The organism is Mesorhizobium sp. CA5, assembly GCF_020165105.1.
Lineage (GTDB): Bacteria > Pseudomonadota > Alphaproteobacteria > Rhizobiales > Rhizobiaceae > Mesorhizobium.
In genome coordinates, this window is sequence record NZ_JAIUHJ010000003.1 from 1 (window position 1) to 56,677 (window position 56,677).

Here is a 56,677-nt window from a genome sequence, read left to right on the forward strand (position 1 = left end):
TCGGCCTCAGGCTGATAGCGGCGGCCGTAGTCGCTCAGCATCCTAGCATCGAGAGGATCGGTCTTGGCGCGCCGTCGGGTCGACTTGGCATAGTGGTGGGTGTGCGCCGGGTTGTGCCGCGAGAACGGCACGCCGGCCTTGGCCAGCGCATGGCGCAACAGCCGGTCATGGACCCCTGTCGCCTCCATGACAACGAAGTCGCGGCTGGGATCAAGGCCCGCCACATAGGCCGCGATCGTGTCGGCCTGGTTGTCGATGCGCCGAAGACGGCCGCTTGTCTCATCGAAAAAGTCGAGCCACTGTTTTGAGATGTCGCAGCCGACATAGTTCTGCATTATCATGTCCACGCCTCTTCCTGTGGTGCGGGGTCTGCTTGGAACAGCCCCGTGCAACTGTTCAGGTTGATGGTTCACCGGTGGGAAGGGACCGAGCCATGCCACGGCCTGTCCGAAAGGACGACCAGGATTCATTCGGTCTCCTTCCCACTTCAACCATACACCAGAACCAACACACAGGATTCTAGGGTCTGCGCGCGTCGCTTCGCTCCTTGCTCCGCCCTAGAATGACGAACTGACTGACGCTTCGGCCAATCTCGAAACTGGGCGACTTTGCAAAACGCAAGCGTTTTGCTCTATGTTCAACCTCCTCCCCGCGCTGTCCGCGCAAACCTCCCGCCGGAGAATCCCATGCATAAGCGCCGCCTCGGTCGGACCGATCTCCTTGTTTCGCAAATCTGCCTCGGCTCGATGACCTGGGGTCAGCAGAACAGCGAGGCCGAGGGCCACGCGCAGATGGATCTGGCGTTTTCGCGCGGGGTGAATTTCATCGACACGGCCGAGCTTTACCCGATCCCGCCCAAGGCAGAGACGCAAGGGCGAACCGAGAGGATCATCGGCAGCTGGATGAAGGCCAATCGCAACCGCGACAAGGTCATCCTTGCCTCGAAGGTGGTCGGCCGCACGGCCAACGCATGGTTCCGCGGCGATCGTCCGTCGAAGCTGGTGCGCGCCGACATTTTCGACGCGGTCGAGAAATCGCTGGCCAAGCTCGGCACCGACTATATCGACCTCTACCAGATCCACTGGCCGGACCGGGACATTCCGTGGGGTTCGAACCCGACGCGGATCGGAGCGGTGGCGCGCCGGGCCGATGCCGCAGCCGCGCCCGCAGACGAAACACCGATTGCCGAGACGCTCGCCGTCTTCCAGGACCTGGTGAAAGCCGGCAAGATCCGCCATCTCGGCCTATCGAACGAAAGCTCCTGGGGTGTCATGCGCTTCGTCTTCGAAGCCGAGAAGGGCTCCGGGCCGCGCGTCGCCTCGCTGCAGAACGCCTACAACCTCGTCAACCGCACCTTCGAGGTGAACCTTGCGGAGGTCTGCGAGCGCGAGGAGATCGCGTTTCTTCCCTATTCGCCGTTGGCGCAGGGTTATCTCACCGGAAAATACGATCATGGCGCGCGACCGCGGGGCTCGCGCTCGCAGCTCTTCAACCGCGGTCAGCGCTACGAGACGCCGAACGCGGCGGAGGTGCTGCTTCAGTACAATGAGCTGGCGCGTTCCTTCGGCATGGAGCCGGCGCTTTTCGCCAACGCCTATGTGGCGAGCCGGCCCTTCGTGACCGCGAACATCGTCGGCGCGACCACGATCGCGCAGCTCGGGACGGCGCTGTCCTCGGTCGATGTCGCTTGGACGGATGAGATGCAGAAAGCGGTCGACGCCATCCACCAGCGCGTCGGCAATCCGTGCCCTTGAGCGGGAATCGGTGAAAAACAAAAAGGGGTGGAGATGATGGCAGATTTTCCGATCGAGGCCGTGCGCGGCAGGTTTCCGGCGCTTTCGCTGACCGATGACGGACGCCGGCGCATCTATCTCGACAATCCGGCCGGCACGCAGGTGCCGCTGACGGTGGCGGACGCGGTGTCGCGCTGCCTGCTCTCGACCAACGCCAATCTGGGCGGGTTCTTCGAGACCACGGTCGCGGCCCAAAAAGTGGTCGACGACGCCCATGCGGCAATGGCCGATTTTCTGAACGCATCGAGCATCGAGGAAATCGTCATCGGCGCCAACATGACGACGCTGACCTATCACATGTCGCGCACGCTCGGCCGCATGATGAAACCTGGCGACGAGATCATCGTCACGCGCATGGACCATGAGGGCAATGTCTCGCCCTGGCTGCAGCTTGCCGAGGATCTCGGCCTTGTCGTGCGCTTCCTGCCGTTCGACGAGCGGAGCTGGCAGGTGGAGGAGACGGCGCTCAAGGCGCTGCTTTCGGACAAGACGCGCCTCGTCGCGCTGAACTATGCCTCCAACCTCACCGGCTCGATCAACCGGGTGAAGGCGCTGACGGCGATCGCCAGGCAGGCCGGCGCGCTGGTCTATGTCGATGCCGTGCAGTTCGCGCCGCACGGGCTGGTCGACGTGCAGGAGCTCGGCTGCGATTTCCTGATCTGCTCGGCTTACAAATTCTTCGGCCCGCATATGGGCATATTGTGGGGCCGCCGCGACGTGATCGACGCGCTCAAGCCCTACAAATGCCGCTGCTCTTCGAACGTCCTGCCCGAACGGTTCGAACTCGGCACGCCGCAGATCGAGCTGATGGCGGGGCTTACGGCGGCAATCGACTATTTCGCCGATCTCGGCGCTTCGGCCGGCGAGGGCGGCTCGCGGCGGCAGCGGATCGCCAGGGCGTTCGAGATGTCGATCGCCTATGAGAACGCGCTGGCACGGCAAATGATCGACGGCTTGTCCGACATCGAGGGCCTTGTCATTCACGGCATTACCGATTCGAAGCGCCTCGCCGAGCGCGTGCCGACCATTTCCTTCACCGTGGAAGGCATCGCACCGGAAACGATCGTGCGGCAGATGAACGCCGAGAACATCTTCGTCTGGTCAGGCCACAATTATGCGTGGGAGGTCGTCCACCAGCTCGGCCTACCGGCCGAGCAAGGGGTCGTGCGCATCGGCATTGCGCATTACAACACGGCGAAAGAGATCAAGGAAACGCTGGAAAGCGCGCATCGCGTGATCGCGATGCTGCGGCAGCAGCGCTCCTAGTTTTTTAGCTTTACGCAATTCCGGACGGAAAACCGCTACACACTTTTCCTGGAATTGCTTCTAGCCCTGCTTGCCGCCGAAGCCGGTGAGGAATGCGGTGAGGTTGTCGCCGAGCGCATCGCAGAGATAGCCGCCTTCCTGGACAATGACCGTCGGCAGGCCGAGTCCGGCGATCGCTTCGCCGATGCGCGAGAAGCCTTGCGTCGTCACCGACAGGCCGCCGAACGGGTCGCCCTCGAAAGCGTCGAGGCCGAGCGCCACGACCAGCGCTTCCGGCGCGAAGGCGCGGATGCGCTGGAAGGCCGCCGCCAGCGCTTCGAGGAAGGCCTCGTCGCCGGATTTGCGTGGCAGCGGCAGGTTGAGATTGTAGCCGAGGCCGGGGCCTTCGCCGCGCTCGCCGGCATGCCCCCAGAAGAACGGGTAGAAGCGCACCGGGTCGGCGTGCAGCGAGACGGTGAGCACGTCGGGACGGGCATAGAAGATACCTTGCGTACCGTTGCCGTGGTGCAGGTCGACATCGAGGATGGCGACGCGGGCGGAATTCTTGCGCAGAACCTGCGCCGCGACCGCCGAATTGTTGATGAAGCAGAAGCCGCCGGCGACATCGGCGAAGGCGTGATGGCCCGGCGGGCGGCAGAGCGCATAGGCCGACGCCGCGCCGGCCATCACCGCTTCAGCGGCTTCCACCGCGCTCCAGGCGCTCCACAGCGCGCTGTTCCAGGTCTCGGCCGAGATCGGGCAGGCGGTGTCGGCCATGTGGTAGCCGGCCTGGCCGACAGCCGAGGCCGGGTAGGAGCCGGCGCGGGCGATCGGATGGATGTTTGGGATGACTTCCGCCGAGGCGCCTTCGATGCGCTGCCAGCGCGCAAAAATGTGCTCGAGAAAATCGAGATATTCAGGCGTATGCACCGCGGCGATCGGGCCAAGTCCATGATTGCCTGGACGTTCGACCGTCAAGCCGGCCAATCTTGCGCCGGCTAACAATCGTTCAATCCGCTCCGGCTTTTCCGGGTTGGGCTGCTGCGCGCCGCTGGAGAGGAAAGCTTTCGGGTCATGGCGCTTCTGCTCCTCGGCATAGAAGGCTTTCATCGTCATTCCTCCGGTGTATCGGCAAACGCGAAAAAGGCATCGCCGACGATTTTCTGCACCTGCTCGTAGCTCGACCGGCCGATGCCCAGTCTTTCGTAGAAGGCCTTGGCCGTCTCATTGTCGGTATCGACGGACAGCCTCAGATAGCCACCGCCCGCCGCGCGGCACTCCTTCGCCACGCGCCGCAGCAACCTTTCGCCGACCCGGCGGCCGCGAAAACGATCCTCGACGTAAAGGTCCTGCACATAGACGCCGGGACGGCCCATCCAGGTCGAGAAAATCGGGAAATGCAGGCAAAGCCCGGCGAACTCGCCGTCGATCTCAGCGATCAGGGTCGAGAAGGCGGGTTTGGCGCCGAAGCCGTAGCGGCGCAGATCCTCGGGCGTCGAAGTGATTTCCTGATGCGCGCCGATATCGGTACCGAGGCGCAGCAGGGCGGCGTGGATGGTTTCGACATCATCGATGGTGCCGGGGCGGAGGGTGATTGGTGCCGGCATCAAAACACCTTTCTCATCCCTCCACCGGCAGATCGAGTTCCTCCGCCAGCGCCTCCAGCGAATCTCCGATGATGGAAATCATCTCGCCGATCTGGTCTCTGGTGATGATCATCGGCGGCGCCACCATGAAATTGTCGCCGTCGATGCCGCCCTTGACCTTGCGGCCATAGATGATCAGGCCGCGCGCATAGGCGTGGTCCAGCAGGCGCTGCGTCGCCTTGCTGGCCGGATCAATGGGCTTCAGTGTCTCCGGATCGGCGACCATTTCGGCGCCGGTGAGCAGGCCCTTGCCGCGCACGTCGGCGATGAAGGGGAAGCGCTTTTGCAAGCCCTTCAACTCTGCCATCAGAACCTCGCCCATCGCGGCGGCGTTGACGATGAGATCGAGCCGGTCCATCTCGCCGAGCACGGCGAGGCCGGCGGCGCAGGCAAGCGGATTGCCGGCATAGGTGTGGCCGTGCTGGAAACCGCCGGAGGCCAGCAGCGGCTCGACCAGGCGCATCGGCGCGGCGAGGGCGCCGAGTGGCGCGTAACCCGAGCCCAGCCCCTTCGAGAGGGCGACGATGTCGGGCCTGCAGTTCCAGTGGTCGCCGCCGAGGAACTTGCCTGTCCTGCCGGCGCCGCTCATCACCTCGTCATGAATCAGAAGAATGCCGTAGCGGTCGCAGATTTCGCGGATGCGCGGATAGTAGCTGTCGGGCGCGACAAGGGCTGCGGTCGCGGCACCGCCGACCGGCTCCATGATGAAGGCCAAAACGCTTTCCGGCCCTTCGGCGAGAATCTTCTCCTCCAGCATGTCGGCATAGCGAAGGCCGCGCTGCTCCATCGAGAGATTGTCGCGGTCGCGCCAGGCCGTGGGCGCAGGCACTGTCGGCATCACCTTCATCATCGGCGTGAAGGTTTCGGCGAGCGCATCGTCGCCGGTGATGGAAAGCGAGCCCAGCGTGCCGCCATGATAGGAGGGGAAGCGGGTGATCACCTTCCAGCGCTTGGGCTGGCCGGTGGCGACCGCCCATTGGCGGGCGAGCTTGATGCAGGATTCGGTCGCTTCCGAGCCGCCCGAAACGAAGAAGATGCGGTCCATGCCTTCGGGCAGCTTGCCAGCAAGCGCGCGCGCCAGCTCTTCGGCGGGCTCGTTCTCAAAATGCAACCGGTAGGCAAAGGTGGTCTTGTCCATCTGCCGCTTCATGGCGTCGAGCACGTTGCGGTTGGAGTGGCCGATATTGGCGACCATCGGCCCGCTCGAGCCATCGATGAAGCGGCGACCGTCCTTCGTCCAGAAATAGATGCCCTCGGCCCGGTCGACGAGCGGCCGGCGCAGGCTGGACAAATAGAACAGGTGCGACGGCGGCCGCGCTTCGGCCTCTACTACGGGCTGGACTTCCAGTTTCGACATGTCAGGACTTTCCGAGATAGCGGTCGAGAACATTTTTGGTCACGCGTTCGACCATCGCGTCCTGCCTTAGCAGGCCGGCGACCCATTCGCAGCTTCCGGCGTGGAAGACCTCGCCTTTGCCGCGTGGGAAATTGACGATCATGCCGTTGCCGCGCTTGACCTTGTCGAGATTGGCGTCGCTCGCCTCGCCGAACAACGTCTCGGCGGTGAAGCGGCCATCCTCGTCGGTGAGGAACTGGTCCTCGACCGGGATGTCGGCGCTTTCCTCGACCTGGCTCGCCATGCCGACCGCCAGCACCTGCAAGCCGTCCGGCGCGCCGCTGGTCGCGGTCGGGTAGGGCAGGCCGCCACGGATCTCGAAATCGAGGCCGTCGACTTCATAGCCGTAGACATGGCTGTCGGCGCCGAGCAGGTCGCCGTAATAGATGCCGGTGCCGGCAAAGGCCCAGTGCTCGGGCCGGTAGACCGGGAAGCCACGCACGCCCCGCGGCGCGCAGCCGCCCCAGCCGGCATAGACGCCTCGGGTCGCATTGAGGCCGAAGGTGGCGCTGCCTGGACGGCCGATCTCAGGCGCTTCCCAGGAATTGGTTGCGCGGGTGACGTCGCCGCCGCGATAGGCGGGGTCTTCCGCGCGAGCCTTATATTTGTAGCAGACCTGGCGGCGACCTTGGTCCTCCAGCCTCGTCTGCCACATGAAATTGCCGGCGAAGCGCGCCGCATGCCCGCCGCGCTCGATATAATTGTCGACGGCGTCGCGCATCTCCCAGGTCCAGTATTCGTCGTGGCCGACGAAGACGACACAGTCATAGCCGTCGAGGATTTCGGGCGAGAAATGGAGGTCGTGCTGGCTCGCGAGATCGACCTGATAGCCGGCGAGCTCGGCGAAGCGGAAGAAATGGCTGTCATAGCTCGCCCAGCCCGAAGAGGCATATTTCTTCGAATGTCCAGTGGCGAAGGCCCACTCCATGTGCGGATAGCGTGGCACGGTCCTCACCGGCACCGCGACTTCCAGCGGCACGCGCGGCGCATCCTTGGGCAGCACCACGAAGCCGCGACACCAAGGGCGCTCAATCGACACTGTCGTGGCGTATTGATCGCGGTTCGGACCGGTGATGCCCTGATAGTGGTTCGAGCCGCCCCAGGTATTGTAAGCGAGCCAGGTGCCGGTAGCGGCGACCTGCAGCAGGCGGCCGGGCTTGCGGCCGGGCAGGGGTGTGACAATGAAGAGATGATGGCTGTGGATCGGCGTGCCGTTTCGGCCTTCGGCCGACAGCGTCACGCGATAGGCGCCGGATGGCCAATCGTCGCCGACGCGGAATTCGAACAAAGCCTCCCACCCGCAGCCTTCGACCGAGCATTGGTCGGGCGTATCCTGCCAGCGCGCCGACAGCCCCGCTCCCTCGAAGACTATTGTTTCGTTGTCGCCGTCGCGAATGATGGCGAGGCTGAATTGCGGCGCCGACGCGCTGACGAAAAGCGTTACCGTCTCGCCGGGGCGATAGGAAAACCGGTCGCTGTAGCACCAGATCTCGCCGCTCGGGCCATCCATTCCCGGCCATTCGTAATAGTGGCCGCGCACCGCCTCGCGGCGCTGCTCGGGCGTCAGCCCGAAATCGGGGAATTCACTGGGCAGTTGCGTCAAGGAACACCTGAGATCACGAGGCCGTCATTGAGACCATCGGCTGGCCAAGCGTCAAATGGAAAGCATCGGGCCAGCGCGCTCGCGCTTGGCCGCCGCCGGCAAACCAACTATTCATGCTGAGGCGACATTCTCGCCGAGGAGCCGACATGCTGCGTGTACAAAAGGTCAAGGTCGACGACATCTACGTGCCGACGGCGCGGCGCAAGACGCTGCATCCCGAGACGGTGCGCCATCTCGCCGAGGATATTCTCGAAAACGGCATGAAGACCCCGATACAGGTGCGGCACGACGGCAAGCGCCACATTCTGGTCGAGGGGCTGCATAGGCTCGAAGCCGCGAAGTGGCTCGGCGAGACCATGATCGACGCTTATCTCGTGCAGGCCAAGCGCCACTGATCCTTCTTCTTTGGAGTCGCCTGCCGAGGCGCTTCCACTCTCCCTCGAATTATTTAGCGGGCCATGTCGGCTTGGGTTCTCCCACCGCGTCCTTGAGGCAACGCAAGCGGAGAGGAGACTGAAATGCCCAAGACCCTGTTTTTCGCCATCCTTGCTTCGGCAATGACCCTCATAGCCTCGCCGAGCGCACAATCCGAGGAGACCAAGCCTGTCATGACCAGTGAAACCAAAGCTCTCTTGAAGCCGGAAAAATCCGGCCTGCTGCCGATCGACGGCGTGAACTACTACTACGCCGTCTACGGCAAGGGCGAGCCGCTGCTACTTTTGCATGGCGGCCTGGGTTCGAGCGACATGTTCGCGCCGATCCTGCCGAAATTTGCCGAACATCGCACGGTGATCGCCGTCGACCTGCAGGGACATGGCCGCACCGCGCTCGGCGAACGGCCTTTCGGCCTTGAGGCGATGGGCGACGATATGGCGGCCATCGTCAAGGCGCTCGGCTACGACAAGGTCGACGTCATGGGCTATTCGCTTGGCGGCGGCGTCGCCTTCCGCATGGCCGTCCAGCATCCCGAAGCGGTGCGTCGGCTGGTCATGGTGTCGACCGGCTACGCCGCCAACGGCTTCTATGACGAGATGCGTCCGCAGCAGGCGCAGGTGAGCGCGGCGGCCGCCGAGTTCATGAAGGACACGCCGATGTACAAATCCTATGTCGCCGTGGCGCCGAAGCCCGAGGATTTCCCAAAACTGCTCGATGCGCTCGGCGCCTTCATGCGCAAGGAGTATGATTTCTCGGCCGACGTGCCGAAGCTGAAGATGCCCGTCATGCTCGTCTACGGCGACAGCGACATGTACAAGCCCGAGCACGAGATCAAGTTCTTCCAGATGCTCGGCGGCGGATTGAGGGACGCCGGCTGGATGCGCGAGCACCTGTCGCAGAACCGGCTGGCGATCATCCCCAACCGCACGCATTACGACGTGTTCTTCGCGCCGGAACTGGTCGCCAGCACGCTGCCGTTCCTCGACGGTGTCACCAAGGTGAAGACCTGGGACGAGATCGTCAGCGAATGAATCCTGGCCGCTGGCCGCCTGAGGCAGCCGGCCAGCGGCATCAGCTCAAGCGATCGTATCCCATCAATGTTTTTTGATTGACCCTGCCATGCCGGCCACTACGGTGCCCGGCATTTCCTCGAGGCAGGTGTCTGGTGATGACCAAGTATGAGGGCGGATGCCTTTGCGGCGCGGTGCGCTACAGGGCCGAGGTCGAGCCGATCAACGAACGCATCTGCCATTGCCGCATCTGCCAGAGAGCGATCGGCGCCGCCTTCAATGCGCGGCTTCTGTTTCGCATCGACGATGTGACCATCGAAGGACCGGTGGCGACGATCAATTCCACGCCTGACCTCAAGCGCGGCTTCTGTCCGGTTTGCGGCACGACTTTGTTTTCACGCCGCGATTCCAGGGGCATTCTCGGCATCACCTCCGGCTCGCTCGACGACCCGTCGCTGTTCAAGCCCGACATGCATTTCTGGACCGCGTCGAAGCAGCCCTGGGTGATGCTCGACGATGGCCTGCCGCAATATGAAGGCGCGCCGCCAGCGTAGCTTCTTCCTTCTCCCCTTGTGTGAGAAAGTGGCCGAGCGAAGCTCGGTCGGATGAGGGGTGTTCCAGAGAATACCAGCGTCTCACTCCGCTGGAACACCCCTCATCCGTCTCGGCGCTTGCGCGCCGATCCACCTTCTCCCACAAACAAAGGGAGAAGGAAGAAGGCCTGCACAAAAATTTCATCTTCGATTCACGACATAGCCGGCAAAGCGTCATTGGCGGGCCATCTTTGGCTGCCTATCTACGCGCCATGCGGGAAGGCATCGAGGAGGCGACGGATGAGCGAGAGCATCAACACCCTGGACGAGCTTTTGAACGACCCGATGGTCCAACTCGTGATGGCGCGCGACCGCGTGCGCCCGGCCGAGCTTCGCCTGCTTCTGGAAAAGGCTCGCGACAGGGCAAGCGATGATTCCCGCATCGATCAGGCTTCGGTGCCGCCGGCGCATGTGGTGGCAAGAAGCTGCCTGAAGCAGTGGTTGTACCGCTGAGGCAACTCCAGGGAAATTGGTCAGCTCGAATTCGCGGGCAAGTAGCTGTAATGGCTACGCAAATAGGCGAGCTTGAAGCCGAGCCGGTCGTAGTTGCGATAGGCCGGCCCGTCGCGGTCGGGGCGCGGCGCCTCGATATCGGCGACAAACAATTTCGCACCGGCGGCTATGCCGTCGCGGACCAGCCTTTCGCCAAGCATGGCGTCAAGATCGAAACTTGGCGCCATGATGCCCGGTACCGGCGCGTCGATGCCGCTCCAGGCGGCCCCGTCTGAGATGAAGAGCGAGCGCACGGCGGCGACCGCGCCCCTGCGTTTCAGCATGTAATGATGCCAGCCCTTGCGATCGACAAGCGCCATCAGCCAGGGCGAGGTGGGGAGCCTGTATTTGGCATCGATGAAAGATGCCCATTCCGAAGCTGTCCTGGGCGTGACCTCCTCGATCACCAGATCGTCAACCGGGATCAGCGGGTCGCCCGGGAAAAGCGGTTCGTCCGCCAGCGGCGTCGCGTCGCGATAGATGCGCTCCCAGCCGCCTTGCTGCTGCATCCCGCGCGCTTCCAGCCAGCATCTCAGCCGCGATGGCTCGGTATGCGGGTTGGTATAGAACCAAGGCCGCATGACGCCGGCGGCGCGGTAGTGCGCGAGCAGCGCGTCGACCTGTTCTTCCGTCGCCGGCCCATCGACGCCGATATTCTTCACGCAGTTGAAATGAATGAACGGGATCGTCGTGCAGGTGGTCCACACAAGGTCGCCGTCGCTTGCGATCGAAAGCCCGTGCCGCGCAGCGAAATCCGCAGGCGCCGCTTCGTAGAGATCGAGCCAGGCAGCGACGTCGGCGCGCTCGATGGCGCGGCTGGTATCACGCGACACCTCCTCGATCGTGATTTCTGCAGCATGCGTTTCCGGCGGCGTGACCGGCTCCAATTCCGAGAGGGCGGCGGTCGACATCGTGATGCTCCTCCGATTTGCCTTACAGTGTAAGATTAGCGGAGAATAATATGGCGGCGCCAGTTGTCAAGCAGGATTAGCGGCACCTTACAAATCCGTGAGTTGGAATCACGCTATCGTGAGGCTAAGCCTGTCCTCCAGGCTTTTCGAATGACGATTCACTTTTTGCCCCCAAGAACGATTGGGCACGGGGAAAGGACCGGGATGACCGACGTCTGCACTCAAGGACTGGACACCGGCTTTGTCGGCCTGGGTTATGCCAAGGTGGCATTTCTCGGCATCGTGCAAGGCATCACCGAATTGCTGCCGATCTCGTCCACGGCGCATATGCGCATCGTGCCGGCCGTTCTCGGCTGGCAGGACCCCGGCTCGGCCTTCTCCGCCGCCATGCAACTGGCGGCGCTGGCGGCTGTGGTCAGCTATTTCTGGAGCGATGTCAGGGACGTCCTGTTCGGTTCGGTTGCGGCGATCTCGCGCCGCGATTTCGGCGACCGCTATTTCCGCCTGGCGATCAGCATCGTGCTTGCCACCGTCCCGATCGTCATTGTGGGCCTCGCACTTTCCGGCGTGCTCAACGCCTGCAACTCGCCGCTGCGGGGGCTCGCCGTCATCGGCTGGGCCTGTATCGCCATGGCGATCCTTTTGGCGCTCGCCGAGATATTTGCCAGCCACAAGCTCGTGCTGCGCCAGGCCTCGATCCTCGACGCGCTGCTGGTGGGCGTCGCCCAGGTCGGCGCGCTTATTCCCGGAGTCTCCCGCTCGGGTTCGACCCTGACGGCGGCGATGGGGCTGGGCTTCGCCCGGCCGGAGGCGGCGCGCCTGTCCTTCCTGCTCGGCCTGCCGGCCATCGCGCTGGCCGGCCTCAAGGAGCTCTATGAACTGCACAAGGTGCATCTCGATGCGCATGGCTGGTCGATCCTGGCCGTCGGCCTTGTCGTTGCCTCGATCTCAGCTTTCTTCGCGATCTGGGGGCTGATGCGCGTGCTCGAGCGCTTCTCCGCCTGGCCGTTCGTCGTCTATCGCGGCCTGCTCGGCGTGGTGCTGCTGATCGGCGTCGCGACCGGCTGGCTTGTCTAGAGGTCTCGGCCACTCCGCTATATCGACGCCGACGCCCGGGTGCGCTGATGGATCTTGGGACTCTGCTGCAATCCGTGCCTTTGCTTGCGACGCTGGTGAAATCGGCGGCGCCGGCGGCAATTGGCGCGGGCATGGGCCTCGGCCAATGGCTGGCGGCGCTGCCGCCCTGCCGCAACCAGGTTTTTGAGAACGCGACCTATCTGGTTTGCGAGGCCGATCCGAAGCATTTTTCCATCGAGCTGTTCTGGAAGAACAAGGACGGCGATCTATACCGATCGCTGCACAATCTGCGAAGCGCGCAGCAGGCGGCGGGGCGCACCATGCTCTTCGGCATCAATGCCGGCATGTATCATCCGAACCTCGCGCCGGTCGGGCTCTATGTGGAGCGCGGCGAGCAGGTCACGCCGGCGAAGACGGGATCGGGCACCGGCAATTTCTCCATGCAGCCCAACGGCATCTTCTATGTCAGCGCCGGCAAGGCCGGGGTTCGCGCGACCAAGGATTATCTGAAGCGCCCGCCGCGCGTCGACTATGCCACGCAATCCGGGCCGATGCTGGTCATCGACGGCAAGCTGCATCCGAAATTCCGTTACGACGGCACCTCGCGCAAGATCCGCGATGGCGTCGGCGTGCGCGCCGACGGGGTCGCGGTCTTCGCGATCTCGAATGATGTCGTGACCTTCCATGAATTCGCGCGGCTGTTCCGCGACCGGCTCGGCTGCCCGAACGCGCTCTTCCTCGATGGCTCGATCTCGAGCCTCTATGCGCCCGGGATCGGCCGCAACGACGATTTCTGGAATCTGGGGCCGATGATCGGCGTGTTCCGGCGCTAGCCGAGAACCGCTTCGGCGCCATCCCGAATCATCCGCTCGCGCCAAAGGTAAATTTTGATTCAAACTTTGTTGGTAATTTCTCATTAGGAATGGCGTTTCCGGCGGCGCTGTTCCTGCCTTCGGTCTGTGTTGTTTTGCGTACAGGTCAAGATGCGGATTTTTAGCGTCGTCAGTTTCGTGCTCGCATCGCTTTGCCTCGCCGGCTGCTCGTCCACGTCCGGCGTCGATGCCTTGCAGATGCCGTCCAATGAGACGACGAGCTCGGTCGTGCGGCCGAGCGCGCCGGTGTCGAAGGGCGTGAGGACCGCAGTCGCCGAACGAACCGTCGAGACCGCGTCGATGTCGGGTGCCGCGCGCATCAAGCCGCCGGCGCCGCTGCTCGACGAAAACAATGTGATCCCCGACGACGAGAACGCTCGCCCCGGCGACGAGAACTCGCGCCCATTCGGCCTTGCCGAGGAGGAGACGGTGAACTTCCCGGCGGCCGATCTGCCGGAGAGTGTCGAGCCGCCGGTGCAGGAGGCAGCACTCGTCTCGCTGCCGAAGCGGCTGTCGCGCGCCGCCCCCGCGATGCTCGCCGGTCCGGTCACCCGCTATGCGTTCCGCGACGCCAAGCCGATCAATTTCGGCCGTTCCTCGCCGCGCCACCTTGCCGTTCACGGCGTCGACGTCTCGCGCTGGCAGGGCAACATCAATTGGGGAAAGCTGCGCGCCCAGGGCGCCAACTTCGCCTATATCAAGGCGACCGATGGCGGCGACCATCTCGACCCGATGTTCATGAAGAACTGGCGCAACGCCGATGCCGCCGGGCTGAAGCGGGGCGCCTATCACTTCTTCTACTGGTGCCGCACCGCCGGCGAGCAGGCCGACTGGTTCATCCGCAACGTGCCGAAGGTCGACGGCGCGCTGCCGCCGGTCATCGACGTCGAGTGGAACGGCGAGTCTTCCTGCAAGCGGCGGCCTTCGCGTGAAAAGGTGCTGGAGAAAATGCAGGTGTTCATGGACAGGCTGGAGCGCCACTACGGCCAGCGGCCCATCATCTACACCAGCCCCGATTTCTATCGCGACAACCTGCGCGGCGCCTTCCAAGACTACCCATTCTGGCTGCGCGCCGTGGCCGCGCATCCGTCAAAGGTTTATCCGGGCCGCAAGTGGCTGTTCTGGCAGTATTCCGGCTCCGGCCTGTCGCATGGCGTCAGCGGCCGCATCGACCTCAACGTCTTCCATGGCGACGAGCGCCAATGGCGCGCGTGGCTGGGCGGCGGGCAGATGATAGCCGACGCGGATTAAGGCGGAGTTTTCAGTTCTCCCCTTGCGGGAGAAGGTGGCCGCGAAGCGGCCGGATGAGGGGTGCTCCAGCTTGATGCAGACCTTCGCAAACGACTGATGATCGCCAGCATCTCACTCCGCTGGAACCCTCATCCGTCTCGGCGCTGCGCGCCGACCCGCATTCTCCCATAAGGGGAGGAGGGGAAGCACCGGCGCCTCACGCGCGGGCGTCGCCGGTGAGGTCGATGGCAATTTCGGCATTTCGCTAACCATGCGCTCACCCTGTCTCTTAGAGGTGCGGCAACGGGCTTCCGGTAACGTGTCCGTGATCGCATTTCGGAGAGGTTTCGATGCGCAAACTGATTGTTACTGCCGCTTTGGTAGCCGCCGTCGGCTACGGATTTTTCAATTCGCACATGCGGGGCAGCGAGCCCAAGGACAATGTGGTCGCCTACTCCACCACCGACGCGGCGATGCAGGGCGCCAAGGCCAAGGGCCATTCGACGCTGCCGCGCTTCCATGAACTGATAGCCGCACGCACGCCTGGCACCTACACCGTCAAATTTCCGCTGACCCAGAACGGCGCCACCGAGCATATCTGGATGCAGCTTGTGGCTTTCAGCGACGGCCGCTTCGTCGGCCTGCTGGCCGACAAGCCGGTCAACGGCAACCAGTACAAGATGGGCGACCGCATGACGGTGGCCGAGGCCGACGTCGAGGACTGGATGATCCGCAACGGCGGCGACGTCTATGGCGGCTACACGGTGCGCCAGGCGCTGGCGGATATGCCGAAGGAACAGGCGGCGAAATACGGAATCGCGTTCAAGGATTGAGCGCTCTTCTCCTTCTCCCCCTGCGGGAGAAGGTGGCCGCGAAGCGGCCGGATGAGGGGTGTTCCAGCTTGATGGAAGCCTTGCCGGTTGGGGGCGCCGCAGCAAGATCGCCAGCCTCTCACTTCGCTGGAACACCCCTCATCCGTCTCGGCGCTGCGCGCCGATCCACCTTCTCCCACAAGGGGAGAAGGAGAGGGCGCTCATGCCTCGGCCCCGCGCGGTCGTCATCCTCGGGCTTGACCCGAGGATCCATTCCGTGACCACGGTGAAGCGTGCAAACGGAGCAGAATTCTGGACCGTTGCAACGCGTCGATGTAACGGAATGGATTCCAAGGTCTGCGCGCGTCGCTTCGCTCCTTGCTCCGCCCTGGAATGACGAAGCAGAAGGGGGCATCGCCACCTACCCCCCGTTGATCATCGCCTCGATGTTGTAGCCGTCGGGATCAAGCACGAAGCAGGCGTAGTAATGTTCCGCATAGTCCGGACGCGGCCCGGGCGCGCCATTGTCGGCTGCGCCGGCATCGAGCGCCGCGCGATAGAATGCATCGACCTCCGCCTTGCTCTTCACCCGGAACGCAACATGCAGATGGGTGAGCGGCGAAGGTTTCTCACCCGTGCTCTGAATCTCGAACAGGCAGCCGTTGCCGACATCGAAGGCCCAGAACACGCCGTCCTTGCCGAAGGCGAGACGATACCCCAAGGGCGCGAAAGCCTTTTCGTAGAAGAGCTTGCTCTTGTCGAGGTCGCTCACTTCGATGGTGATGTGGTCGATCATGGTAGGGCGGAACACTCGGCGGTCATGGTGGCGGTCGGCCTGCGCCGCGGTTCGTCAGGGACGGTGCAGTCTCATCAATCTGCCTTGTAGCTCCATTGTGCGCGTCTCAAAGGCCTCAGGTTTTTCATAAAAAAAAAGTCGAATAATTCCTCGATCATTCTAGACACCAATGAGCGTCTTCATATTCGACTTCGAAGGACCGAAGTCCGTTGCTCGTCATGAAAGGGTGTGCTGCAAGATTGCCAATGCACCTGATCATATCGGCATAGGCTGTATAAGTTCCCGCCATTCCCCCTGGGCGATCGGTTTTGGTAGCTGACCTAATCTGTTTGGCTAGACTTCTTTGGGTGTGACCAAGCGACAGCAATAGGTCTTCAAGGCAGCGTCTTGAAATGACAGCCGAGCCAGCTGGGCTGACAGGAAGAATCTTGCATGCGTCCTCATATGTGCGCCAAACGTCATGGGGGACATAGAGAAAATCTCTTGGGGTATATGAGTAATCCAAACTAAGATTGACCTTAAGGGTAAGCGAGCAAGGCCCCGATTTCCGAAAAGCTAATCTTGCCTGGCCTGTGGCATGTTATGCCTCTACCCTAATGCCGTGGCGCCAGACGCTACGCCTCTACATACTCCGCCAGGCTGACGCCTTTCGGCACATCCAGCCCGTCAGCACGCAAACCTTCGATGTGGAAGCGGATCGCATCACGGATTTCGGTTTCCACCTCAGCTACCGTCGCTCCGGTAGCGATGCAGCCTGGCAGGTCGGGCACATATGCAGAAAAGTTATTTCCGGCTTTTTCGATCACCACGGCGTAGCGCATAGCATCACTCCTTCAGGCCGGACTGCTTGAGGATGCTGTTCAACGTTCCTGGTGCAACCTCTTCAGACGGCTTGCCGGCCACGGTGACGCGGCCGGCTTTGGTCTTATGCTTATATTGGCGATGGCTGCCTTTGGTTGCAACCAAATACCAGCCGTCGGCCTCCAGCATGCGAATAACTTCGCGGACTGTAAGCCGAGGCGGCATCTAAGCTCTCAGCTGCACCCACTTGTACTTCCACACGTATCGCACTTCTCGCAGGTGCCGTTCCGCACCATGGTGAAGTTGTGGCACTCGGAGCATTCATTGCCGGTGTAGCCCTGGAGCAGCGACTGCTGGCGCCTGGTCGCGGCGAGCTTTTTCGCTTCGGCCGCCTCGTTGGCGGCGGCGTCGGTGAATAACGCCTCGGCGCCGCCGGCGGCTTCGGTTTCCTCTTCCACCATATCCTCGGCCAGCTCCCTGGCGCGCTCCTCATAGTCGCGCTTGTAGGCGATGGCCTCGTCGCTTGCCGGCTTCAGCGCCAGCACGTTGGAGCCTGAGAAGGCGGTGGGCGCCGCGCGGGCAGGGGCGGTCGACGGCCCCGAGCCGCCGAAACCCTTCGGGTCTGAACCCGCAGCTGACACCAGCTTCACCGGCGAGGCGCCGCGATAGAGGCCCTTGGAGAAAGGCGTCGCCTTGCCTTCGGTGATGCCGCGGCCGAGCGCGGTCTTGTCGAAGTCCGACTGGTCGACATGGGCGAGATCGTGGCGGCCGAGATAAGAGACCGCGAGCTCACGGAACACGTAGTCGAGGATCGACGTCGCGTTCTTGATGGCGTCATTGCCCTGCACCATGCCGGCCGGCTCGAACTTGGTGAAGGTGAAGGCCTCGACATATTCGTCGAGCGGTACGCCATATTGCAGGCCGAGCGAGATGGCGATGGCGAAGTTGTTCATCATCGCGCGGAAGGCGGCGCCCTCCTTGTGCATGTCGATGAAGATCTCGCCCAGGCGGCCGTCGTCGAACTCGCCGGTGCGGAGATACACCTTGTGGCCGCCCACGACGGCCTTCTGGGTGTAGCCCTTGCGGCGGTTCGGCAGTTTCTCGCGGTCGCGGTAAAGCCGCTCGATGACGCGCTCGACGATCTTTTCCGTCACCTGCACGGCGCGCTGCGCGGCGGGCGCCGCGATCAGCTGCTCGACCGCCTCGTCCTCGTCCTCGTCGTCATCGACGAGCAGCGAGGCATTGAGCGGCTGCGACAGTTTCGAGCCGTCGCGATAAAGCGCGTTGGCCTTCAGCGCCAGCTTCCACGACAGCATGTAGGCGTTCTTGGCGTCCTCGACCGTCGCCTCGTTCGGCATGTTGATGGTCTTGGAGATGGCGCCCGAGATGAAGGGCTGCGCTGCCGCCATCATCAGGATGTGGCTGTTGATCGAGAGCGAGCGCTTGCCGATCTTGCCGCAGGGGCTGGCGCAGTCGAATACCGGCAGATGCTCGGCCTTGAGGAAGGGCGCGCCTTCCAAGGTCATCGCACCGCAGACATGGATGTTGGCGGCGTCGATGTCCTTTTTCGAGAAGCCGAGAGCCGGCAGCATCTCGAAGGAGATGTCGCCGAGCTGCTCGTCGGTGAAGCCGAGCGTCTCCTTCACCCAGTCGGCGCCGAGCGTCCACTGGTTGAACACGAACTTGATGTCGAAGGCCGATTTCAGCGCTGCATTCAGCGCCGCGATCTTCTCGTCGCTAAAACCCTTGGCCTTCAGCGAGCCGGGGTTGATGCCGGGCGCCTGGTTGAGGTTGCCGTGGCCGACCGCATAGGCCTCGATCTCGGCGATCTGGCTCTCGGAATAGCCCAGCGTGCGCAGCGCTTCCGGCACGGCGCGGTTGATGATCTTGAAATAGCCGCCGCCGGCGAGCTTCTTGAACTTCACCAGGGCGAAGTCGGGCTCGATGCCGGTTGTGTCGCAATCCATGACGAGGCCGATCGTGCCGGTCGGCGCGATGACGGTTGCCTGCGCATTGCGGTAGCCATGCTCCTCGCCGAGCTCAATGGCGCGGTCCCATGCGGCGCGGGCATGCTCGGCCAACGCCTGCTGCTTCAGGTCGGAGGCGACCAGCGGCACCGGGTTGACGGCGAGCTTCTCGTAGCCGTCCTTGTCGCCGTAAGCGGCGCGGCGATGATTGCGCATGACGCGCAGCATGTTCTGGGCGTTGCGGTCATAGTCCGGGAAGGCGCCGAGCTCGGCGGCCATTTCGGCCGAGGTCGAGTAGGCGACGCCGGTCATGATGGCAGTGAGCGCGGCGCAGATGGCGCGGCCCTCGTCGGAATCGTAGGGGATGCCTGAGGTCATCAGCAGGCCGCCGATATTGGCGTAGCCGAGGCCGAGCGTGCGGTATTCGTAAGAGAGCTTGGCGATCTCTTTGGACGGGAACTGCGCCATCATCACCGAGATTTCGAGCACGATGGTCCACAGCCGAACGGTGTGCTCGTAAGCGGCGATGTCGATCGTGCCGTCTTCGCGGCGGTAGGGCAAAAGGTTGATCGAGGCGAGGTTGCAGGCCGTATCGTCGAGGAACATGTATTCCGAGCACGGGTTGGAGGCCCGGATCGCACCGGCGGAGGCGCAGGTGTGCCAGTCGTTCATCGTCGTGTTGAAGTGCAGGCCCGGATCGGCGGAAGCCCAGGCGGCGTAGCCGATCTTTTCCCACAGGTCGCGCGCCTTCAGCGTCTTCAGCACTTTGCCGTCCTTGCGGGCGGTGAGCTGCCAGTCGCCATCGGCCTCGACGGCGCGCAGGAAATTGTCCTTCAGCGACACCGAGTTGTTGGAGTTCTGGCCGGAGACGGTGAGATAGGCGTCCGAATCCCAGTCGGTGTCGTAGGTCTTGAACGACATCGAGGTGTAGCCCTGGCGGGCGAACTGGATGACGCGGTAGATATAGTTCTCCGGCACGGCGTCCTTCTTGGCCGCCTTGATCTCGCGCTTCAGCGCGGTATTCAGCGCCGGGTCGAAGCAGTCGTCGCCCTGGCCTTCGCAATTGACGCAGGCCTTCATGATGGCTTCGAGATGCTTCTTGACGATCTTGGAGCCGGTTACCAGCGAGGCGACCTTCTGCTCCTCATTGACCTTCCAGTCGATGAAGTCCTCGATATCCGGGTGGTCAGCGTCGACGATGACCATTTTCGCCGCGCGGCGCGTCGTGCCGCCCGACTTGATGGCGCCCGCCGCGCGGTCGCCGATCTTGAGGAAGCTCATCAGGCCGGACGAGCGGCCGCCGCCGGAAAGTTTTTCGCCTTCACCGCGCAGCATCGAGAAGTTCGAGCCGGTGCCGGAGCCGTATTTGAACAGGCGCGCCTCGCGCACCCACAGGTCCATAATGCCGCCCTCGTTGACGAGGTCGTCCTGCACGCCCTGGATGAAGCAGGCATGCGGCTGCGGGTGCTCGTAGGAGGACTTCGACTTGGTCAGCTTGCCGGTGAAGGGGTCGACATAGAAGTGGCCCTGGCTCGGGCCGTCAATGCCATAGGCCCAGTGCAGGCCGGTGTTGAACCATTGCGGCGAGTTCGGCGCGACGCGCTGGGTGGCGAGCATATAGGCGAGCTCGTCGCGGAAGGCGCGCGCGTCATCCTCGGATTTGAAGTAGCCGCCCTTGTATCCCCAGTAGGTCCATGTGCCGGCGAGGCGATCGAAAACCTGGCGCGCGTCGGTTTCCGAACCATAGCGCTCGGCCTCGGGCAGCTTGGCGAGCTCGGCCTCGTCGGCAACCGAACGCCACAGAAAGGAGGGAACGTCGTTCTCCTCAACCTTCTTCAGGCGCGCCGGCACGCCGGCCTTGCGGAAATACTTTTGGGCCAGGATGTCGGCTGCGACCTGGCTGAACTGCGCCGGCACATCGATATTGTCCAGGCGGAACACCACCGAGCCGTCGGGATTCTTGATCTCCGACAAAGCCTTGCGAAATTCGATCTCCGCATAGGCGGACTGATCTGGCTTGGTGAAGCGACGCTCGATGCGCATTGGTCCCGTTCCTTTGTGTCTATATATAGCGCCTTTCCCAAGGGATTGCTGCCCCACATGGCGAAAAGCGCAGTCCGCCGTTTGCCGGCATCGCGGGCGACGCCGACACTCTCCTCGTCGCGGGCACTGCCATGCAGACAAGCAAACGCCTTTCCATGCGCTTACCCAGGTTGCCGGCCGACCCGCGGGTCCCTCGAACTGAAACTTTTGTCGATTCCCTCCGCAGAGGGAGGTTCACACTATCTAGCGTCGAGCCTGCCTGCAAACACTAAATATAGTGTTAACAGATCATTTTTTCCAGGCCGACAATTCTCCCTTTCGCCCACCCAAGCCCTAACGATCCCAACGCTTCCGCCGGCCTCGTGAACAGGCGGAAATTCGGGACAAAACGCACAAAATCCGGGAAAAAAGACCGGCCTCAGAACTCTCCGGTCGCGCCCGCTACAGGAGCGCATGGCCTATAAAAAGCGACTCGTTCCGACCCGTCAAGGATTCGTTTGCGTAGCTTTTATGACCCCAACATCTTGTGTGTCACATATGTGGATAACGGGGACATAAGAAGCCCGGCTTTGCAGGCGCTTGACGCGGCGACCGGCCAGGCCGGAAGCCGTGTCGGGCCGCTGGCTTTTCATTTTAGCTGGCTTGCACTATCTGTTGCGTTCGCGCGGGGGCGCGCCTTGTCAACACCAAAAGCATCCGCTACGCCCCGCTCATGACAGTTACCGTACGTTTTGCCCCATCGCCGACCGGCCGCATCCATATCGGCAATGCGCGCACCGCGCTGTTCAACTGGCTTTTCGCCATGAACAACAAAGGCCGTTTCATCCAGCGCTTCGACGACACCGACATTGCCCGCTCGACGCAGGAATACGCCGATTCCATCCTTTACGACCTGCATTGGCTGGGCATCTTCCCGGATGTCACCGAATACCAGTCGCGCCGCTTCGAGATTTATGACGCGGCGGTCGAGCGGCTGAAGGCGGCGCGGGTGCTTTATGCCTGCTACGAGACGCCGGAAGAGCTCGACCTGCGCCGCAAGGTGCGCCGCACGCGCGGCCTGCCGCCGGTCTATGGCCGCGAAGCGCTGACGCTGACGCCGGAGCAGGTGGCGGAGTACCAGTCGGATGGCCGCCGGCCGCATTGGCGCTTCCTGCTGCCCAACTACACCAACGACCCGCTGCAGCCGGAGCGCACCGAGGTGCGCTGGAACGACCTGGTGCGCGGCGAGGAGACGGTCGACCTCGCCTCGCTGTCGGATCCTGTCCTGGTGCGCGAGGACGGCACCTATCTCTACACGCTGCCCTCGGTGGTCGACGACATCGAGATGGGTGTCAGCCATGTCATCCGCGGCGACGACCATGTCACCAACACCGGCGTGCAGATCGCCATCTTCAAGGCGCTGGGCGCCGAGCCGCCGGTCTTCGGCCACCACAATTTGCTCACCACCGTGTCGGGCGAGGGGTTGTCGAAGCGCACCGGCGCGCTGTCGATCGAAAGCCTGCGCGAGGACGGCATCGAGCCGATGGCCGTCGCTTCGCTGGCGGTGCTTGTCGGCACGTCGGAAAATGTCACCGCCGCGCATGATCTCAACGAGCTCGCCGGCCATTTTGACCCGGCTGCGACGTCCAAGTCCGCCTCCAAATTCGACCCGGACGAGCTCTTCGTGCTCAACCGCACGCTGATGCATCGCATGTCGTTCGAGGAAGCGCGCGACCGGCTGATGGTGCTGGGCATTTCCGGCGACAAGGCCGAGCCGTTTTGGCTTGCCGTGCGCGGCAATCTCGACCGCCTGTCGGACGCGGTCGCTTGGTGGCGTATCCTGAGCGAGGGTCCGCAGGAGCCGGCGGAATTTTCCGGCGAAGACCGCGATTTCCTCAATCAGGCGTTCGACGTTCTCCCCGAGGAGCCGTGGAACGGCACGGTGTGGAAGGACTGGACCGGCAAGATCAAGGAAGCCACCGGGCGCAAGGGCAAGCCGTTGTTCATGCCGCTGAGGCTGGCCCTTACCGGGCGGACTTCGGGGCCGGAGCTTTCAGATCTATTGCCGCTGATGGGTCGGGAAGGAACGCTGGCCCGACGACCCTGACCTTGCGCTGATCGGGCGGCAGCGCCGAGACCGGCGACACCGGCACTTTGGTGGTCAGCCGCCTGATCGCATCAAGGTCGAGCCCGCCTTCGGCATTGGCGAGCGTTTCCGGATCGGCGCCCGGATCGGGCTTGGACGCCGGCATCGGTATGAAGCGCGCTGCCTCGCCGTTCGGCTGCGATTGTTCAGGATCAGGCGGGTTGCCGCCGATGATCGTGAAATTGCCGGCCTGCGCATTGCAGCCGCAGGTGGGCGGGCGCGAGTAATTGGCCTGTTTGTAGAGATAGGCGGTCGGCAGCTCGCTGTAGGGTTGACCTGTCGCCGACGAGGTCATCGAGCCAGAATCGTCGTCCATTCCGCGCGAATAGAAGACCTGCATCTCGGTACCTGGGCAGCTCGACTCGCAATTCTTCCGGTCGCGCTCGAAGTCACCGATGGAAGCGGCATTCGACATCGGGAAGAAATAGCCGTCGCAGGTGCGCACGCACATCGTATGGAACTCGCCGCCCAGCCGGGGCAGGTCCATGCCGTCCGGCTGGTTGATGACGCGGCGAATGTTGCGCACGCTCGGATCATCGGACGGCACGTCCGCCGAGTCCGGCATACCGGGGGCATCGGGCGTTTCGAGCTGCTGGTCCTGGCGGCCGAAAAGCTGCTCGAACAGATTGCCACTTCCATTGTCGCGGGCCGCCTCCCGAAGCGGCGCGCGGCGCGGCGCGATCTCGTCGTCGCGGCAGCCATTGGCATCGAGCGCCGCCAGGACGCGGCTGCGGTCGCGCCGCGTGCCGCCGGCGGCCAGCCGCTCGCGCTTGGCCTGCAATGTGTCGAGATTGGCGTTCATGCGCTCTATCGAGGCGTTGATCGCGGCGCATTGGCTGACATTGCGCGAAAACAGCGTGAAGCCGCAACCGGCGTCGCTTGCCCGGCCGCGGGCCTTGGCAAGCTGCTCGCTCTGGCGCTGGATGGCTTCGTCATATTTGCGCACGATGTCTGGGCCTCCGCCACCACCGCGGGCGGTGGCGAGTTCGGCTTCGAGCTGCCGGCATATGCGAGAGGCGGCCTGGGTTTCAGCGGCGGCGACAGCTGAGCCTTCAAGCGCTGCAAGCAGCGTCGCAAGATGCATCAGCTTCAGCCCCTTCATTCTCGTGGAATCCCGATTGCCCGTGCCGGAAGGCTATCGCGTTCGTGGTTACTGTTCCCTTAGTCTGCAACCCGGCACAATTGCGCTTTGTCGCGTCACCTCAGTTCAAGTCGACGAGCGCCTGCGCCTTATGCGCCGCCTCGACTACCGCAAGCGCGGTCATGTTGACGACGCCGCGCGAGGTTACGGACGGCGTCAATATGTGCGCGGGCTTGTCGGTGCCGAGCAGGATCGGCCCGACATGCAGCGCGTCCATCATGGCGCGCAGCGCCGTCAGCGTGATGTTGGCCGAATCGAGGTTCGGGAAGACCAGCAGATTGGCTTCGCCTTTCAGCCGCGAATGCGGGTAGACGCGCTGGCGCAGATGTTCTGAAAGAGCGGAGTCGGCATGCATCTCGCCATCGCACTGGAGTTCCGGGGCGATGCGAGCCAGGATCGCCGCGGCCTGGCGCATCTTCAGCGCGCCGGGTGAATCGCGTGAGCCGAAATCCGAATGCGACAGAAGCGCTGCTTTCGGCTCGATGCCGAAGCGCTGGATTTCCTCGGCCGCGAGCACAGTCATCTCGGCGATTTCTTCCGCTGTGGGATCGACCGAGACATGCGTGTCGGTGAGGAAGATGATGCCGCGCTGCGAGATCAGCATCGACAATGTCGACAGGTCGCGGTCCTTGATGCCGGCGCGAGGCCCGATGATCAGCGTGACATTGCGCAGATGCCGCTCAAAGCGGCCTTCGAGGCCGCAAATCATGGCATCCGCGTCGCCGCGCTTCAGCGCAAGAGCGGCGATCACCGTATTGTTGGTGCGCACCATGGTGCGGGCGGCTTCCGTCGTGATGCCGCGGCGGCCGGCAAGCTCGATCAGGAGGTCGACATAGTGGCGGTAACGCGGATCGTCTTCCGGGTTTATCAGGCCGAAATCGACGCCCGGACGGATTCGCAGGCCGTAACGCTTCAGCCGGACCTCCACGACATGCGGACGGCCGATCAGGATCGGCTCGGCAATGCCTTCCTCCAGCACCACCTGCGCGGCGCGCAGCACGCGCTCGTCCTCGCCGTCGGCATAGATGACACGCTTGGCGCTCGAGGTTTTGGCGGAGGAGAACACCGGCTTCATTACCAGGCCGGAGCGGAAGACGAAGCGGTTGAGCTTGTCGATATAGGCGGTGAAGTCGGCGATCGGCCGCGTCGCGACGCCGGTGTCGCAGGCAGCTTTCGCCACCGCCGGCGCGATGCGCAGGATAAGGCGCGGATCGAAGGGCGAGGGGATCAGGAAATCGGGGCCGAAAATCGGCGTCTCGCTGGAATAGGCGCGCGCCGCGACATCCGAAGGCTCCTCGCGGGCAAGGGCGGCGATCGCCCGCACCGCCGCCATCTTCATCTCTTCGTTGATGGCGCTGGCGCCGCAATCGAGCGCGCCGCGGAAGATGTAAGGAAAGCACAGTACATTGTTGACTTGATTGGGAAAATCCGAGCGCCCGGTGCAGATCATGGCGTCCGGCCGCGCGGCGCGTGCCACTTCCGGCATGATCTCGGGATTGGGGTTGGCCAAGGCCAGGATCAGCGGTTTCGGCGCCATGTGCTGCAAAAGCTCCGGCTTCAGCACGCCGGCGGCGGAAAGGCCGAGAAAGACGTCGGCGCCGGAGATGACGTCGGCCAGCGTGCGCGCCTCGGTGTCCTTCACATAGGGATCTTTCCAGCGATCCATCTCTTCGACGCGACCCTTATGGGCGACGCCGAAACGGTCGGTGACCCAGATGTTTTCCACCTTGGCGCCGAGCGAGACCAAAAGGTTGAGGCAGGCGAGTGCTGCCGCACCCGCGCCGGACGTGACGATCTTGATGTCGGAAATCGTCTTGCCGGCCAGTTCCAGCCCGTTGAGCACCGCGGCGGCGACGATGATCGCGGTGCCGTGCTGGTCGTCGTGAAAGACCGGAATGCCCATGCGGGCCTTCAGCCGCTCCTCGACCTCGAAACATTCAGGCGCCTTGATGTCCTCGAGGTTGATGCCGCCGAAGGTCGGCTCGAGCGCCGCCACCGTCTCGACCATCCGCTCGATCTCGGGCGCGTCGATCTCGATATCGAAGACGTCGATGCCGGCGAACTTCTTGAACAGCACCGCCTTGCCTTCCATGACCGGCTTCGAGGCGAGCGGACCGATATTGCCCAGCCCCAGCACGGCGGAGCCGTTGGAGACGACGCCGACGAGGTTGGCGCGGCCGGTGTAGTCGGCGGCGGTGGCTGGATCGTCGCGGATCTCGAGGCAGGGCGCCGCCACGCCCGGCGAATAGGCAAGCGCCAGGTCGCGCTGGTTGCCGAGCGGCTTCGTCGCCTGGATCTCGAGCTTTCCTGGCGTCGGGTGCTTGTGGAAGAAGAGGGCGGCCTCGTCGAGGTCCGACCGGGCCGTTTTCTTGTTCTCGCCGTCCATTGCGGCCCCTCCCTGCGATACTGGTTTGGAGCCTTTTAGCATGCGTCGGCGATTTCGCGACGCCAAAATCTCGGGCTCCGGCCTTCACAATGCCTGAGCGGAAATAATCAAGCGATTCCTGCCGGTTGGCATGAAAATTTCGGGCGGATGAATAGCGGCTCGTCAGAACGCGCTGACGTAGAGGCCGCCGTCGACCGGGATGTTCTGGCCGGTGAGGTAGCCGGCATGGACCGAGCACAGGAAGGCGCAGATCTGGCCGAATTCCTCCGGCGTGCCGAGACGTTTTGCCGGCACGTCGGCGCTTATGCGGGCCTTGCGCGCGGCCGCCGCGGCCGGGTCTTCCGGAGTGCCGGCTTCATGCGGGCCGCGCAGCCGGTCGGTGTCGAGCTTGCCAGGCAGCAGGCTGTTGATGGTGACGTTGCGGTCGATGACCGTGCGCGCCACGCCGGCGAGGAACGAGGTCAGGCCGGCGCGCGCGCCGGACGACAGGTCGAGACCGGGGATCGGAACATAGACCGACAGCGAGGTGATGTTGACGATGCGGCCGAAGCCGCGCTTGGCCATGCCGTCGATCACCGCCTGGATGAGCTCGATCGGCGTGACCATGTTCTGCGTCACACCCTCGAGGATCTTGGTGCGGTCGAGCTCGCGAAAATCGCGCAGCGGCGGGCCGCCATTGTTGTTGACCAGAATGTCGGGATCGGGGCAGGCGGCGAGCATCGCTTTCTGCACCTCGGGCTTCGATACGTCGCCGGCGACTTCGATGACATCGACGCCGAATAGATCGCGGATCTCCTTGGCGGTCTTGGCCACGAGTTCGGCGTTGCGGCCGTTGACGACGAGGTCGACGCCGGCTTCGGCAAGCGCCATGGCGCAGCCTCGCCCCAGTCCCTTGCTCGAGGCGCAGACGATGGCCTTCTTGCCGCGAATGCCGAGATCCATGACGATTTTCTCCTGATTGTGTTGCGCGCAAGCTAGCGCCTGGGCTGGACCAACCGCAACCGTCATACGGTTGTTGCATGAATCGGGGCATAGGCACGCGAAAGCAAAGGGTAAAATCGTGATGTCAGACCCAGAGCCCCGCACTTTTCGCGCCCTGTTCATTTCCGACGTGCATCTCGGCTCGAAAGCGGCCAAGGCCGATTTCCTGATCGACTTCCTGCGTCATCACGACGCCGAGATCATCTATCTGGTCGGCGATATCGTCGACGGCTGGCGGCTGCGGCGCAACTGGCACTGGCCGCAGAGCCACAATGACGTGGTGCAGAAGCTGCTGCGCAAGGCGCGCAAGGGCGCCTCGATCACCTATATCGCCGGCAATCACGACGAATTCGCCCGCCAGTTCCAGGGCGTGCATTTCGGCGGCATCGTCGTCGCCGACCGCGCCATTCACGAGACCGCCGACGGCCGGCGCCTGCTGGTCATCCATGGCGACCAGTTCGACACGGTGGTGCACAACCAGCGCTGGCTGGCCTATCTCGGCGACTATGCCTATGACGCGGCAATGCTGGTCAACCGTGTCGTGACCAAGCTGCGCCACCTGCTCGGCCTGCCTTACTGGTCGTTCTCGTCATGGGCCAAGGTCAAGGTGAAGAAGGCGGTGAACTTCATCGGCTCGTTCCAGACCGTGCTTTCGGAGGAGGCGCGGCGCTCGCATGTCGACGGCGTGATCTGCGGCCACATCCATCACGCCGCAATCGAGAGCTACGGCGACGTGCAGTACATCAACACCGGCGACTGGGTGGAAAGCTGCACGGCGGTGGTCGAGCATTTCGACGGCCGCATGGAAATCCTGACCTGGGCGCATGTGCTGCCTGAGGCGTCGGCCGGCAATGAAGCGCTGGTGCCGATCGATATCATCGACCTCAAGGGCAGGGCGGCTCAGGCGGCTTGAGCCCGGCCGCCTTTCCCCGGTTCAGCCTGCTGCCTTCGCGCTCGCGCGGCGCTCGCTCGAAGGCCCCGTCCTTCAACAGCCTAGCTCTCGATCGATTGGTCCAGCCGGTTCCGTCGCGCTTTGCCGCATGTTAGGGATCGAGACACGTTGCATGGGAGTCGAATGCAGCGAAATTGGATCGATTCATGTCGCTGCCGCCGCTATCGCCCGAACAGCTTGTCAAGCCGAGCCATTTCGAACTGCGCATGAGCCTGATCTTCGCGACCTTGTTCGTCTCGCAAGGCACGCATCTGCCTTACTTTCCGCTCTGGCTGCAGGCGAAAGGTTTTCATGCCGAGCAGATTGCGGTCATCCTGGCCGCGCCGATGTTCCTGCGCGTGTTGACGACGCCGATGCTGACAGCGCTTGCCGACCGGGCCCGCGATCGCGCCGATGTCTATATCGCGGTGGTTGCGGCCTCCATGGTCATCTCTGCCGGCTATTTCCTGCCGGCCACCTATGCCGTCGTGCTCGCCGTGTCGCTGCTTTTGACGATCGTCTGGACGCCGCATTCGCCGATGGCCGATTCGCTGGCGCTTTCGGGCGTGCGCCGTTTCGGCTCGAACTACACGGCAATGCGCAAATGGGGCTCGATCTCGTATCTGTGCGCCAATGTCGTCGGCGGGTTCATCCTGGCGGCCACGGGTCCGCAGGCGGTCCCGGTCATCATCTTCATTGCGCTCGGCGCGGCCCTGGTCGCGGCGCTGCTGTCGCCGCGCATGGGGCGGCCGCGCAAGGCCTCGCCGCTTTCGGCGACCGAGATCCAGCACAAGGCGCCGAGCCTGTTCAATGCCTATTTCCTCTATTTCACGCTTGGCGTCGGCATCATCACCGCCAGCCATGCCTTCCTCTACGGCTTCGTCTCGATCTACTGGAAGTCGATCGGAATCGGCGATTCCGTCGTTGGCTTGCTATGGGCCTGGGGCGTGGTGTCGGAAGTCTGCATGTTTCTGTTTTTCAACCGTATTTTTGCTTCCATCTCGGTCGCCAGGGTGATGGTGATCGCCGGCATCGGTTCGATCGTGCGCTGGATCGCCTTTCCGCTGGTCTGGCCGCTCGGTCTGGGCGTCGTCGGCTTCTTCGGCGTCCAGACGCTGCATTCGGTATCGGTGGCGATGGTGTTGATCGGCCTGCAGAAGATGATCGGCGAAACGGTGTCCGAAGAGCGCACGGGCGCCGCGCAAGGCATCGCCTATTTCTTCAACGGCTTCTTCATGGCGGCGGTGACGCTCGCTTCAGGCCCGCTCTATGACCGTTTGGGCGTCGACGGTTTCTGGGCGATGATCCCGATCGCGGTCGTCGGCATGGTGCTGATAGGCCTAGCTTCCCGTTCAGCCCCAAAGCACCCTGTCGGGGGGTGAAACCAGCGATCCCCGGTAGACGAGACCGGGCTCGCGATCTCGTGCCAGCAGCAGCGGACCGTCGAGGTCGACGAAGTCGGCGTCGTGCGCGAGCAGCACCGCCGGGGCCATGGCGAGCGAGGTGCCGACCATGCAGCCCACCATGATGCCGAAGCCGAGTTCGCGCGCGCGGTCGCGCAACTTCAACGCCTCGGTCAGGCCGCCGGATTTGTCGAGCTTGATGTTGACGGCGTCATAGAGCCCGGCCAGCGCATCGAGGTCCTTTGCCGCATGCACGCTTTCGTCGGCGCAGATCGGCACCGGATGCGCGATCCGGCGTAGGATCTCGTCCTTGCCCGCCGGCAGCGGCTGTTCGACAAGCGCGACGCCGTGCTGCGCGGCGAAGCTGAGGTTCGCCTCGACATTTTCGTCGGTCCAGCCCTCGTTGGCATCCAGGATGATGCGGCTTTCGGGAGCGGCTTCCGTCACCGCGCGGATCCTGGCCATGTCGCCATCGCCGCCGATCTTGACCTTGAGCAGGGGACGCGCGGCATTGGCGCGTGCTTGCGCCGCCATGGCGTCCGGTTCGGCGAGCGACAGTGTGTAGGCGGTTTCCAGTGGCCTCGTCGGAAGGGCCCCGATGGCCGCCGCCACCGGCGTTCCGGTCAGCTTGGCCTCCAGGTCCCAAAGGGCGCAGTCGATGGCATTTCGCGCGGCGCCGGCCGGCATGGCCGCGAGCAAGGCAGTCCGGTCGATGCCGGCGACGACCGGATCGCGCATGGACTCGATGGCCGCGCGCACCCCCTCCATGGTCTCGCCGTAGCGCCTGTAGGGCACGCACTCGCCGCGCCCGGAACGTCCCCCGTCAGCGATCGTTACGGTGATGACTTCGGCCTCGGTTTTGGATCCGCGTGAGATGGTGAAGGTGCCGGCGATCGGGAACCGCTCCATCTCGACCGAAATGACACGCGCCATAATTTTCTTCTCCGGCTGTGCGACACCGGTCTGCCGGCAAATCGACACGCCAGTCCGGTCACGCTAAACAGGACGCCATGTTGACCATCCGCAAACGCGACGCAAGCGGCGAGGCCAAGGACGCCGAGCACCGGCCTCGCATTGCCGTGGGCGAGGAAGGGGGCGTGCTGGGCTGCGCCTTTTCTGGCGTGTGGACGACGCGCACTGTGGCGCTGGTCGATGCCGACATGCGCAAGATCGAGCAGAGAAGCGGCGCAAAACAGCTGATGCTCGACCTTTCCCACATCGAAAAGATGGACACCGCCGGCGCATGGCTTATCGACCGGTTGGCCAGCGCCTTCGAGAAGAAAGGCGTCGAGGTCCAATTGCAGGGGCAGAGCGAGATCGCCTCGATCCTGCTCGGCGCGGTCGGCGATGCGGTTCGCCGGGAGCCCGAATCGGGTCCGTCCGGGCCGCCCAACATCATCCTGCGCGCGCTGGAGCTGGTTGGCCGGCGTGTCTACGAGATGCGCGACGATTTCTTCGCCTCCATGAACATTCTCGGCGCCACGATCCGCGGCGCGCAGATGAAGCTCGGCCGCGGCCACGCGGTCAACCCGGCCGCGATCTTCAACCAGATCGATCGGATGGGCGTCGGCGCGATACCGGTGGTGGTGCTGATGTCGGCCATTGTCGGCGCCATCGTCGCCCAGCAGGGTGCCTACCAGCTCAGCTATTTCGGCGCCAACATCTTCGTCGTGGACCTCGTCGGCGTGCTGATCCTGCGCGAGCTCGGCGTGCTGATGACGGCGATCATGCTCGCCGGCCGTTCGGGCAGCGCCATCACCGCCGAGATCGGCTCGATGAAAATGCGCGAGGAGGTCGACGCGCTGAAGGTGATCGGCCTCAATCCGATCGGCGTGCTGGTCTTTCCGCGGCTCGTCGCGCTGGTGATCGGGCTGCCATGCCTCACGATCATCGCCAATTTTGCCGCGCTTGGCGGCGGCATCGTCGCCGCCTGGCTCTATTCCGATATCCCGCCGGCCGCGTTCATCGACAGGCTGCGCGTCGCCATCGACCTCAGCACCATCTTTGCCGGCCTGATCAAGGCGCCGTTCATGGCCCTGATCATCGGCATCATCGCGTCGGTCGAGGGCATGAAGGTCGGCGGCAGCGCCGAATCGCTCGGCCTGCACGTGACCGCGTCGGTGGTGAAGTCGATCTTCGTCGTCATCATCCTCGACGGGCTTTTCGCCATGTTCTACGCAGCGATCGGGTTCTGAGATGGCGAACGGCAACGGCGCCACGGCAGCGCAGGACACGAATGACGACGAAATCGTGCTTTCGGTTCGCGACGTTACCGTCGCGATCGGCGACAAGGTGATCCTCGACAAGCTCTCGCTCGATATCAAGCGCGGGGAAATTCTTGGCTTCGTCGGCGCTTCGGGCGCCGGCAAGTCGGTGCTGTTGCGCACCATATTGGGGCTGATGCCGAAGCAATCGGGGACGATCAGCCTGTTCGGCGTCGACGTCGACAAGGCCAGCGACGCCGATCGCCTGCGCATCGACATGCGGCTTGGCGTCCTCTTCCAGCATGGCGCGCTGTTTTCAGCGCTGACGGTGATGGAAAACGTGCAAGTGCCGATGCGTGAATATCTCGACCTGCCCAAGGCGCTGATGGACGAACTGGCCTTGCTCAAGATCGAGCTGGTCGGGTTGCCGCCCGACGCCGCGCTGAAATTCCCGTCCGAGCTGTCCGGCGGCATGATCAAGCGCGCGGCGCTGGCGCGCGCCCTGGCGCTCGATCCCGACATCGTCTTTCTCGACGAGCCGACCTCGGGGCTCGACCCGATCAGCGCCGCCGAGTTCGACGAGCTTGTCGTCAAGCTGCGCGACACGATGGATCTGACTGTCTACATGGTCACGCATGATCTCGACACGCTGTTCACCGCTTGTGATCACGTCGCGGTGCTCGGCAAGAAGAAGGTGCTGGTCGAAGGCACGATCGACGACATGCTGAAGAGCGACGAGCCGTGGGTGAAATCCTATTTCCGCGGAAAACGCGCCCGGCAACTTGATCTTGCGGCGCGCGCATAGCCATAAGTGGGGCGATGGAAACAAGAGCCAACTACGTAATTGTCGGCATCTTCACGCTTGGCGCGATCCTGGCGGCCTTCGCCTTCGTCTATTGGACGGCCGCCATCGGCGACAGGGGCGAAACGGCGATGCTGCGCGTGCGCATCCCGGGCTCGGCCTCCGGCCTCAGCCGCGGCAGCCTGGTGCTGTTCAACGGCGTCAGGGTGGGTGACGTGAAGAACGTCTATATCGACGGCGACGATCCGACCGTCGCCATCGCCGACACCGAAATCGCCCGTTGGACGCCGATCACCAAATCGACGCAGGCCGATATCGGACTGACCGGCCTCAGCGGCCAGGCCAATATCGAGCTCAAGGGCGCCGATCCGAAGGAGACCAGGCTGCTCGACGAAGCGGAGAAGGAAGGCAAGGTCGCCGAAATCGTCGCCAATCCGTCCGCGGTCACCAACCTTTTGCAGACGGCGCAGAACATCTTTACCCGCGCCGACAAGGTGCTTGGCGAGCTCGAAGGCTTCACCAAGGACGTTCGCGGTCCGCTGACGCAGACGGTCAAGAACGTCGAGACCTTCTCGGACGCGCTGGCCAAGAATTCCGACGGCATCGACAAGTTCCTGTCGGCGGTGAGCTCGCTTTCGGATCAGCTGAAGAATGTCTCGGGCCGGCTCGACAGCACGCTGAAGGCCGCCGAGGGCCTGCTCAATTCCGTCGACAAGGACCAGATCAAGAGCATCGTGGCCAATGTCGACACGGTGACGACGAACCTGAAAGAGACCTCGAAGCAGTTCGATTCCGTCATCGATAACGTCAACACGGCGGTCGGCTCGATCAACGATTTCGCCAAGCAGACGCAAGGCACGTTGGCCAAGGTCAACAGCGTGCTCGACGGCATCGATCCGGCCGACGTCAAGGCCGCTTTGGCCAACATCCAGAAGGCCAGCGCCAACGCCGACAAGGCGGCGTCCGACATCGCCAAGGTCACCGACAAGATCGCCAACCGTTCCGACGACATCAACGAGACCATCAAGGACGCCCGCCAGCTCGCGCAGCGGCTCAACGACGCTTCGGTGCGCGTCGACGGCATCCTGGTCAAGGTCGACAAGCTCCTCGGCTCCGGTGAGGCCAACGGCGTCATGGCCGATGCCAGGGCGACATTGAAATCATTCAAGCAGGTGGCCGACACGCTGAACTCCCGCCTCGGCACAATCGTCGACAACCTGTCGCGCTTCTCCGGACAGGGCCTGCAGAACGTCGAGGGGTTGGTGCAGGACAGCCGGCGCTCGATCAACCGCATCGAGGAAGCGGTGACCGATCTCAGCCGCAACCCGCAGCGCATTCTGTCCGGCGGCGCCGGCGAGGTCCGGCAGTTCGATGGAAGGGCACGGCGTTGACTTCGGCCGTCGCGACCGTCAAGAAATGAACCGCAAATGCGGGTTGATCGTAAGATCCGGGGACAGCGGGGATCACGCGTGAAGTCGATCGGGGTGGTTGCGGGTAGTTTGAGATCGTCCGCCGCAGCGTTGCTGGTGCTTGCGGTTGCCGGCTGCGCGGCACTGGGCGGCAAGCCGGCGCCGCTCGACACGTTTGAATTGTCCGCGCCGTCGCTCGATGTGCGTGCCCACAGCCGTCGCCAGATCCTGATCGCCCAGCCGTCGGCGCTCAAGGCGCTGGACAGCCAGAACATCGTCATCAGGCCTTCCGACCGGTCGATCCAGTTCCTCAAGGGCGCGCAATGGGCGGACCGGCTGCCGCTGATCGTGCAGGCGAGGCTGGCCGAAACCTTCCAGCGCTCCGGCAGCTTTGCCGGCGTCGGAAAGCCGGGCGAGGGGCTTGCGATCGACTACCAGATCATCGTCGAGGTGCGCTCCTTCGAGGTGCGCGTCAATGGCGGCGAGCATGCCGATGTCGATCTGTTCGTGCGCATCCTGAACGACCGCAACGGCGAGGTGCGCGCCTCGAAGAACTTCACCGCGAGCGCCCCGGTCTCAGGCGGCGGCAATGCGGCTTATGTCGGCGCGCTGGACAGCGCCTTCGGCCAGGCGGCGGCCGACATCGTCCGCTGGACGGATTCGACGATCTGAGCGCGGTTGCCAAGGCGCCGGGAAACCAATTCCATCGATCAACGGACAAAAGAAAAAGGCGGGCCGGGCCCGCCTTTTTGTCAGACTTGTTGGCCGCTCACTGCAGCCGGCCGCTGGCATGGGCCAGCATCGTGTAGACCTTGCCTGTGTCGGACGTCAGATAGGTCTGCGCCATGATGTTGTCGCGGTCGTTGCGCGAGACATCCTTGAGCAGCTTCTCGAAATCCTCGCAGTAACGGTCGACCGCGGCGCGGAATTCCGCCTCGGCCTGATACTTGCGGCGGATCTCGTCGAAGGTCTGCTGGCCCTTCAGCGTGTAGAGGCGACGGGTGAAGACGTCGCGCTCGCCCCGCCGGTAGCGGTTCCAGAGCTCGATCGAGGCGTCATGGTCGATGGCCCGCGCGATGTCGACGGAGAGCGAGTTGAGCGACTCCATGACATGCAGCGGCGAGCGCTGGGCAGGCGTCGCGCGCGGCGCTTCCGCCGGCGTTGCCGGCCGCAGCTCTTCCTCACGCGAGGCATTGGTCAGGAGGTCGCGCACCCATCCGCCCTGCGCGGGCTTGCCGTTCGGATCGCGGCGCGGCGCCTCGGCGGGGCGTTCCAGGTCGAGCGTGCCGCGCAGCGTGGTCTCGGCGAGCGGCGCCTGCGGAGCGCGGGCCGTTGGTTGCGATTGCTGCTGTGGCTGCGGGGCCGGGGGACGGCGCAGCGGCGGTTCGGCGGCTCGGGCCGGCGCCTGCGGAGCAGGGCGCAGACCGCGTGGCTCGCCCTGTTCGCTGCTGCCGCTGCGGCCGGATTTCGCAACGATATCCGACAGTTCCTTGAGCGCATTGATCTGCTCTGCGACAGCGCGACGAATGGCCGAGGTCGATTCCTTAGCCTCTTCCGGCATCTCGATCACGCCCTTCTTCAGCTCGGCGCGGGTAAGGTCGAGCTCGCTCTTGATCGAGCCTGCGGTGCGACGCATCTCTTCGGTCGCGTCGGCAAAGCGGCGTGTCGCCGAATCGACGACGTCGGCGATGGCGGTGCGGATCTTTTCCGCCGATTCCATCGTTCGGCCCTCCGCGGTCTGCATCGTCTGGCCGACGAGGTTTTCGAAGGAGCGCATCACCTTCTCGAGATCTTCCGACTTCTTGACCAGGCCGACGGCGAGGTCTTCCAGCGAGGACTGACGCTCCAGCGTGTGCTCGAGATTGCTTTGCGCGGAGCTGAGCAAATTCGAGGCGCTGGAGAGCAACCGGCTGTGTTCGTCGAACTTGGTCGCGATCGAGGCCACCTCGCGCAGCGTCGCCGAGGACAGCTCGGTGAGCCGTGTCGTGTTGGAATCGACCAGACGCGCCGAACTGGCGAAAGTCTGGGCGGCCTTCTCCGTGGTCGTGGCGAAGCTCTGCGTGCTGCCGGAGAGCCGCTCCTCGACCTGGCCGAGATTGACGGCAGCCTGGTCGATCAATTGGCCGAGCTGCGCGCTGGAGGTCGTCATGCGGCCGATAAGATCGGCCACGCTGTCGGCAAGCGACGAGCGGGCGCCTTCGACGGCCGACAGCGTCTCGGCCGTGCGGCTGGCGAGAGCGTTGACGAGGTTCGTGTTCTCGCTGCGCAGCTTCTCGGCCGCCCGTTCGGTGACCTCTTCCATGCTGCGCTGCAGCTCGGAGCCGCCCTGGGCGAAGCGCTCGACCAACGGCTTGGCCGTCTCGTCGAGAATTTTCGCCATCTCTGCCGAACGCGCCGCGAGCATGGTGTTGAGCTCGCGGGTGTTGGCGCCGATCGTGCGCGCGGCCTCGTTGGTGCTCTGGCCGATATGCTGGCCGACCGCCGTGAAGGTCTCGGCGATGACATTGGCGCGCGAGATGAGCTGGGCCTCGGCGCTGGAGACCTGCTCGTTGAGCTTCTGGCCCATGGTCTCGGCGCTGGAGGCGAGGCGGTTTTCCACGCTCGCCACCTGGTCCTCAACACGTGCGGCCGCGGCCGAGGCGCTTGCGGCCAGCCGCTCGTCGGCTCCGGCCAGCGCCTGCTCGATCTCGCGGGCATGCACGGCAAGCTCCTGCCCGGTCTGGCGGGCACGGTCGGCGACGCGCTGTTCGGTCGCCGCGAAGGCGCCGACGATCGTGTCGGCATGCTCGCCGATGGTCGAGGTGCTCGAGGCGATACGCGACACCAGACGGCTGTCGGCGTCGTCGAAGATGCGGGCAATTTCGGACGCCCGCGACGACAGTGCTTCCGAGCCCTCGGCAATACGCGAGATCAGATGCTGGTCGGCGCTGTCGAAGATGCGGCCGAGGTCCGCTGCGCGGGCGGCCAGCGCTTCGGCCGATTCGCTGATGCGCATCGAAAGCCGCTCGTCGGCGCCCTCGAAGTTGCGCAGGATGTCGCCGGCACGGGCGGCCAGCGACTGCGCCGTCTCGACGGCGCGGGCAACCAGCTTCTGGTCGGCCGCGTCGAAGGTGTTGGCGATGTCGCCGGCGCGTGCGGCCAGCTTGTCGGCGGTTTCCTCGGCTCGGGCCATGAGCGAGTTGGAGGCGTCGTCGGCTCGCGCCATCAGCATGTTGGATGTATCCTGGGCGCGCTCGTGCAGGCGGCGGTCCGCCGCCTCGAAAGCCTGCGCGATATCCTCGGCCCTGGCAAGCAGCGCGGCGGAAGTCTGCTCGGCGCGTTCGGCGATCTTGCGGTCGGCGTCGCTGAAAGCCGCACCGGCCTGCTCGTGCAGGGTGCTGGTGATCTCCATGACCTTGTCGCGCAGCGCGCCCGCCACGAACACAGCGGTCTTTTCCAGCACGCCGCGGACATTGTCGACGCCGGTCGACAGCGCACGCTCCATGGTGCCGGCGCGCTCCTCGATGACACCGGTCTGCCGGCTGAAGGCCTGCTCGATCTTCTCGACATCGGCGGCAATCGCCGCCGAGATATCGCTGCTTCGGGCAGCGATCTGGTCGATATGGCCGGAAACCGAACGGTCGACGTCCTTGCGCGCATCGGCAAGCTTGAGGAGATCGTCCTCGAGGGCCTTGGCCAGCATGTTGCGGCCCTCGGACAGCTTGCTGACATGGCCGGCGATGACGTCGTCGATCTCCGAGCGGCTTTCCGTCAGCTTCTGAAGGTCCGCTTCGAGGGCGCGCCTGAGGATATCGCGGCCTTCGGCGAGCTTCTCGACCTGGCCGGCGACCAGGCCGTCGATCGAGGAACGGCTTTCGGCGAGCTTGGCGAGGTCGGCTTCCAGCGCACGCTTGAGGATGTCGCGGCCTTCCGCCAGTTTCTCGACCTGGCCGGAGACCAGGCCGTCGATGCCGGCGCGGCTCTCGGCGAGCTTGGCAAGATCGTCCTCGAGCGCCTTGGACAGCGTCGCCCGGTTCTGCGACAGTTGGTCGGCATGGGTCTGCATGAGGCCGCTGGCATTAGCCATATCGGTCTCCAGCGCACGCGAAAGCTCGGCGCGGTGATCGGTGATCTTCTGCGAATGATCGACGATCGCGCCCTGGATTGTGTTGAGGTCGGCCTCCAGCGCGCGCTTGAGGATGTCGCGGCCTTCGGCGAGCTTCTCGACCTGGCCGGCGACCAGCCCGTCGATGCTGGAGCGGCTCTCCGCCAGCTTGGCGAGATCGTCCTCCAGCGACTTCGACAGCACGGAACGGTCCTGAACGAGCCTGTTTTGATGGTCGGCGATGGCGCCGCTGACGGCCTGCAGGTCGGTTTCAAGCGCTTTCGAAAGCTGTGAGCGATCTTCCAGCACCTTGTCCGAATGTCCCGCGATGGCACCCTTGATGGCGTTGAGGTCGGCTTCCAGGGCGCGCTTGAGGATGTCGCGGCCTTCGGCGAGCTTCTCGACCTGGCCGGCGACAAGGCCGTCGATCGAGGCGCGGCTTTCGGCGAGCTTGGCCAGGTCGGCTTCCAGCGTGTGCGACAGCAGGCTGCGGTCCTCGGCGAGCTTGCCGGCGTGGCTGTCGATCAGGCCGCGGATGCCGCTCAGATCGTTTTCAAGGGCGCGGCTGAGCTCGCCGCGGTCCTCGGCGAGCTTGGTCGAGTGGGTCTCGATCAGGCCGCGGATGCCGATGATGTCTGTCTCGAGCGCTTTGGCGAGCACGGCGCGGCCCTCGGCGATCTTCTCGACCTGACCGGCGACAAGGCCGTCGATGGAGGCGCGGCTGTCCTGCAGCTTGTTGAGATCGGCCTCCAGCGCGCGCGCCAGGATGTTGCGGCCTTCGGCCAGCTTCCCGACATGGCCGGCGACCATTTCGTCAATCATCGTACGGGCTTGGACGAGCCTGCCGGAGTCTTCGTTCAAGACCTGGGTCAGGCGGTTGCGGCCTTCTTCGAGCTGCTCCAGATGGCTGCCCAGCGACGCATCGATGGCAGCGCGCGACTCGTTGACCTTGCGCAGGTCTTCTTCCAGCGCGCGCGAGATCAGGCTGCGGCCTTCTGCCAGCTTCTGCACCTGGTTGGTGACGGCGGCATCGATTGCCACGCGGCCTTCGGCGAATTTCGCCAGGTCCTCCTGCATGGCGGCCGCCATGCGCTCGCGGCTCTCCGAAAGCGCGCGGCTGTGGTTCTCGACGGCTTCCTCGATGCCGACACGGGCATCGGCCAGCCGCTGGATGTCGGAATCGAATGAGCGCGACACGACATGCCGGGCCGCTTCCATGCGTCCGGCGAAGTCGGTGGCGCGGGCTTCGAGCATGGAAGAGGTCGACGAGATGATGTCCGCCATGTCGGCGCCGATCTGCGTCTTGCCTTGGTCGATCATCGACGACAGTTGGTCCTTGCTCTCGGCGAAGGTGTGCGCGATCTCGCGGGCGCGCTCGACCAGCGTCTCGTTGATCTGGCGGGCGCGGGCTTCGAGGGCGGCGTTGAGTTTCTGCGTACCGGTGTCGAGCGCCTCGGCGCGGGTCTGGAATTCGCTGATCAGCGCCTGACCGCGTTCGGCCAGGGTCCGTTCGATGCCGCTGAGGCTCGTCTCGAACTCCGAACTCAAGGTACGCGCCGCGCCGCCGAGTAGCGAGACCATGCCGTTGGTGCGGTCGTCGAGCAGGTCGGTTAGCGAGCGTGTCAGGCCGTCCGTGGTGTCGGTGAGCTTGGCGATACGGGTGTCGAGCAGGCTCGCGAAGGCCTCGCCGGAGGTCGAAAGACGGTCCGTGATGTTGTCAAGGCGCGATTCCACCGAATCGAAGATCGACGTCGAGCTTTCATTGATGCGGTCGATCAGCGTGTCGCCGGAATTGTTGATCGTCATCGACAGCTTGGTCGACGCGTTGAGGATCGAGTCGCGGATGATGTCGCTGGCCGAGCCGATCTCGTCGCGCAGCGTCTCGTGAGCGCTGGCGATGGAGGCGCGCACGCGCTCGGCATGGGTGACGACCGCCTCGCGCTCGCTGCCGAGACCGTCGACCAGCGAACGGATGCGGGCCTCGTTCTCGGAATAGGAGCGTTCGAGCTGGCTGACTTCGCCGTGGACGAGCGTTTCGAGCTCGACCGCGCGGGCCAGGGTGCGCTCGATGCCTTCGCCCATGGCCGCCACCTCGCGGCGAACGGCCTGGCCGATCATCATGACACGGTCCTGGGCGAGGTTTTCGGGCTCCGCCAGGCGGAAGGCGACCTCGGTCATGGATTGCGCGGCGAGGCGCATTTCCTGCGCGCGCCGGATCATGGCGGCGAACGCCCAGAACAGGATGACCGGAACGATCGCGGCAACCGCCAGGCCGATCAGCTCGGGACGGGCGAAGAACTGGTCGAAGGTACGGATCTTCCAGATGCCGGGACCGAACAACAGGTTGGCCAGGCCGCCGGCGCCGGCGATCCAGGCCAGCGAGATAAAGGCGATCACCCAGTAGACGGTGCTGGACGCACGGCGGTTGAGGCTGTGCAGCAGCGTCTTGTAGTCCTTCTGGCGGTCGTCGTTGGCGGGCGTGAAGCCGGCGGGAGGCGTGAAGCCGGACGGCTGCCCATTGCGCGGCTCGACCGGGCGCAATTCGGCCGGCTTGGCCGCGGGCGCCTTGGGAGGCTGGGGGTTGGCAGGCTGGGGACTGTTTGCCGGCTCCGTCCTGTGGCTGCGCCCTTCGCGCGCCAGCTCGTCGGCCGCCGCCGAAATCTGCGCTTCGAGATCCTCCATCGACGCCGCCATGTCGAGGCCGCCTTCGTCGCCGTTAAGGTCAAGGTCAAGCGCCTTTTCCAGTTCCGCGGCCACGTCATTCTCGAGAGACTTCGTCGTCGTTGGTTTCTTAGCCATGCCTTCGCTACCCTGTACTAGCTGCCGCGGGACTTATGATTTTGGCCTGATTCTGGCCCGATTCTGGCTTGTCTATCCCGCGCAGGAGGCTGAAAAATGGACCTTCGTATCGTAATGACACACCGGGGTAAAGAAAACATGCATTCCAGGCGATACGTAAAACTTTAAATATAAGGTTAACGGAGACGTGATCCGGCTGCCTCCGTGACAACATTTTTCCTCTGCAGTCGTTAACCCGTTGGCGACCGGGAGCGCCTATTTTCGTGGGCCCGTCTGCCCGCTTGATGGAGTTGCAGTGCGTATGCGTGGCGAAAGTGGTATTGCGTTTTCCATGCCGGGAGGCGACGCCTCCGGAACGGCTGGAGCCCGGCCGGTGGATCTCGGCCATCTGGCACGCCAGACAATGGGCGACCGCGACCTCGAACGCGAGGTGCTGGCGCTGTTCGTGCACCAGTCGCTGTCGGTCCGTGACCAGATCGCGGATGCCGACGCGAGGCAAAGGGTGCTTCTGGCGCATGGCCTGAAGGGCTCGGCGCGCGGCATCGGCGCCTTTGCGGTGGCCGACTGTGCTGCGATCATCGAAACCCAGCCGGAAGACGTCCGGGCGCTCAAGCGGCTCAGCACGCTGATCGAGGAAGTGCGCGACTTCATCGCCGGCATCAGCCGCTAGTATCCCGCCTTTCTGAAAAACGTCATTTCGTGGCGCTTTCGCGCCGCAGTTGACTTGTCCGGCAGAGTGATTATCTCGGCTGCGACTCCTCAGGTGACTTAATGACCAAGCTGACTTACATCGCCCATGACGGGACCCGATTTGACGTGGAAGCCGAAAACGGCTCGACAGTCATGGAAAACGCGATCCGCAATGCGGTTCCGGGCATCGAAGCCGAATGCGGCGGCGCCTGTGCCTGCGCGACCTGCCATGTCTATGTCGACGAAGCATGGAGAGCGGAGGTCGGCGAGCCGGAGGCGATGGAGGAGGACATGTTGGACTTCGCCTACGAGGTCCAGCCGAACTCGCGCCTCTCCTGCCAGATCAAGGTGCGCGACGCGCTGGACGGGCTGGTCGTTCGGGTCCCCGCGCGCCAGGGTTAAGGCGCGTCGATATTCAGGTGAGGCCGGCCTGCAAATGGCGACTTCCTGCGCTTCCGGCCTTTGCCGGCCGAAGCCCTCATGAGTGTCTCTGCTCTACGAAGGCTACGGCCGGCGTTGGCCGGTTCTCGGACGTCACCAGTTTGGTCGCTTCGCGCCCGTCTTCGACTCCGACTCGGCCCAACCTGAATCTCGACACACCTTGGCAGCTTCCCAATATTCTTTCGCGCCGGCAGCTTGGCAGCGGCCCATAGCTCATGCAGTCTCGCCGCATTCCCAATCAGGGCGCAGCGCATGACCGATACCATCAAAACGGACGTTCTCATTGTCGGGGCAGGGCCGATCGGCCTGTTCGCCGTGTTCGAGCTCGGTCTGCTCGACATGAAATGCCATCTGATCGACATTCTCGATCGTCCCGGCGGCCAATGCGCCGAGCTCTATCCTGAAAAGCCGATCTACGACATTCCCGGCTGGCCGACGATCTCCGCGCAAGGCCTGGTCGACAAGCTCATGGAGCAGATCCATCCGTTCAAGCCGGACTTCACCTTCAACCGCATGGTGTCGAGCCTTGAAAAGCTGGAGGACGGCAGTTTCCGCGTCGCCACCGATGAAGGTGAATTTTTCGAGGCCAAGGTGGTGGTGATCGCCGCCGGCGGCGGCTCGTTCCAGCCCAAGCGTCCGCCCATTCCGGGCATTGAGGAGTACGAAGGCAAGAGCGTCTTCTATTCGGTCCGGCGCATGGAGGAATTTCGCGGCCACGATCTCGTCATCGTCGGCGGCGGCGATTCGGCGCTCGATTGGACACTCAACCTGCAGCCGATCGCCAAAAGCGTGACGCTGGTGCATCGCCGCCCGGAATTCCGGGCCGCGCCCGACAGCGTCAACAAAATGTATGCCATGCAGGAGATGAAGCAGCTCGAATTCCTGGTCGGCCAGGTCAGCGGCCTTGCCGGCGCCGACGGCCAGCTGTCATCGGCGACCATCAAGGGTGGTCCGGATGGCGACGTCGAGGTGCCGTGCACCCGCATGCTGCCGTTCTTCGGCCTCACCATGAAGCTCGGGCCGATAGCCGAATGGGGCCTTAACCTCAACGAGAACCTGATCCCGGTCGACACCGAGAAGTTCCAGACGTCGATCCCGGGCATCTTTGCCGTCGGCGACATCAACTGGTATCCGGGCAAGCTCAAGCTGATCCTGTCAGGCTTCCATGAGGTGGCGCTGATGGCGCAGGCCGCCAAGCGGATCGTCAGCCCGGGCGAGCGCATCGTCTTTCAGTACACGACCTCGTCGACCAGCCTGCAGAAGAAGCTCGGCGTGCATGATTAAGGCGTATAGATATTCAGGTGATGCCGGACTGCGAACGGCAGCTTCCTGCGCTTCCGGTGCTCACGTACTTCAAGTACGCTCCGCTCCGGTTCTCGGAAACTGCCCTTCTCGACTCGGCCTGACCTGAATCTCAACACACCTTCAAGCGATCTACTCCGCAAGCGCGGGCGCGGTTTGCTCGTCGTGGCCGCGCAGTTCCTTTTCGGGCATCAGGACCAGCGTGATCAGCGCCAGGACGAGCGTTGCTCCAGCGGCGACGAAGATCATCACGAACGGCAACGCCGATGCCGGATGGATATGCGTCTGCGAGCCTTCTGAGGACAATGGCAGGCCGTAGCCGAGCGCGACGGCGCCGAGCATGGCCACGCCGAGCGCGCCGCCCAGCGTGCGCAGGAAGGTCAGAACGCCCGTCGCGACACCGAGATGCGCGCGATCGACGGCATTCTGGACCGAGACGGTGGCAACCGGGAATGTCGTTCCGCTGCCCAGGCCGATCAGAGTGGTCAGGATTTCCACCTCGAGCAGCGAGGCGTGTTCCGCAATGGCACTGAGCACGCCGATGCAGACGATGGCCAGGCCGACGCCGATCATCGCGATGCGCTTGTAGTGGACAAAGCGCGGGATCGTGCGGCCGCTGAAGGTCGCGCCGGCGACCGTGCCGAGCAGGAGGCCGAGCATCGCGGTGCCGGATTCGCTGACCGAAAGCCCGACGACCGATTGCAGATAGACCGGCAGGTATACCGAGGCGCCGATATTTGCGGCCTGCAAGAGGAACATCGACAGTGTGCCGGCGAGCACGATCGGGTTGCTCAAGACTTCGAGCGAGATCAAAGGCTCGGCCGCTTTGAGCAGCCTGAGCGCGAAGAAGGCCCAGAACACCGCCGAACAGGCAACCAGCCCAAGGATTTCGCGGGAAAACCAGGGATAGGCGCTGCCGCCCCAGCTGAGCGCCAGGAGCAGAAGCGTTGTGGCGATAACCAGCAGCACGGCGCCCAAGCCGTCGATGCGATGGTTCTTGGCCGCGACCGGCAGCTTCTTCAACGGGTTGTTGATGATGGCCATGGCCAGGAAGCCGATCGGCAGGTTGATCCAGAAGATCAGCGACCAGTGCAGATGCTCGGCAAACACGCCGCCGAGCAGCGGGCCGGCGACGCTGGCGACCGCCCATGTGCCTGCGATCCAGGCCGCATAGCGGGCGCGCTCGCGCGGCGGCACGAGGTCGCCGATGACCGTCTGGGCCAGCGCGAAGAGACCGCCGCCGCCGGCGCCCTGGATGGCGCGGCCGATGACCAACACCAGCATGTTGGGAGCAAGCGCGCTGACCAGCGACCCGAGCAGGAAGACGAGGATGGCGGCGTAGATGACGGGGCGGCGTCCGTAGACATCGGAAATCTTGCCGTAGAGCGGCGCCATCGCGGTCGCGGTCAGAAGATAGCCGGTGACGATCCACGGCAGATATTCGGCATGGCCGAGCGCGCCGGCGATCGTCGGCAGGGCAGGGGCTACGATGGTCTGATCAAGGGCCGCCAGCAGCATCGACAACAGCACGCCGCCGATGATGGCATTCTTCTCGCTCTCGCTCATCATCGGCGCGGCTTTCGGCGCCATCGCCTGGTTCTCGACGGTCTGGTCCATGCGTCATTCTTTCAAAGGCTGGTGCTTGGTGCGCCAAGACGGCTTTGGCCGGTCGCACCTGTCATTTCTCATCGTGGACCCGAGGCTTTGGCGCTTCGAACCCGCATTATGTCGTTCGATATAGGCCGATTTCGACCATCACTCGAAAGTTTTTCCGGTCTGGCACCATGCTTGGATGAAATTGGCCCCGGACAGGGCTCGGCTCTCAAGTCAAGGCGGCGGCAGCTGGCCGGCTTCGACACGCTCCATCCGGTAGCGCATCAGCCGAAGCATACGGCTTTCGAAATTGACGCTCTCGACGCGGTCGAAGCGGACCTGGTCCTGATCGTGCCTGGCGAGCTCGGCTGCCTGGACCGCGGCGGCGTTGAGCTTCGCCTGCTCGCAGGTCTTTTGCGGTGGGAGTGCCTTCAGCGCATCCTCGAGCAGGCGCGCATGGTTCTTGGCGATCTCGACATGGCGCTCCTCATGCCGCTTGATGTCGGCCGAGAGCGTATCCCAGACCAGCCTGACGCCGGGATCGGATTTGCGCGGGCGCCGCCATTCGGGGAGGATTACCTTGACCTTTAAGGTGACGGCCGCGTCGGCGATGCGGCAGGACCCGGCGCTCTGCGCGTAGCTGATGCGGGTGGTGAAGGCCATTTGCGTGGCGCCGGGATGCCGCGAGCCGGTGCTCTTCACCTCGGGGCCGTTTCTCGACAGCTGGTTCTGGATATCGTCGAGCGTGCGGCCGCCGACGCTGAAATAGCTGTAGGTCTTGACCAGACTGGCCGCGCCCGCCGGCAGGGCAGTGAGCGAGAGCATCAGGGCGCAGAGCAGGGAGCGGTTCATCATATTGCCTCTTCACGCACCTTGCTTTAGGGCCGTCGCCAGCGCAACGGAATTGATTTCGCGCGGATCACGCATGGTTGATGGACAATGACGACAAGGCGATGGCAGCTGGCGCATGGACGCTATCTCGACCTCGGTCCGAAGGCGGTCGTCGCCGGCATCCTCAACGTGACGCCCGACAGCTTTTCGGACGGCGGCCTGTTCATCGCGCCCGAGAAGGCGCTGGAGCAGGCGCACCGCATGGTGAAGCAGGGCGCGGCGATCATCGACGTCGGCGGGGAATCGACGCGGCCCGGTTTCGCCCCGATCTCCGCCGAGGAAGAACAGGCGCGCGTGCTGCCGGTCATCGCGGCGCTCGCCGCTTCCGGCGAGGCGCTGATCTCGGTCGACACCTATCGCGAGGACACCGCGCGGCTTGGCGTCGCCGCCGGCGCCCATATCGTCAACGACGTCCGGGGGCTGCAGCGTGAGCCGGGCATCGCGCGCGTCGCGGCCGAGACAGGCGCCGGGCTCGTCATCATGCATACCGGGCGCGAACGGCAGAAGCTGCCCGATGTGATCGAGGACCAGTTCCTGTTCCTGCGCAAATCGCTGGAGATCGCGCGCGCCGGCAATGTCGCCGACAGCCAGATCGTGCTCGATGCCGGCTTCGGTTTCGCCAAGGAAACGGCGGAGGAAAACCTCGACCTGATGGCGCGTTTTTCCGAGCTTCAGGCGCTCGGCTACCCGTTGATGGCCGGAACCTCGCGCAAGCGCTTCATCGGCACGGCCACCGGGCGCGATCCCGCGGAACGGGCTGCCGGCACGGCGGCCACCAGTGTCATCCTGCGCTTGAAGGGAGCCGACCTGTTTCGCGTCCACGATGTCGCAATCAACGTGGATGCGCTGGCGGTCACCGATGCTATGCTTCAACGCGAAACCGAGCTTCCTCCCGGACACTGATCATGTACCTCATCCGCATGAAGAACTGCGCCTTCTTCGCCCGCCACGGCGTGCTGGACGAGGAGGAGACGCTTGGCCAGCGTTTCTACGTCGATGCCGAGCTGACGGTCGAGCCCAGCCGGCCGCTGACTGAGGATTCCATCGAAGACACCGTCAATTATGGCGTCGCCTTCTCGGTTATCGAAAAGATCGTGACCGGACATCGCCGCTTCCTGATCGAGGCGCTGGCGCTGGAGGTGGCGAAGGCGCTGACAGCGCGATTCTCGCAGATCAGGAAAGCCGCGATCACCGTGCGCAAGCCGAACGCTCCGGTGCCGGGCGTGCTCGATCATGTCGAGGTGACCGTTGTCTGGCCAGAATAGCGCCGTCTACCTCAGTCTCGGCGGCAATCTCGGCGAGCCGGCGAAGTCCATGGGCGCGGCATTGCGCATGCTGGACGGCGACGACGCGACGCGCGTCACCGCCGTGTCCTCGCTTTACCGCACGCCGCCCTGGGGCAAGCTTGACCAGCCCGATTTCCTCAACGCCGCCGCCGCGATCGAGACGGCGCTTTCGCCACGCGCGCTGCTTGAGCTTTGCCTCGATGTCGAGAAGCGGCTGAAGCGCGTGCGCGAGGAGCGCTGGGGGCCGCGCCTCATCGATATCGACATCCTGGTGTTCGGCGACCGGGTGATCCACGAGACCGGGCTCGAAGTGCCGCATCCGCGCATGCTGGAGCGCGCCTTCGTGCTGGCGCCGCTGGCCGAGATCGCGCCAGGGCTTTCGGTCGGCGGCAGGAGCGTGTCGGAACGGCTCGAAGCCGTCGATACGTCCGGCATCGAGCGGCTGCCTTCGGGCCGCGAATGGTGGCTCGCTTAGTTCAGCCGGCCGGTCAGCCCGAAAACCCGCCGCCGTCCAAAAATGCCTGCTCCTCGGCCGTCGTCGCACGGCCGAGCATGCGGTTGCGGTGCGGAAAGCGACCGAAGCGCTGGATGATCTCCAGATGCTCATTGGCGTATTTAAGATAGTCCGGCGCTCGCTCGGCGGTGAGTTCCACCGACCGTTCCTGATCCGCCAGCACTTCGGAATGCTCGAAGGGCAGATAGAGGAAGACGCGAAACAGTTCTTCCAGCTCGAGGTCCTGACCGGCGGTGATCGCCCTGTCGGCGAAGTATCTGGCGAGCGGATCGGTCGCGTACATGTGGCCGGTACCGCGGAAGCAGTTGCGCGGGAACTGATCGAGCAGGATCATCAACGCCAGCGATCCTTCGGCATGCGCATTCCAGTCGTCGCATTCGCGCCGCGCGGCGGCGTAATGCAGCTCGAGAAAGCGGCTGCGGAAACCGGCGTCGAAGGCGTCGCTCTTTTCGAACCAGGCGTCCTCGCCGGCGTCGCGCCAGAATGCGATGACCGAAAGCGCTCGCGGATCAAGCTCTGCCATATTTGCCTCTCAGTTCTTGGTCTCTGCCTGATTCAGCACGACGGCGGTTTCCTGGTTCAGCGCGCGGCCGGCGCGGCGTGGCTGCGTGAGCGGCGTCGGGATCGGCGTGCCGATATTGCCCTTGAGGAAACGCTGGCCGGCGCGCACGCCCTCGGCCAATTGCGTCTCGAAGCGCGCCTCGTCGCGGCGTCGCACATCCTCAATGACTTCGGCGACCTCCTCGGGATCGACGCCAAGCGCCTCCAGCGCGGAGCCGCCGAAGACCAGCGCCGATTCGAAGGTCTCGCGCAGCTGATAGTCGACGCCGGCGCGCACGAGCTGCAGCGCGGTGCCGCGGTCGAAGGCGCGCGCCAGGATGGTGACCAGTGGAAATTCGGCCTTGATAAGCTGCGCGATGCGCACGGCGGCGTCGGGCTTGTCGACGCAGATCAGCACCGCGCGGGCGCGCCCGGCGCCAGCCGCATGCAGGATGTCCAGCCTCGTGCCGTCGCCGTAATAGACCTTGAAGCCGAAATCGGCCGCCGCCTGGATCATCTCCACCTCGTTGTCGATGATCGAGACGTCCATCCCGCGCAGCAAAAGCGGCTGGCTGGCGATCTGGCCGAAGCGGCCGAAGCCGATGATCAGCACGCTGCCGGTGAGGCCGTCGGCGATGTCGACGCCGTCGAGGGACTGCTCGTCGCGCGGGGTGAGGTAACGGAGCGCCAAGATCGCGAGCGGCGTCAGCACCATTGAGATGATGACGATGGCAGTCAGCGTGGCGTTGGCCTGGCCGTCGATGATGCCGACTGCGGCAGCGGACGAATAGAGCACGAAGGCGAACTCGCCGCCCTGCGCCATGAAGACGGCGCGTTCGAGCGCCTCGCGATGGCCGCTTTTCAGAATGCGCGCGACGACGTAGATGCCGAATGCCTTCATGACCATGTAGGCGACGACATAGATGGCGATGAGCCGCCAGTTCTGGGCTACGACGCCAAGGTCGAGCGACATGCCGACGGCGAGGAAGAACAGGCCGAGCAGGATGCCGCGGAACGGCTCGATATCGGCTTCGAGCTGGTGGCGGAAGGTCGATTCCGACAACAGCACGCCAGCCAGGAAGGCGCCCATCGCCATCGACAGGCCGGAGAGCTGCATGGCCAGGGCCGATCCCAGCACCACCAGCAGCGCCGCGGCGGTCATGACCTCGCGGGCGCGGGCATCGGCCAGGATGCGGAAGAGCGGATTGAGCAGGTAACGGCCGGCCACGACCAGTCCCACGATCGCGGCGATGCCGATCCCGACTTCGGTCAGCCGCTCCGAAAGGCTGGTTTCGGCGCCGCCGGGCGCTAGGAATGCGATAAGCGCGAGCAGCGGCACGATCATCAGGTCTTCGAGCAGCAGGATGGAGACGATGCGCTGGCCTTTCGGCGTGGCGATCTCACCGCGCTCTTCGAGCAACTGCATGACGATCGCCGTCGAGGTCAGGACGAAGCCGGCGCCGGCGACGAAGGACTGCGCGATGGGAAAGCCTCCAGCCAGTCCGACGAGAGTGAGCAGGACTGCGCAGACGCCGACCTGCAAGGCACCCAGGCCAAAAATCTCGCGACGCAGGCCCCAGAGCCGCGACGGCTGCATCTCCAGCCCGATGATGAACAGGAACATGACGACGCCGAGCTCGGCGACGTGGAGGATCGCTTCCGATTCAGAAAAGATGCGCAGGCCGAACGGACCGATGACCACGCCGGCGGCGAGGTAGCCCAGGATCGAGCCCAGCCCCATGCGCTTGAAGATCGGCACGGCGACGACGCCCGCGGCGAGCAGCGCCACCACCTGCACCAGATCGCTGCTCGACGCTTCAACTGCCATGCCTGTCGTCCCGTTGCTCGAAGCACTCCTTGCATGCCCCGGGAGCGAGAGGCAAGGGCGGGCGGACTGACTTGAAGGGTAGGGTGCCGTTGAAGCGGCCTCAGCTTGCCTGCCGGACGTTCGGCATGTACAGTAACCGAATGCCTGACTATTCGTCCCGCCCGCCTCTGCATATCCCGATGGATGCGCTCAGCGAAGTCCTACAGGACCTTCGCTTGAGTGGGGTCAACTATGGCCGCTGCGAGCTGCGGCATCCATGGAGCATCGCCTTTCCGCAACAGAAGCTGCTTCGCTTTCACTTTGTCGGCCAGGGTCCGTGCTGGATTTATACCGAGGCGGAAGGCTGGCAGGAGTTGCGCGATGGCGATCTGGTGCTGTTGCCGCAAGGCATCGCCCATCGGCTGGCTAGTGCGCCGGACGTTGTCGACGACTCGCTCGAGAGTTGCCAGGTTACCAAGTTGGGGAGCAATGTCTGTGAGGTGGTGCGGGAAGGGACGGGCGCGACAAGTACCCTTTTCTGCGGCTCCATGGCCCTGGGCGTCTGTGCGCTCAATCCACTGATCACGTTGATGCCATCTATTATCAAGGGGTGCGATGTGGCCGGCAACGATCCGGTCGTCCGTCCTTTGCTGGCGGCTATGACGGCGGAAGCCGCGCAACCGCAGATGGGCAGCGCCACGATTCTGTCCCGTATGGCGGACTTGCTGACCGCCCGGCTTATCCGCTGCTGGGTCAATTGCACTGGAGCTTCTACCACCGGCTGGCTTGCAGCCATCCGCGACCCCCATATCGGCCGCGCTCTGGCAGCCATGCATCGAGACCCCGGCCATAACTGGACCCTGGAAAGCCTTGCCGCCCTGGCAGGCCAATCGCGCTCGATTTTCGCCGAGCGCTTCAGCGCTGTGTTAGGGGAGGGCGCTGCCCACTATCTCGCCCGTCTGCGGATGCAGCTTGCCCGCGAGTTGCTCGGGCAAAACGGCCTGTCGGTTGCCGAGGTCGCTACGCGTTTGGGCTATGATAGCGAAGCATCCTTCGCGCGCGCGTTCAAACGCATCACCAATGTCTCGCCAGGCGTTGTGCGCCGCACAATTCCCGGACGAACGGACATGAATTTCGGATTATAAGGTACATATCATCCGAGAAGACTCGTCTATTGAAGACCTCCAGACTTTGGAGATCTTTCAGTGACAGACACAACATTACAGCTTGAAGACGCGGCGATAGACCTCGATGACGCCGCGCCAGCCCGGTGGAACGCAGCCACCTGGTTTGCGGTCATTTCATTGGCGGCCACCAGCTTTGCCCTGGTATCAGCCGAATTCCTGCCGGCAGGCCTGCTGACGCCGATGGCGCGGGACCTCGGCATCAGCGAAGGAACCGCCGGACAGGTCGTCACCGCCACGGCTTCGGTCGGCGCCGTGACGGCCATGTTGAGCAATGTTCTCATCGGACGATTGAACCGCAAGACGGTGCTGGTTGGCCTCAGCGCCTTGGCGGTCGGTTCCAACCTCCTTGCCGCGCTAGCGCCCAATTTCTGGCTGTTGCTGCTGGGCAGGGCCGGGCTCGGAATCGCTCTCAGTGCATTCTGGGCACTGTCGGTTGCCGTCGTGGCCAGGCTGGTCGGCGCCAATGCGACAGGTCGGGGCATGGGCATCGTCACCCTCGGCGTCTCGCTCGCCACCATCGCCGCCCCGTCAATGGGGGCGTTGATCAGCGACTGGCTAGGATGGCGCAGCGCCATGGCCTTGACGGCGGGGTTGGCAGTGATTGCCATGCTGCTGCAATTGCTGAGCCTGCCGACCTTGCCTGCGACGGCCAGCAATAGTCTGGCTGACGTATTTCGGCTGACACAGCGGCGCGGCATCCAACTCGGTATGCTTGCCATTCTTTTGCTGATGACGGGGCATTTTGCCGGCTCTGTTTATGTGCGCCCCTTCCTCGAACACGTGACGCTCCTCGCCACCGGGCCAATTGCCCTGGCCCTGCTCGGATTTGGCATCGCGGCTGTGATCGGCAACGTCGCCGGCGGCCGTATGGCCGACGCCAATATCCGCATGGCGCTCGCGGGCAACGCCGCATTGATGGCGTTTGCGGCGCTGGCATTGGTGCTTTGGGGCGTGCACATTGGCGTCGCGTTCACATTCGTCACGCTTTGGGGCTTGGCCTTCGGCATGGCGCCGGTCGTGCTGCCGACCAATCTGTCCCGCGCGGCACCTGATGCGCTGGAAGCTGCGGGTAGCCTGATGGTCGTCTCCTTCCAGGTTGCCATCACCATCGGCGCGGTTGTCGGCGGCTATGCCGTGGATACCCATGGCGCCACGGGACCTTTGACCCTTACCGCCGTCCTTGCCGCATTGACCGTCGTGCTGGCGCTGCTACAGCCTCGCGGGTGAACTTTGCTCCAGCTGACATGGAGCGTCTCATCGTTTCACGAAAACGGTGAGACGCACTATCTCTTTGTTTTCGGGGCTGAAAACCGTTTCGTACATTTCTTGGGATTGCTCTAAAGCCGTCGCGTCTGAATGGCCTCGTACGACGCGCTTTAGCTTGTTGCCTTATGCCCGTCGTCGACCCAAAACCGTTGCGCGCTTTGGGCGACATGCATCGGGCGGCCTCAACACGGACGCCGCGACGTTGCAACCTGATTACACAAGTTTATGCGGTCCGGTCGTTGCTTCACGCCACAATCGGAGGTTATGGCACGTTCGGCTTCGGCCAGTGGAGGCAGCGGCGATGGGCGGCTGCCTTTTTTGAGGAGATGATTGACATGAAGAAGTTTTTGCTCGTTGCCGTGGGTGTTGCGGCGTTGGCCGGTTCGGCTTGCTCCAAGGGGCCGGAATGCACGCAGGAAATCGCCGCCAAGAAGGCGCAGGACATGGCTGCCGCGCTCCAGGAAGCCATCACCAAGGATCCGAGCAAGGCGGCTGATCTGACCGCCAAGGTGCAGGCTGTGACGACGAAATATCAGGGCGCCACGACGCTCGACGAAGCCTGCAAGGCCTATGACGAGCTGACCGCCACCATCAAGGGTTGAGCCCAGCCGTCGACAATGCGAAGGCGGTGGCCGGTCGGTCGCCGCCTTTTTTCTTGCGCGGCGCTTCGGAGGAGACGCGCTATGCGATACCCATCGTGCGCTTATGGTCGGCGATCTCGGCGAGCAGCCAATCCTGGAACAGGCCGGTGCCTGGCTTGTTTCCGATGCTGCGGCGCTGGTGCAGGTAGATTCCGGCGGGATAGGTGTGGCGGGCGCTGAACGGGGCGACAAGCTTGCCCTGCTGCAAAAGGTCTTGGGCCATCATGGTGTCGGCCAAAGCGATCCCCGCGCCGTTTATCACCTCGCGCATGATCAAGGTGCAGTCATCGAGCGTCGTGCTGGATTTCGGCGTGGCGTCCAGAACGCCTTCCTGTTCCAGCCAGCGCCGCCAGCGCATGCTCTCGCATTCGTGGATGAGGTGATGATTGACCAGATCGGCGGGCGTTCTGAGCGGCACCGGTCCCTCAAGCAGCGACGGCGCGCAGACCGGCGTCAGAACGAGCGGGATCAGCAGCGTCAGGGCCGGGCCGGCCTTGTAGACGAACTCGTCGACAATGGCCAAATCGAAGTTGGCGCGCTTGCCCGACGTCGAGATCTCCAGGTTCACGGACGGATGCAGCTTGCGGAAATTCGGCAGCCGGTCCGCCAGCCAAAGGTTCAAAACCGCCGGCACGCAGAGAACCCTGACCCGCTGGGTCCTGCCGTGACCATGGACGAAGCTGACATCGTCGGTGGCGCGCCAGATAGCCTCGAATGCTTCGGAGAGGCCGCGCGCATAATATGAGCCCCTGATGGTCGGTGTGATCTGGCGAAAGCCGCGCTCGAACAGCTCCTGGCCAAGGTTCTTCTCGAGCGCGCGGATGTGGCGGCTGACGGCCGAGGGCGTCAAATGCAACTCTTCCGCTGCATCCTTGATGCTGCCGAGACGCGCGGCGGCCTCGAAAGCGCGCATGCCATTGAGTGAGGGCAGGGCCATTGGCCGATCATGAAATGTCAGTTGAGTTTTTGTCAATCGACTTGGGCAAAATTGGCGTTTGATCGCTTGGCCGGTTCGGGGATACCCAAAAGACAAGAGCGACCAAGTCGCCATCCGAAAACGATTGTTTGGGCACTCCGATGCCATTCCACCAGCGGCGGAAACCGGTATGACCGGCTTCCGCCGGGGACCGGCGAAGCTTTGCGTATGACGCCAGCTGAGCCTCGGCGGGGCGCCCCAGAATGGGAGAATGAGCTTCTATGCCTCAGTCGCCGGCGCCGGTCTTTGAAGCGGCGGAGGAGATTTCCGCGGAAACCTCGGTCGTCGTGATCCTGCAAACCGCTCAAAACGGTTTTGGGCTCCGGGCAGCGGCGCTCGATGCTGAAATGGACGGGATCTTGTCCCGCGCGTGTTCCGAGCCGGCCGCGCTTGAGGAGTCCGGCGCCTGCGTCGATGTCATCGCGCCGAAGGCGATGTCGACCCGCCGCGTGGTGGTGCTGGCCTTGGGCAAGGCCGAGGCCGTAACCCAGCTTTCGCTGGCGCGGGCCGGCGGTTTGCTTGCGGCGCATCTGGAAGGCAAGGGCGAATGCGCGGCCACCCTGATGCTGGACCCGCTCGCAGGTGTCGACCTGCCCGCAGCGGAAATCCTGGCGCGGGTCGCGCTCGGCATGCGGCTGCGGCGCTATCGTTTCGACCTGCGCAACCGGCGTCAGGGAGCAGGCGCCGACCGCACTTTGCGGGTGCAATTGATCGGCGCGGCCGGTCCGGAGCTGAAGGCGGCGCTGATACGGGTCAATGCCATCGCGGACGGCGTCGAATATGCGCGCACGCTGGTCAACTTGCCGCCGAACCACCTCCATCCCGACAATTTCCACGATCATCTGGAGCCGCTGCGCGAGGCCGGCATCGATGTCGAGATTCTCGACACGGCGCGGCTGAAGGAGCTCGGCATGAATGCGATCCTGGCCGTCGGCTCCGGCTCGGCGCGACCGCCGCGCGTCGCGGTCCTGCGCTATCGCGGCAAGGGCGCTCCCGCGCAGCCGCTGGCCTTCGTCGGCAAGGGCGTCTGCTTCGATTCTGGTGGTCTGTGCATAAAGCGCGGCGGGCAGATGTTCGATATGAAGGCCGATATGGGCGGCGCGGCCGCCGTGGTCGGCCTGCTGATCGCGCTCGCCCGGCAAGGCAGCCCGGTGCATGCCGTCGGCGTGCTCGGCATTGCCGAGAACATGCCGTCCGGCACCGCGCTCAAGCCGCGCGATATCGTCACGACCGCGTCGGGCCAGACCGTGGAAGTGTTCGACACGGATGCGGAAGGCCGGCTCATCCTGGCCGACTGCCTCTATTATGCCGCTTCGCGCTTCAATCCCTCGGTGATCGTCGATCTGGCGACGCTGACCTATTCGGTGATGCGGGGCCTCGGCTCGGTCTTCGCCGGACTTTTCAGCACCGACGACACCATCGCCTCGCGCATGATCGCGGCGGGGGAAAAGGTCGGCGAGCGGTTCTGGCAACTGCCGCTCGACCGGGCCTATGACGAGGGGCTGCAATCGCCTTTCGCCGACATCCGTCACCACGCCAAGGACATGGAAGACGGCGATGCGCCCTATGCCGCGGCCTTCCTGCGCAATTTCACCGAGGACCGCCCGTGGGTGCATCTCGACATAGCCGGCAAGGAAATGGCCGACAAGGACCGGCCGCTGGGCCGGGAAGGCGCCACGGCCTTCGGCGTGCAGATGCTGGAAGAGTGGGTGCAGTCCGGCCGGACGGCGAACTAGGCGACAGCGAGATGTCTTCAACCACGCAGGGAGCCGGGATGCCGTCCGAGATCGTCAGCAAGGAAGGGCGGGCCGGGTTCGGCGCCTATGAAACCTGGTACCGGGTCAGCGGCGCGCTCGATGCCGGCAAGGCCCCAGTCGTGATCCTGCATGGCGGGCCGGGTGCTGCCCATAATTACGTCGATGCCTATAAGCTTCTTGCCCGAGGCGGCCGCGCCGTCATCCACTACGATCAGTTGGGCTGCGGCAATTCCACCTTGCTGCCGGAAAAGGGCGCCGACTTCTGGACGCCCCAACTCTTCATCGACGAGCTGGAAAACCTCGTCGACCATCTCGGCATCCGTGGCGGCTTCCATGTGCTGGGTCAAAGCTGGGGCGGCATGCTGGGCGCCGAATATGGCGTGACCAGGCCGAAGGGCCTGAAGTCGCTGACCATCGCCAACTCGCCGGCATCCATGAAGCTTTGGGTCGAGGAGGCCAACCGGCTGCGCGCCGACCTGCCCAGGGACGTGCAGGAGACGCTGACGAAGCACGAGCAGGCCGGCACGACGGACGATCCGGCCTACCAGGAAGCGACGATGCGGTTCTACGAACGGCATGTCTGCCGGGTCGTGCCGTTCCCGCCCGAGGTGACGGAAACCTTCGCCCAGATCGTGCGCAATCCGACCGTCTACAATGTGATGAACGGCCCGAACGAATTCCACGTTATCGGCACGCTGAAGAGCTGGAGCGTCATCGACCGCCTGCCGGCCATCGAGGTTCCGACACTCCTCATCTCCGGCCGGCACGACGAAGCCACACCCGCGACCGTGCAGCCCTT

At 64.1% G+C, this 56,677-nt stretch carries 48 protein-coding genes and 2 pseudogenes (1 of these 50 cut by a window edge); 29 read left to right on the top strand and 21 right to left on the bottom strand.

From position 1 onward, the window contains the following. The coding region (locus tag LB529_RS04875) for an IS110 family transposase (RefSeq protein ID WP_224710589.1) at positions 1–341 on the bottom strand (341 nt) is incomplete at its 3' end. A 345-nt stretch (positions 342–686) separates the two neighbouring features. On the opposite strand from LB529_RS04875, the gene LB529_RS04880 reads away from it, so the two are divergent. Then, on the top strand, positions 687–1,754 hold the full coding sequence (locus LB529_RS04880) for an aldo/keto reductase (RefSeq protein WP_224710412.1): 1,068 nt from the start codon (positions 687–689) through the stop codon (positions 1,752–1,754). Positions 1,755–1,790: 36 nt separating this feature from the next. Beyond that, positions 1,791–3,059: a cysteine desulfurase-like protein gene (locus LB529_RS04885; protein ID WP_224710413.1), complete on the top strand. Its 1,269-nt coding sequence runs from the start codon at positions 1,791–1,793 to the stop codon at positions 3,057–3,059. A gap of 60 nt (positions 3,060–3,119) precedes the next feature. Here LB529_RS04885 and LB529_RS04890 read toward each other — a convergent pair whose 3' ends face one another. From LB529_RS04890 to LB529_RS04905, 4 genes are read right to left on the bottom strand one after another with little or no spacing between them, the layout of a single operon-like run. After that, positions 3,120–4,148 (bottom strand): histone deacetylase family protein, encoded by a 1,029-nt coding sequence (locus tag LB529_RS04890; protein WP_224710414.1) that lies wholly within the window; start codon positions 4,146–4,148, stop codon positions 3,120–3,122. Positions 4,149–4,150: 2 nt separating this feature from the next. Continuing rightward, entirely contained in the window at positions 4,151–4,645 is a 495-nt protein-coding gene (locus LB529_RS04895; RefSeq protein ID WP_224710415.1) for a GNAT family N-acetyltransferase, read from the bottom strand. Between the two features lie 13 nt (positions 4,646–4,658). Then, positions 4,659–6,041: an aspartate aminotransferase family protein gene (locus LB529_RS04900; RefSeq protein ID WP_224710416.1), complete on the bottom strand. Its 1,383-nt coding sequence runs from the start codon at positions 6,039–6,041 to the stop codon at positions 4,659–4,661. Between the two features lies 1 nt (position 6,042). Then, the gene (locus LB529_RS04905; protein ID WP_224710417.1) at positions 6,043–7,683 is read right to left on the bottom strand and encodes a N,N-dimethylformamidase beta subunit family domain-containing protein; all 1,641 of its coding nucleotides are present in this window, start codon (positions 7,681–7,683) and stop codon (positions 6,043–6,045) included. 146 nt (positions 7,684–7,829) lie between these two features. On the opposite strand from LB529_RS04905, the gene LB529_RS04910 reads away from it, so the two are divergent. From LB529_RS04910 to LB529_RS04925, 4 genes are all read left to right on the top strand, one after another. Further along, positions 7,830–8,078 carry a ParB N-terminal domain-containing protein gene (locus tag LB529_RS04910; RefSeq protein WP_042644583.1) on the top strand — a complete coding sequence of 83 codons (249 nt, stop codon included), beginning with the start codon at positions 7,830–7,832 and terminating at the stop codon, positions 8,076–8,078. A gap of 123 nt (positions 8,079–8,201) precedes the next feature. Next, positions 8,202–9,149 carry an alpha/beta fold hydrolase gene (locus LB529_RS04915; RefSeq protein WP_224710418.1) on the top strand — a complete coding sequence of 316 codons (948 nt, stop codon included), beginning with the start codon at positions 8,202–8,204 and terminating at the stop codon, positions 9,147–9,149. Between the two features lie 137 nt (positions 9,150–9,286). After that, complete coding sequence (locus tag LB529_RS04920) at positions 9,287–9,682, top strand: GFA family protein (RefSeq protein WP_224710419.1); 396 nt, start codon at positions 9,287–9,289, stop codon at positions 9,680–9,682. A 279-nt stretch (positions 9,683–9,961) separates the two neighbouring features. Next, positions 9,962–10,174 (top strand): hypothetical protein, encoded by a 213-nt coding sequence (locus LB529_RS04925; RefSeq protein ID WP_095765230.1) that lies wholly within the window; start codon positions 9,962–9,964, stop codon positions 10,172–10,174. A gap of 20 nt (positions 10,175–10,194) precedes the next feature. Here the strand turns inward: LB529_RS04925 and LB529_RS04930 are convergent, their stop codons facing one another. Beyond that, positions 10,195–11,124 (bottom strand): hypothetical protein, encoded by a 930-nt coding sequence (locus tag LB529_RS04930; protein WP_224710420.1) that lies wholly within the window; start codon positions 11,122–11,124, stop codon positions 10,195–10,197. Positions 11,125–11,328: 204 nt separating this feature from the next. Here LB529_RS04930 and LB529_RS04935 point away from each other — a divergent pair, with 204 nt between their 5' ends. The 5 genes and pseudogenes from LB529_RS04935 (at position 11,329) to LB529_RS04950 (ending at position 15,136) form a co-directional block, all read left to right on the top strand. Further along, the gene (locus tag LB529_RS04935) at positions 11,329–12,201 is read left to right on the top strand and encodes an undecaprenyl-diphosphate phosphatase (RefSeq protein WP_224710421.1); all 873 of its coding nucleotides are present in this window, start codon (positions 11,329–11,331) and stop codon (positions 12,199–12,201) included. Positions 12,202–12,248: 47 nt separating this feature from the next. Further along, entirely contained in the window at positions 12,249–13,034 is a 786-nt protein-coding gene (locus tag LB529_RS04940) for a phosphodiester glycosidase family protein (RefSeq protein WP_224710422.1), read from the top strand. Between the two features lie 150 nt (positions 13,035–13,184). Beyond that, positions 13,185–13,323, top strand: a pseudogene (locus LB529_RS29200) (muramidase); the annotation flags it as partial. A gap of 140 nt (positions 13,324–13,463) precedes the next feature. Then, positions 13,464–14,324: pseudogene (locus LB529_RS04945) on the top strand (GH25 family lysozyme); the annotation flags it as partial. Between the two features lie 329 nt (positions 14,325–14,653). Further along, a complete protein-coding gene (locus LB529_RS04950) occupies positions 14,654–15,136 on the top strand; it encodes a DUF2314 domain-containing protein (RefSeq protein ID WP_095765235.1) in 483 nt (160 codons plus the stop codon). A 400-nt stretch (positions 15,137–15,536) separates the two neighbouring features. Here LB529_RS04950 and LB529_RS04955 read toward each other — a convergent pair whose 3' ends face one another. The 5 genes from LB529_RS04955 to LB529_RS04975 form a co-directional block, all read right to left on the bottom strand. Next, complete coding sequence (locus tag LB529_RS04955; protein ID WP_224710590.1) at positions 15,537–15,911, bottom strand: VOC family protein; 375 nt, start codon at positions 15,909–15,911, stop codon at positions 15,537–15,539. A gap of 154 nt (positions 15,912–16,065) precedes the next feature. Then, positions 16,066–16,416 (bottom strand): DUF4145 domain-containing protein, encoded by a 351-nt coding sequence (locus tag LB529_RS29205; RefSeq protein WP_224710424.1) that lies wholly within the window; start codon positions 16,414–16,416, stop codon positions 16,066–16,068. Between the two features lie 109 nt (positions 16,417–16,525). Then, positions 16,526–16,732, bottom strand: a complete 207-nt coding sequence (locus LB529_RS04965; protein ID WP_013532022.1) for a type II toxin-antitoxin system HicB family antitoxin — start codon at positions 16,730–16,732, stop codon at positions 16,526–16,528. A gap of 4 nt (positions 16,733–16,736) precedes the next feature. After that, positions 16,737–16,937 (bottom strand): type II toxin-antitoxin system HicA family toxin, encoded by a 201-nt coding sequence (locus LB529_RS04970; protein ID WP_127863793.1) that lies wholly within the window; start codon positions 16,935–16,937, stop codon positions 16,737–16,739. A gap of 8 nt (positions 16,938–16,945) precedes the next feature. Further along, positions 16,946–20,722 carry a vitamin B12-dependent ribonucleotide reductase gene (locus tag LB529_RS04975; RefSeq protein ID WP_224710425.1) on the bottom strand — a complete coding sequence of 1,259 codons (3,777 nt, stop codon included), beginning with the start codon at positions 20,720–20,722 and terminating at the stop codon, positions 16,946–16,948. Positions 20,723–21,434: 712 nt separating this feature from the next. Between LB529_RS04975 and gltX the strand changes: the two genes are divergently transcribed. After that, positions 21,435–22,808 (top strand): glutamate--tRNA ligase, encoded by a 1,374-nt coding sequence (gene gltX / locus LB529_RS04980; RefSeq protein ID WP_224710426.1) that lies wholly within the window; start codon positions 21,435–21,437, stop codon positions 22,806–22,808. Here gltX and LB529_RS04985 read toward each other — a convergent pair. The 3 genes from LB529_RS04985 to LB529_RS04995 all read right to left on the bottom strand — a co-directional run bounded on the left by LB529_RS04985 (position 22,726) and on the right by LB529_RS04995 (position 27,316). Beyond that, positions 22,726–23,949, bottom strand: coding sequence for a DUF2865 domain-containing protein (locus LB529_RS04985; RefSeq protein WP_411962434.1), 1,224 nt, complete (start codon positions 23,947–23,949; stop codon positions 22,726–22,728). The genes gltX and LB529_RS04985 overlap by 83 nt on opposite strands. A gap of 100 nt (positions 23,950–24,049) precedes the next feature. Then, positions 24,050–26,374, bottom strand: a complete 2,325-nt coding sequence (locus LB529_RS04990; RefSeq protein WP_224710427.1) for an NADP-dependent malic enzyme — start codon at positions 26,372–26,374, stop codon at positions 24,050–24,052. A 162-nt stretch (positions 26,375–26,536) separates the two neighbouring features. Continuing rightward, positions 26,537–27,316 (bottom strand): SDR family oxidoreductase, encoded by a 780-nt coding sequence (locus LB529_RS04995; RefSeq protein ID WP_224710428.1) that lies wholly within the window; start codon positions 27,314–27,316, stop codon positions 26,537–26,539. A gap of 121 nt (positions 27,317–27,437) precedes the next feature. Between LB529_RS04995 and LB529_RS05000 the strand changes: the two genes are divergently transcribed. Both LB529_RS05000 and LB529_RS05005 read left to right on the top strand, forming a co-directional pair. Continuing rightward, complete coding sequence (locus LB529_RS05000) at positions 27,438–28,268, top strand: UDP-2,3-diacylglucosamine diphosphatase (protein ID WP_140841106.1); 831 nt, start codon at positions 27,438–27,440, stop codon at positions 28,266–28,268. Positions 28,269–28,453: 185 nt separating this feature from the next. Then, entirely contained in the window at positions 28,454–29,668 is a 1,215-nt protein-coding gene (locus LB529_RS05005; RefSeq protein WP_224636423.1) for an MFS transporter, read from the top strand. Here LB529_RS05005 and dgcA read toward each other — a convergent pair. Continuing rightward, positions 29,639–30,622, bottom strand: a complete 984-nt coding sequence (gene dgcA / locus LB529_RS05010) for an N-acetyl-D-Glu racemase DgcA (RefSeq protein WP_224710429.1) — start codon at positions 30,620–30,622, stop codon at positions 29,639–29,641. The genes LB529_RS05005 and dgcA overlap by 30 nt on opposite strands. A gap of 77 nt (positions 30,623–30,699) precedes the next feature. Here dgcA and LB529_RS05015 point away from each other — a divergent pair, with 77 nt between their 5' ends. The 4 genes from LB529_RS05015 to LB529_RS05030 are packed head-to-tail and all read left to right on the top strand — an operon-like array spanning position 30,700 to position 34,776. Then, positions 30,700–31,884 carry an ABC transporter permease gene (locus LB529_RS05015; RefSeq protein WP_224710430.1) on the top strand — a complete coding sequence of 395 codons (1,185 nt, stop codon included), beginning with the start codon at positions 30,700–30,702 and terminating at the stop codon, positions 31,882–31,884. Position 31,885: 1 nt separating this feature from the next. Continuing rightward, a complete protein-coding gene (locus tag LB529_RS05020; RefSeq protein ID WP_140694926.1) occupies positions 31,886–32,698 on the top strand; it encodes an ABC transporter ATP-binding protein in 813 nt (270 codons plus the stop codon). Between the two features lie 14 nt (positions 32,699–32,712). Then, positions 32,713–34,086 carry an MCE family protein gene (locus LB529_RS05025; RefSeq protein ID WP_224710431.1) on the top strand — a complete coding sequence of 458 codons (1,374 nt, stop codon included), beginning with the start codon at positions 32,713–32,715 and terminating at the stop codon, positions 34,084–34,086. Between the two features lie 36 nt (positions 34,087–34,122). Further along, complete coding sequence (locus LB529_RS05030; RefSeq protein WP_224532044.1) at positions 34,123–34,776, top strand: ABC-type transport auxiliary lipoprotein family protein; 654 nt, start codon at positions 34,123–34,125, stop codon at positions 34,774–34,776. A 97-nt stretch (positions 34,777–34,873) separates the two neighbouring features. Here LB529_RS05030 and LB529_RS05035 read toward each other — a convergent pair whose 3' ends face one another. Next, on the bottom strand, positions 34,874–40,987 hold the full coding sequence (locus tag LB529_RS05035) for a kinesin (protein WP_224710432.1): 6,114 nt from the start codon (positions 40,985–40,987) through the stop codon (positions 34,874–34,876). Between the two features lie 301 nt (positions 40,988–41,288). Between LB529_RS05035 and LB529_RS05040 the strand changes: the two genes are divergently transcribed. The 3 genes from LB529_RS05040 (at position 41,289) to LB529_RS05050 (ending at position 43,402) form a co-directional block, all read left to right on the top strand. After that, a complete protein-coding gene (locus tag LB529_RS05040; protein ID WP_140542794.1) occupies positions 41,289–41,657 on the top strand; it encodes an Hpt domain-containing protein in 369 nt (122 codons plus the stop codon). A 101-nt stretch (positions 41,658–41,758) separates the two neighbouring features. Beyond that, positions 41,759–42,079 (top strand): 2Fe-2S iron-sulfur cluster-binding protein, encoded by a 321-nt coding sequence (locus tag LB529_RS05045; protein WP_224710433.1) that lies wholly within the window; start codon positions 41,759–41,761, stop codon positions 42,077–42,079. A 291-nt stretch (positions 42,080–42,370) separates the two neighbouring features. Further along, the gene (locus tag LB529_RS05050) at positions 42,371–43,402 is read left to right on the top strand and encodes an NAD(P)/FAD-dependent oxidoreductase (protein WP_224710434.1); all 1,032 of its coding nucleotides are present in this window, start codon (positions 42,371–42,373) and stop codon (positions 43,400–43,402) included. Positions 43,403–43,552: 150 nt separating this feature from the next. Here the strand turns inward: LB529_RS05050 and LB529_RS05055 are convergent, their stop codons facing one another. Then, on the bottom strand, positions 43,553–45,037 hold the full coding sequence (locus tag LB529_RS05055) for an MDR family MFS transporter (protein WP_224710435.1): 1,485 nt from the start codon (positions 45,035–45,037) through the stop codon (positions 43,553–43,555). A 210-nt stretch (positions 45,038–45,247) separates the two neighbouring features. After that, on the bottom strand, positions 45,248–45,868 hold the full coding sequence (locus LB529_RS05060) for a DUF922 domain-containing Zn-dependent protease (protein ID WP_224710436.1): 621 nt from the start codon (positions 45,866–45,868) through the stop codon (positions 45,248–45,250). An 84-nt stretch (positions 45,869–45,952) separates the two neighbouring features. On the opposite strand from LB529_RS05060, the gene folP reads away from it, so the two are divergent. The 3 genes from folP to folK are packed head-to-tail and all read left to right on the top strand — an operon-like array spanning position 45,953 to position 47,665. Next, positions 45,953–46,807 carry a dihydropteroate synthase gene (gene folP, locus LB529_RS05065; protein ID WP_224710437.1) on the top strand — a complete coding sequence of 285 codons (855 nt, stop codon included), beginning with the start codon at positions 45,953–45,955 and terminating at the stop codon, positions 46,805–46,807. A 2-nt stretch (positions 46,808–46,809) separates the two neighbouring features. Further along, positions 46,810–47,169, top strand: coding sequence for a dihydroneopterin aldolase (gene folB / locus LB529_RS05070; RefSeq protein ID WP_095765255.1), 360 nt, complete (start codon positions 46,810–46,812; stop codon positions 47,167–47,169). Beyond that, positions 47,153–47,665, top strand: a complete 513-nt coding sequence (gene folK / locus LB529_RS05075) for a 2-amino-4-hydroxy-6-hydroxymethyldihydropteridine diphosphokinase (protein WP_140841127.1) — start codon at positions 47,153–47,155, stop codon at positions 47,663–47,665. Before folB ends, folK begins: the two co-directional genes overlap by 17 nt. A 13-nt stretch (positions 47,666–47,678) precedes the next feature. Here the strand turns inward: folK and LB529_RS05080 are convergent, their stop codons facing one another. Next, positions 47,679–48,227 (bottom strand): DUF924 family protein, encoded by a 549-nt coding sequence (locus tag LB529_RS05080; protein ID WP_224544417.1) that lies wholly within the window; start codon positions 48,225–48,227, stop codon positions 47,679–47,681. 9 nt (positions 48,228–48,236) lie between these two features. Further along, the gene (locus tag LB529_RS05085) at positions 48,237–50,072 is read right to left on the bottom strand and encodes a monovalent cation:proton antiporter-2 (CPA2) family protein (RefSeq protein WP_224532037.1); all 1,836 of its coding nucleotides are present in this window, start codon (positions 50,070–50,072) and stop codon (positions 48,237–48,239) included. A gap of 140 nt (positions 50,073–50,212) precedes the next feature. Between LB529_RS05085 and LB529_RS05090 the strand changes: the two genes are divergently transcribed. The 3 genes from LB529_RS05090 to LB529_RS05100 all read left to right on the top strand — a co-directional run bounded on the left by LB529_RS05090 (position 50,213) and on the right by LB529_RS05100 (position 53,106). Next, positions 50,213–51,196 (top strand): AraC family transcriptional regulator, encoded by a 984-nt coding sequence (locus LB529_RS05090; protein WP_224710592.1) that lies wholly within the window; start codon positions 50,213–50,215, stop codon positions 51,194–51,196. 60 nt (positions 51,197–51,256) lie between these two features. Beyond that, positions 51,257–52,465 carry an MFS transporter gene (locus LB529_RS05095; RefSeq protein WP_224710438.1) on the top strand — a complete coding sequence of 403 codons (1,209 nt, stop codon included), beginning with the start codon at positions 51,257–51,259 and terminating at the stop codon, positions 52,463–52,465. Positions 52,466–52,839: 374 nt separating this feature from the next. Continuing rightward, positions 52,840–53,106: a hypothetical protein gene (locus LB529_RS05100; protein WP_040982305.1), complete on the top strand. Its 267-nt coding sequence runs from the start codon at positions 52,840–52,842 to the stop codon at positions 53,104–53,106. A 79-nt stretch (positions 53,107–53,185) separates the two neighbouring features. Here the strand turns inward: LB529_RS05100 and LB529_RS05105 are convergent, their stop codons facing one another. Continuing rightward, positions 53,186–54,082 carry a LysR substrate-binding domain-containing protein gene (locus tag LB529_RS05105; RefSeq protein ID WP_095765261.1) on the bottom strand — a complete coding sequence of 299 codons (897 nt, stop codon included), beginning with the start codon at positions 54,080–54,082 and terminating at the stop codon, positions 53,186–53,188. Positions 54,083–54,342: 260 nt separating this feature from the next. Between LB529_RS05105 and LB529_RS05110 the strand changes: the two genes are divergently transcribed. Continuing rightward, positions 54,343–55,857 (top strand): leucyl aminopeptidase, encoded by a 1,515-nt coding sequence (locus tag LB529_RS05110; protein WP_140841135.1) that lies wholly within the window; start codon positions 54,343–54,345, stop codon positions 55,855–55,857. Positions 55,858–55,895: 38 nt separating this feature from the next. Further along, positions 55,896–56,677: the 5' portion of a proline iminopeptidase-family hydrolase gene (locus LB529_RS05115; RefSeq protein ID WP_095765263.1), read on the top strand. Its footprint extends 136 nt past the window's final position; only the first 782 of its 918 coding nucleotides appear in the window; it begins with the start codon at positions 55,896–55,898; the stop codon falls past the right edge of the window.

What these genes read in the sequence shown, in the direction of transcription:
- LB529_RS04880 (WP_224710412.1), top strand. Translation starts at nt 687, where the DNA reads ATGCATAAGCGCCGCCTCGGTCGGACCGATCTCCTTGTTTCGCAAATC.
- LB529_RS04885 (WP_224710413.1), top strand. Translation starts at nt 1,791, where the DNA reads ATGGCAGATTTTCCGATCGAGGCCGTGCGCGGCAGGTTTCCGGCGCTT.
- LB529_RS04890 (WP_224710414.1), bottom strand. Translation starts at nt 4,148, where the DNA reads ATGAAAGCCTTCTATGCCGAGGAGCAGAAGCGCCATGACCCGAAAGCT.
- LB529_RS04895 (WP_224710415.1), bottom strand. Translation starts at nt 4,645, where the DNA reads ATGCCGGCACCAATCACCCTCCGCCCCGGCACCATCGATGATGTCGAA.
- LB529_RS04900 (WP_224710416.1), bottom strand. Translation starts at nt 6,041, where the DNA reads ATGTCGAAACTGGAAGTCCAGCCCGTAGTAGAGGCCGAAGCGCGGCCG.
- LB529_RS04910 (WP_042644583.1), top strand. Translation starts at nt 7,830, where the DNA reads ATGCTGCGTGTACAAAAGGTCAAGGTCGACGACATCTACGTGCCGACG.
- LB529_RS04915 (WP_224710418.1), top strand. Translation starts at nt 8,202, where the DNA reads ATGCCCAAGACCCTGTTTTTCGCCATCCTTGCTTCGGCAATGACCCTC.
- LB529_RS04920 (WP_224710419.1), top strand. Translation starts at nt 9,287, where the DNA reads ATGACCAAGTATGAGGGCGGATGCCTTTGCGGCGCGGTGCGCTACAGG.
- LB529_RS04925 (WP_095765230.1), top strand. Translation starts at nt 9,962, where the DNA reads ATGAGCGAGAGCATCAACACCCTGGACGAGCTTTTGAACGACCCGATG.
- LB529_RS04930 (WP_224710420.1), bottom strand. Translation starts at nt 11,124, where the DNA reads ATGTCGACCGCCGCCCTCTCGGAATTGGAGCCGGTCACGCCGCCGGAA.
- LB529_RS04935 (WP_224710421.1), top strand. Translation starts at nt 11,329, where the DNA reads ATGACCGACGTCTGCACTCAAGGACTGGACACCGGCTTTGTCGGCCTG.
- LB529_RS04940 (WP_224710422.1), top strand. Translation starts at nt 12,249, where the DNA reads ATGGATCTTGGGACTCTGCTGCAATCCGTGCCTTTGCTTGCGACGCTG.
- LB529_RS04950 (WP_095765235.1), top strand. Translation starts at nt 14,654, where the DNA reads ATGCGCAAACTGATTGTTACTGCCGCTTTGGTAGCCGCCGTCGGCTAC.
- LB529_RS04955 (WP_224710590.1), bottom strand. Translation starts at nt 15,911, where the DNA reads ATGATCGACCACATCACCATCGAAGTGAGCGACCTCGACAAGAGCAAG.
- LB529_RS04965 (WP_013532022.1), bottom strand. Translation starts at nt 16,732, where the DNA reads ATGCGCTACGCCGTGGTGATCGAAAAAGCCGGAAATAACTTTTCTGCA.
- LB529_RS04970 (WP_127863793.1), bottom strand. Translation starts at nt 16,937, where the DNA reads ATGCCGCCTCGGCTTACAGTCCGCGAAGTTATTCGCATGCTGGAGGCC.
- LB529_RS04975 (WP_224710425.1), bottom strand. Translation starts at nt 20,722, where the DNA reads ATGCGCATCGAGCGTCGCTTCACCAAGCCAGATCAGTCCGCCTATGCG.
- gltX (WP_224710426.1), top strand. Translation starts at nt 21,435, where the DNA reads ATGACAGTTACCGTACGTTTTGCCCCATCGCCGACCGGCCGCATCCAT.
- LB529_RS04985 (WP_411962434.1), bottom strand. Translation starts at nt 23,949, where the DNA reads ATGAAGGGGCTGAAGCTGATGCATCTTGCGACGCTGCTTGCAGCGCTT.
- LB529_RS04990 (WP_224710427.1), bottom strand. Translation starts at nt 26,374, where the DNA reads ATGGACGGCGAGAACAAGAAAACGGCCCGGTCGGACCTCGACGAGGCC.
- LB529_RS04995 (WP_224710428.1), bottom strand. Translation starts at nt 27,316, where the DNA reads ATGGATCTCGGCATTCGCGGCAAGAAGGCCATCGTCTGCGCCTCGAGC.
- LB529_RS05000 (WP_140841106.1), top strand. Translation starts at nt 27,438, where the DNA reads ATGTCAGACCCAGAGCCCCGCACTTTTCGCGCCCTGTTCATTTCCGAC.
- LB529_RS05005 (WP_224636423.1), top strand. Translation starts at nt 28,454, where the DNA reads ATGTCGCTGCCGCCGCTATCGCCCGAACAGCTTGTCAAGCCGAGCCAT.
- dgcA (WP_224710429.1), bottom strand. Translation starts at nt 30,622, where the DNA reads ATGGCGCGTGTCATTTCGGTCGAGATGGAGCGGTTCCCGATCGCCGGC.
- LB529_RS05015 (WP_224710430.1), top strand. Translation starts at nt 30,700, where the DNA reads ATGTTGACCATCCGCAAACGCGACGCAAGCGGCGAGGCCAAGGACGCC.
- LB529_RS05020 (WP_140694926.1), top strand. Translation starts at nt 31,886, where the DNA reads ATGGCGAACGGCAACGGCGCCACGGCAGCGCAGGACACGAATGACGAC.
- LB529_RS05025 (WP_224710431.1), top strand. Translation starts at nt 32,713, where the DNA reads ATGGAAACAAGAGCCAACTACGTAATTGTCGGCATCTTCACGCTTGGC.
- LB529_RS05030 (WP_224532044.1), top strand. Translation starts at nt 34,123, where the DNA reads ATGCGGGTTGATCGTAAGATCCGGGGACAGCGGGGATCACGCGTGAAG.
- LB529_RS05035 (WP_224710432.1), bottom strand. Translation starts at nt 40,987, where the DNA reads ATGGCTAAGAAACCAACGACGACGAAGTCTCTCGAGAATGACGTGGCC.
- LB529_RS05040 (WP_140542794.1), top strand. Translation starts at nt 41,289, where the DNA reads ATGCGTGGCGAAAGTGGTATTGCGTTTTCCATGCCGGGAGGCGACGCC.
- LB529_RS05045 (WP_224710433.1), top strand. Translation starts at nt 41,759, where the DNA reads ATGACCAAGCTGACTTACATCGCCCATGACGGGACCCGATTTGACGTG.
- LB529_RS05050 (WP_224710434.1), top strand. Translation starts at nt 42,371, where the DNA reads ATGACCGATACCATCAAAACGGACGTTCTCATTGTCGGGGCAGGGCCG.
- LB529_RS05055 (WP_224710435.1), bottom strand. Translation starts at nt 45,037, where the DNA reads ATGGACCAGACCGTCGAGAACCAGGCGATGGCGCCGAAAGCCGCGCCG.
- LB529_RS05060 (WP_224710436.1), bottom strand. Translation starts at nt 45,868, where the DNA reads ATGATGAACCGCTCCCTGCTCTGCGCCCTGATGCTCTCGCTCACTGCC.
- folP (WP_224710437.1), top strand. Translation starts at nt 45,953, where the DNA reads ATGACGACAAGGCGATGGCAGCTGGCGCATGGACGCTATCTCGACCTC.
- folB (WP_095765255.1), top strand. Translation starts at nt 46,810, where the DNA reads ATGTACCTCATCCGCATGAAGAACTGCGCCTTCTTCGCCCGCCACGGC.
- LB529_RS05080 (WP_224544417.1), bottom strand. Translation starts at nt 48,227, where the DNA reads ATGGCAGAGCTTGATCCGCGAGCGCTTTCGGTCATCGCATTCTGGCGC.
- LB529_RS05085 (WP_224532037.1), bottom strand. Translation starts at nt 50,072, where the DNA reads ATGGCAGTTGAAGCGTCGAGCAGCGATCTGGTGCAGGTGGTGGCGCTG.
- LB529_RS05090 (WP_224710592.1), top strand. Translation starts at nt 50,213, where the DNA reads ATGCCTGACTATTCGTCCCGCCCGCCTCTGCATATCCCGATGGATGCG.
- LB529_RS05100 (WP_040982305.1), top strand. Translation starts at nt 52,840, where the DNA reads ATGAAGAAGTTTTTGCTCGTTGCCGTGGGTGTTGCGGCGTTGGCCGGT.
- LB529_RS05105 (WP_095765261.1), bottom strand. Translation starts at nt 54,082, where the DNA reads ATGGCCCTGCCCTCACTCAATGGCATGCGCGCTTTCGAGGCCGCCGCG.
- LB529_RS05110 (WP_140841135.1), top strand. Translation starts at nt 54,343, where the DNA reads ATGCCTCAGTCGCCGGCGCCGGTCTTTGAAGCGGCGGAGGAGATTTCC.